Source organism: Aequorivita lipolytica, assembly GCF_007997135.1.
Lineage (GTDB): Bacteria > Bacteroidota > Bacteroidia > Flavobacteriales > Flavobacteriaceae > Aequorivita > Aequorivita lipolytica.
On the sequence record NZ_VORU01000014.1, the window covers coordinates 1 to 57,671 of the forward strand.

Sequence of the window (57,671 nt, forward strand, 5' to 3'; positions counted from 1 at the left end):
TGGCAACCATAAATGCGCAGACAAGATGGAATGGTAGTATGTTTGCATGGGCATCGGTGCGAAGAGACCTAGTAGATTATTTTGACAACAGATTTTTAACCGATGACACACTTAATTGAACACTCCCGCTGAAGCCGCAGTTAACTCTGCCTATAAAGAATAATTATGGAAAATATTATTAACATATTTCATTATTGTATCTATTTAATAGATTGTAAACTACACTTTCTTTCTAATAAAATAAACCCTTTTCTGCTTCTATATAAAATTCCATATTTTAAAAGAAAGGCTAAAGAAAATGGAGAAAGTTTTTTAGATGTTTATAACGATACATATATTAATAAAGAGTTTGGTTTAAGTCTATTCTTTTCAGCCGGAATAACAGGAGGAGTTATTTTTATTCTTATGATAGGACTTTTTAAACTCACAACATATATATTTAGATTTGAGATTCTTTTGAATTCTGTAATTTATATTTTATTTGGAGTGATTACTTATTTGCTATGTTATTTCCTTATCTTCATAAAAGATAAATATCTTGTGTATTTTAAAAAATATGAAAATTGGTCGCATTCAGAAAGAAGAAAATACATTGTTTATAGTATTCTATTCACTATAATATCTATTTGTTTTTTCTTTGTAAGTTTACTTTTTTTAAATCATTAATACCATTATTAAAAAATTTGGATATGAAAAACCCACTATTGTCTTTTTTTATTTTAGTAACATTTATGGCTTGTAGTCAAAATTCTTTAGAAAAATTTAGCTCCGCAAAAGGTTATTCGTTTAGATATTCTATGGAAGATTGGAAGGTAGAAGAGAATGAATCTCAGACTTTTGTTTTTAATAAACAGAAGAAAAGTTCTAATTTTAATCCAAACTTAAATGTTTTAATTCAAGATTTACCCAATCAATCTATGCCTATGTCATTAGAAGATTACCATCTTCTAACATTAAATCAAATAAAAAATGCCCTAGGAGAAAATTCCATACAAAGCAATAAAAATATTAAAATATCAGAAATTGCGGCAAAGGAGATTGTTTACACTATGCCACCAAATTTTAATAATAACAATCAACCTAAATTAAAGTTAAAACAAGTATATTTTATAAAAAATGATAAGGCATATTTAATTACCTATACAGCCGAAATGAATGAATTTTCCAATTTTATAACTTCAGCCAATGAAGTTTTTGAATCTTTTAAGGTAAAATGATATAGAAATATAATTAAAAAACACTCTACCTCAAAATGGTAGAGTGTTATCCGGCACAAGAATATCTCCATTATCAGCAAGTGAATAAAAACCTTCACTAGTGATTATTAGGTGATCCACTAAATCAATAGAGAACAATCTCCCTGCAATTTTAATTTTTTCGGTCAAGGTTCTATCTGGCTTTGAACTTGTAAGGTTTCCACTAGGATGGTTATGGCATAAAATTAGCCCACAAGCATTCGTTTTCAATGCAAGTTGGAATATTTCTTTCGTATGTACAATAACGCTAGAAGAATCACCCATACCAATTTGAGAAAAACCCAAAACTCGGTTACTTTTGGTAAGTAATAGAACCCAAAAATATTCTTTATAATCTACTAGGTCATAGTCAATGAGTTTGGATAAAACAGTATGGGCATCACAGGAATTTTTTATCACCGGCATCGTATCAAAGAGGGGACGTTTATACACAATCCCAATTTCATACATTTTTTTCGAATCTCTCTTTTTCGCTTCCATAACATTTCGCTTTTAATAGATTCCAAAAGATTCAGCGAGATTGCGAGCTACCGTTTCAAAAGCAAACCAACTATACCAGTTCATTAAATCTCCTTGGGGCTTTAGGATAACACCATACAATTCTTCATATTCATAACGAAGTGATTCAATCTCTTCATAGTGGTCCATAAAGAATTCGTGGGTATCACAGTAATAAATAAGAATGCTAATCATTCCACTGATGCATCCATACTGCATTAAATCATTAAAGAAATCAGATTGGACAGTAAATCAATAAAATATGAAAACCAATTCACCTGTCCCCTTCCAACTTCAAACTGAACTTCCCACTTTTAAACTTCCCACTTTCTATTTCGCATTTCCCATTTCATATTTCGCACTTCCATTTCCCAATTATCCTATCTTTGCCCCACTAAACAATAAGATGGCTTCCACCCTACTTTCATCCCCTTTACAGGGTTTTACAGATTTCAGGTTTCGAAATGCTTTTAATAAGTATTTTGGTGGGATTGATACGTTCTATTCGCCATACATTAGGCTCAACGGAAAACTTACAATTAAGCAATCCTATCAAAACGATATCTTACCCGAAAACAACACTACCTTAGAGGTGATTCCGCAAATAATCACCAACGATGCAGATGAATTTGTATTTGTTGCCAAATACGTGCAAAGTTTAGGGTATAAAGAATTGAATTGGAATTTAGGTTGCCCCTACCCTATGGTCGCTAAATCTGGAATGGGCTCCGGCCTAATCTGCAATCCGAATAGAATTAACGACGTTTTACACAAAGCACACAACGAAACAGATATTTTGGTTTCCATGAAAATGAGAATGGGCTATGAAAACCCTGAAGAAATCCTCGATGCTTTTCCTATTTTAGATAACTATCCGCTTAAAAACATTGCTATTCACGCCAGAATTGGAAAGCAACTCTACAAAGGCCCGGTAGATCTGGATGCTTTTGAAAAATGCATCGGCAGTACCAGACACAAGTTGTACTATAATGGAGATATTACCAGCGTTGCTGCTTTTAAGGCCATTGAAGAACGCTTCCCAAGTATTGATCATTTTATGATTGGCCGCGGCTTAATTGCCGATCCGTTTTTACCGAGCATGATCAAAAATAAAACTACGGAATATCCCGAAAACAGATGGGCTATTTTTTCAGAATTTCACGACACCATTTACCAGCAATACGACGAATACTTGTCAGGACCAACCCCTATAAAAATGAAAATGCTGGGTTTTTGGGAGTTCTTTTCGCAGGCAACATCAAATCCGCAAAAGGCATACAAAGCCATTAAGAAAGCTTCAAATCCTATAAAATACAAACAGGCGGTTGCTCAAATTTTAAATGCGGAAATGAGACATTCACAATAGCGTTCTAAAAAAATGTATCCTTTTCATCATTTGTAAGTCTACTCTATGAATTTTAAAAACTTAAAGTATGAATACGTGTAAATGTACCAATTGCGATTGCACCAGATGTAATTGCACAGACTGCTCAAAGAATAACTGTCCCTGCGGAAAATGTGAATGCAATAAATGCAGTTGCTGTTAAATTAAATAAAGGTTGGCACAAAAGCCAACCTTTGTTCTATTTTAATAAAGTTAAGCTCTAATTATGGAAACACAAAAAATATGGAAGCAGTTTAATGAAGAGCTCTATTTTTTCATCCTTAAAAAGGTAAAAAATGAAGCCGCTACTAACGATATTTTTCAGAATACGTTCCTGAAAATCCATAAAAACCTACATCAGCTTAAAGAAGAAGAGAAAATGAAAGCTTGGGTTTTTCAGATTGCGCGAAACGAGATTGCCAATTTCTTCAAACAGGAATCTCTTTATATAACTGAAGTAGGTAAACATACGGAAGCCCTTGAAGAAGAATATCAAAACATTTGTTGCTTTGATAGGTTTATAAACAATCTGCCCCCTATTTATAGAGAACCTATCGAATTGGTTTATCTAAAAGGAAAAAAACAACATGAAGTTGCGACAATACTGCATGTCAGTCACGCAAATGTGAAAGCAAGAATACGGCGGGCAAAGGCTATTCTAAAGAAAAACTTCAACGAATGCTGCAAATATGAATTTGACAAAAACGGCAGTTTGATTGGGGAGCCTAATTGCTCCCAATGCACTACTACTGCCTCAGAAATTTCAAACTAATTCACAAACTCACACATTCACAAATTCACATACTCACATACTCACATACTAACCACCTAACTCAAAGCCTAAAGCATACAGCTTAAAGCAATCCAATTAATAACTATCTTTATTAAGAAGGGTGCCACAGCTACTATCCCTTTCATCTATATACTCTAAATTTCAAAGCCAACAAAAGTAGATTGTGCTAAAGCTATTTTGTGATATTGTTGAAATTTTGTGTCATCAAAAACCACCATATACCAGCCTCCTATTTGGGCTTTCTGGAAAGAATAATTAACAGGAGGTTGTTAGCGTAAATTCTGTAACTTCACATAGCTTCTAAGCGTCCATTAGTAACGAGGGAAAGCATTATTAATATTCTTAAAAAAGCAAAAATGAGCGAGCTGCCGGATGATTATTTAGACAACCACTATATACACAGAAGTAATTGGTTAAGAGCGGCCGTACTTGGCGCCAATGACGGTATTCTTTCTACTGCAAGTCTTGCGATAGGAATTGCTGCTGCCAGCGATTTAAGAGAACCTATTATTCTGGCTACCCTTGCAGGTTTGGTTGCGGGAGCTTTATCAATGGCAGCTGGTGAATACGTTTCAGTCAGTTCTCAAACAGATGTGGAAAAGGCTGATATTGAAAGAGAAATTATAGAACTAAGAGAAATGCCCGAACTTGAATTACAACGTTTGGCAGAGATTTATGAAAAGAGAGGGCTTAAAAAAGAGACCGCTTTAACAGTTGCCAAAGAATTAACAGAGCACGATGTGCTAGCAGCTCATGTGAGAGATGAGTAGGGGATTAATGAAATAAGTCAAGCAAAACCGATTCAGGCCGCCTTTGCTTCGGGCTCAGCATTTACTTTTGGGGGAGTACTTCCATTGATTGTTGCGTTATTTCTACCTCTTCAGAATATGGAATATTATTTATATGGATTTGCCATTGCATTCCTAATTGTTCTAGGTGCAGTAGCTGCCAAAACAGGTGGTTCAAGTATTGGGAAAGCCATTATAAGAATTACATTTTGGGGAACGGTGGCTATGGGCTTAACAGCTTTGGTGGGTTATTTATTTGGAACAACCTTGTAAGTAAGCTCCTCACCGGCGCTGGCATCCCAACCGTATCCCCCCGGACTGCTAGTCTCCAAACTGTGACGGACGAGCGAGACCTCTCGCTAGCATAGCCTAATTCGACCGTAAGAACGATTGTTTCTAAAGGCCCAACAAGCATCCTTCCCCAACTGGACTTTTAATGTTTTTGTTGCTAGGATTGTGCTATTATCTTCATCTTATTCTGAGCCATTCCATTAAGAATGAACAAATTATATTGCTTCTATTTTTCCTCGTCCAATCATTTATTTGAAATAATTTCGTAAATTATTCCAATATTACTCTCCTCTCCTTAATTTTTCTTTAACCAACTAATGTTTAAAAGCCATGACAACCTTGATCCATGACCCACAGATCCAACAAATTATAAACCCACCAAACACTTCCCGCTTTTGGGAAAATGACCTTAAAAGATTTGAGAGCGGCGATGTTTCGCTCGATAGGCACACGGCTGGTGAAAACACCATTCGGGCGTTTCAGCGGTTGCTTATCTTTTTGGGCTATTCCACATCTTCTTCGGGTGCGTTTTCCATTGATGGAGATTTTGGCCGTGGCACCAACAGAGCTTTGGCACAGTTTGAATTTGAACACAGCCTTTCAAAACCAGGTTTTCCCACAAAAACATTGACCTATGAATGTAATTGGCGCAATGCGCGCACAGAAATAAATGTGATTCCCGATGTGCTTTTAACAATGCCAACGTTGGAAAAAATGCTGGAAGCTGCAAAAGAAGCCATCGCAAAAAATGAAATAAACTGCGGCGATTTTGATGAAGCTATATTTCAGCTTAACGCGCTTTATAATAATGATTTGCTGGATTGCCGAAAAATAAACGAGCGATACGGTACCGCTGCAGAAAAAGCTTCGCAAAATTTAAAGGATTCAAAAAACATCATCATACATCCTGAATGGATTTTATCAATCATCCGGCAGGAATCTGCAGGTGTGGTACGGCCAAGATTTGAGCAGCATTTTTTAACAAAATTTTCAAAACAAGAACCACAAACAGATCTCTCTGAGCTGCGCTTCCGCTCCATGAGTTTTGGGCTTGGGCAAATTATGGGCTTTAATTATAGTAGCATTGGAGCTAACTCCGCCAAGGAACTTTATACCGCCCCACTGGAAAAACAAATTACATCCATTGCTCGGTTTTTAACCCTGAGATCCAGCGTACGCAACGTGGTGAGCAAAACAAACCCAACTGCAGACGACTTTAAGGTTGTGGCGAAATACTACAATGGCTCCGGCTATGCAACCCACCATTACGATGAAAGTTTAGGACGATGGTTCCGGGAATTTAAGTTGTTGCGCGGTTGATTCAATTTAAAAGTTTACTGTTCATTGCCATCATCATTCGTATCTTTGAAAAAAAAATCAATCAGTTATGCGCATCCTTCCAATAATCGGTTTCCTGCTAATTTTAAGCTCCTGCAAGCAAGAAGAAAAACAATTGACCGCTCAACAGATTATTGATAAAACCATTGAAAATGCCGGTGGCGAAAAATATGATGCTGCAACAATAAAATTTACTTTCCGCGACACTAAATACGGCAGCTACAGAAAGAAAGGCAACTTCGAACTTACCCGAACTATTACGGATTCTTTGGGAGAAACGAATGATGTGCTAACCAATTTCGGCTTTGAGCGCTTTGCCAATGGCACCAAACTTATTCTACCCGATTCCACTGCAAGCAAATATGCCAATTCGCTTAACTCTGTGCATTACTTTGTGCACTTGCCATACGGTTTAAATGAGGCTGCGGTTAACAAGGAATTGTTGGGTGAAGCCGAGATTGACGGCAAGAAATACTATGAAATTGAAGTGACTTTTGCGCAGGATGGCGGCGGTACAGATCACGAAGATGTTTATATGTACTGGATAGCGCAAGAGGATTTTACTGTAGATTATTTCGCCTATAAATTTTATACAGGCAAAGGCGGCATCCGTTTTAGAAAGGCTTATAACCCAACGATGGTAAACGGACTGCGATTTGTGGATTACGAAAATTACAAAGTACAACCTTGGGAAACCGTAGATCTACAAACTGTAGACGAGCTATACACGGCCGGAAAACTCGAGTTGCTTTCTGATATTAAAACCGAAAATGTTTCAGTAGAAATTTCTGGGAATAAATAATTCCTAATTCACAAAAAACACAGCATTAGCCAAAAACAGTTTCCCATTCTGCCAAAACGAACGAAAGGAAACATCATCTACCATATAAATCACACTGCCACTCCCCTTTTTTGCTTGTGCAAAAACAATAGAGTTTTTTAGGGCCGCCTTAGCCGTTTCACCCGAAAAACCTGAAACGCTTTCTGCTTCTCCATTTATATAACCCACATTATACCCATCACTCAGAAATTTATAGGAATCGCTACCTAGTTTTAAACTGTAGTAAGTATCGCCATAACCAAACGCAAGCGGATGGGTATTGTCTAGCGAAATCTTATAAATACTTCCAGTTATGAAATCTTTGGTGCTTTCCAGTTCGCGTTGTGCATAAGGCACCATATTTCCTAATGTATCTTTCTCCTTTTCGGTTTTTTTATCAATATTGCTTAACAAATCAAAGCCTTCCTTTTCTTCAAAAATACCAACGGCATTGCCAATTGCAATCACATTTCCGCCTTTATTAATCCATTCTTCCAGAGTTTTAAAAGCAGCTTCGTCTAAAATAGATTTGTAATTTCCGTCGGGCAAAACAAGCACATCATAATCGCTCCACTCAATTTTGCCGATATCATCTGTATTAATAGAAGTAATGGGATACTTCAATTGTGTTTCAAAAAAGTGCCAAAGCGCACCATAACTTAAAGAAGAAGTTCCCTCACCCTGCAGCATTGCTACTTTTATGTTTTTAATTAAATGCACATATTGTGAACCGAAATCAGTCAATTTATCTGCAAAACTTGTAGGTGAAGCATACAACTGCCGTCCCAGTTGATTTGCTATTTCGATGACCTTTTTGTCAAAATCAGGTGTGGTTTTATTATCGCTGCGTGTAATAATCAAACTACCGCGACCAAAACTGTTGCCGCCAAAGCCCAGTTCGTTTTCAGAAAAACGAACTTTTATATCATTTTGCAATAATGCTGAAAGAAATTCAGCATCCTTCAAGCTGTTCCATTTGGCAATATAGCCCGCCGCTGCAGGAGAAGGAACATTGGAAACTGTATTGCTCGGTGCATTTCCGTTTGCAGGAACCAAAGTTACACTAGCCACAGCGTCCAGCCCAAATGCATAAGGCAAACTCCAAGCAGTAATATCATACGTTAGCGGCGTTGAGAGCGAGGCATTTGGTTCAAAAAGTACTTGTACCATCTTTCCTTTTGGCTGGTTGGTGCTCACCACCAAAGCGCCTTTGGTATCTATAGAACCTTTTTTGATATCGTTATAATTGAAGCCCTTTACCATTCCACCATTGGCATAACCATACTTTATATCGTGTTTGTCCAAAAGCTGGGTAAGCTCCTGTATCTTGTCGGGATTCCCGTTCAGGACAAAGCTTTTATATTTTAAATTATCATTGCTAAAGAATTTTTTGAATTCAGAATTCATAGAAGCTGCTTGTTGCGAAGCCACTTCAATAGTGGAAAGTCCTGAGGTAGTGTGGTGTGCCACTCTGTCCACTAGCGTTAATTCAATTTCTTCGTCATTAATTATTCCCAAGCCTGCCATTCCGTGGCCAGCTTGCTCATAGGTCATCCCGATGGCACCCATAAATAGCGGATAGGTATCGCCATAGCTTGGGTACAAAAGATCGAAACTTTCACGGGTAAAGAACAGCCACCCATTTTCGTCAAAATATTTAGCGTTATTTTTTCCTATTGTATTTTGAAATTCACGCTGAAAAGGAGTGATTATTTCGTGAAATGGTTCCGCCGCAGGTGCAAAATAGTATGGGTTGTTAATGTATTGCTCGTGAAAATCTACGTGTATCTGCGGCATCCACTGGTTGTATATTTTTAGGCGCTGTTGGGTTTCCACTTGACTCGCCCACATCCAGTCGCGATTCAAATCGAACAAATAATGGTTTGGGCGTCCGCCAGGCCAAGGCTCGTTGTGTTCTATGGCATCGCGCGAAGAATTATAAGGTGAAGCTTTCATTTGGTTATACCAGTTTACATAGCGATCGCGACCATCAGGATTAACATTGGGATCCATAATTATCACGGTGTTTTTCAACCAATCTGAATGTTCAGTAATAAGTTTATAAGCAGTATTCATAGCCGCCTCACTGCTGCTGGCCTCATTACCGTGGACGTTATAGCTGAGCCAAACGATTGCCTTTTCTGGAGAGGAAGCGCCTTCCAAAATGCCGATATTTTTTAAATTATCGGTGCGTATCTTTTCGAGATTACCAATATTTTCTTCGGAAGAAATAACTGCATACGTTAGCCTTCTTCTTTCGTTGGTTTTTCCATAATCGAAATATTTTACCTTTCCACTATTTTCAGCTATGTGTTCAAAATAGGCAACAACATCAGCATGGCGGGAGAATTCTGTGCCGATTTCATACCCCAAAAACTCTGATGGGGATTTCAGTTGGGCTAATATAAACAGAGGAAAAAACAGTGCTAAAAAAGTAAAATGGCGCTTCATTTGTAGAAATTTAAAATGTGCGATAAAACTAAGTAAAGATTTTGAAATATTGTTGGGGATTTTTAGCCACGAATGCACGAATAATTATTCTATTTGCCAGTTATGAATTTTTAATCACATAGTTAAGAATACTAAAATGTATCAAACAAAAAAATTCGTGAATTCGTGGTAAACCTTTCCCTCGAAAAATGTGATTACCCAATTCTCAAGTCCCAGAAAGGACTGAAATGTTTTTCTATCTTGATTTCTATAAATATTTTGAATCCACCGGATATCCAAAAAACATTCGTGAATTCGTGGCCAAGCCATACCGAGTTTCAAGATTAACGTATCTTTAAACCTACAGCCCATTTAAAACGGTTATTTTTGTTTGAATTTTTCCAAAGAATCTATGCCAGCCCATTACATTCCTTATAAAAACACAGGTTATTTTTCTAAATTAATATGCGATTATCTCACTGAAGATGAATCATTAAAAACCTTTTACAATCGCTTTCCAAACCTGGAAAATTTCAAACACCAATTAACGGAAAAGCAGAAGAACTTTACGGATGAAAAAAGGCATTTGCTTGCAAAACGGCTAATGCTTCAATATGGCGATAATTCGCTGTCGCAATCTACTTTGAGCAATATTGATTTGCTTCGCGAACACAATACCTTTACAATAACTACAGGGCATCAGCTCAATCTTTTTACAGGTCCTTTATATTTTTTATACAAAATATTTTCAGCAATCAACCTAGCTGAACAATTAAACCAAAAATATCCAACCAACCATTTTGTGCCAGTTTATTGGATGGCAACGGAAGATCACGATTTTGAGGAAATAAATTATTTCAACCTCTTCGGCAAAAAAGTGAAATGGAACAGGGAAGCCTCTGGCGCTGTTGGCGAACTTTCCACGAAAGGTTTAAAGGAGGTGAAAGAACTACTGAAAAAGGAATTTGGCGAAAGCGAAAACGCCAAAAAGCTGGTTTCTTATTTTAAAGATGCTTATACCAAACACGACAACCTCGCTGATGCTACACGGTTTTTAGCGAATTGTCTTTTCTACCATCACGGTTTGGTAATTATTGACGGAAATGATAAAGAATTAAAAAAATGTTTTATTCCTTTCGCAGAAAAGGAGCTGACCGAAAACCTCAGCTTTAAAAAAGTTTCGGAAACAACTGAGAAGCTAACACATTTGGGTTTTTCGGAACAAGTACATCCGCGGGAAATAAATCTTTTCTATTTAAAGGAAAATCTTAGGGAACGCATTATTGAAAAAGATGGGCGGTTTTATGTAAATGAAACTGACCTCTCTTTTTCGAAAGAAGAAATTTTAAATGAACTTCACGATAATCCAGAGCGCTTTTCACCCAATGCTTTGCTGCGGCCGCTTTACCAAGAAGTTATTTTGCCCAACCTCTGTTACATTGGCGGTGGCGGTGAGCTGGCTTATTGGTTTCAGTTGAAGGATTATTTCAATAAAGTGGAAGTCCCCTTCCCTATTTTGTTGCTTCGCAATTCGGTGCTTTTGGTTTCAAAAATGCTTTCGGAAAAACTACAAAAACTGAATATTGAAATTGATGATCTCTTCCTTCCGCAGCACGAATTGATAACAAAACACACACGGGAGATTTCAAAAATAGACATAGACTTTTCGCAGCAAAAAGAATTCCTGAAACAACAGTTCAAAGATTTATATGAATTGGCAAAACAAACCGACGCTTCGTTTTTGGGTGCCGTTGGCGCACAGGAAAAGAAACAATTGAACGGTTTGGACAATCTTGAAAAGCGACTGCTGAAAGCACAAAAAAGGAACCTTTCCGAAGAACTGGATCGCGTAAAAGATATTCAAAATCAATTGTTCCCAAACCAAAGTTTGCAGGAACGGCAGCTTAATTTTTCTGAGCTTTATTTGGAATATGGTGAAGGATTGCTGGATACACTTAAAGAGAATTTACAGCCGTTGAATGTTAATTTTACTATTATGGAGCTTGAATAAAACCTAACAGGTTTCAAAAACCTATTAGGTTTAAGAATAACAATAGAGTAAAAAAACAAAAACATTCGTGTATTCGTGGCAAAAAAAAGCCATCACATATAGTTCTAAAATAAAAAACAATAGACAAATATCATTAACTTTGAAAAAAGCACATAAAATGGACATCAAAACTTCAAAAATAGAATTGGTAAAAATGATACTTAATATTGAAAACGATACTTTTATAAATAAAGTAACTGAATTTATAAATAATGAGAAATCTGACTTTTGGAATGATTTAAGCTTAGAAGAACAAGCTGAAATAAAAAAAGGTATTGAGCAGCTGAACCGAGGCGATGGTAAATCATATAAAGAAGTTCTTAAAAGAATTTCATAATGGAAGTTATTCTATCGCCACAAGCGGAAAATAAACTTGAAAAAATTACTGAATATCTTTTATCTGAATGGGGAAATAAAGTAAAAAAAGATTTTTTATCCAAACTCACTTCTAAAATCGAGCAGATTTCATTACAACCAGAAAGTTGCCCAAAATCAAAAGAACTTGGTGGTATTTATAAATGCGTAGTTACCAAACAAAATACTTTTTATTATCGAATAAATTCTCAAAATAACGTACTTGAAGTTATCACATTTTTTGACACACGCCCAAATCCAAATAAACTTAAAAAACATTTGAGATAACAAAAATATTCGTGCATTCGTGTCAAAAATCCATTGTTGAAAACCCACAAAAAAATTCACCTGTAACCCATTTCGGAACTTAACTATTTAAAGTATTTTTGCCTATGCAAAACAACGTCCTCATTTTAGATTTTGGTTCGCAGTACACCCAATTGATCGCGAGACGCGTGCGGGAACTGAACATTTACTGCGAAATTCACCCTTACCATCACATTCCAGAAAACTTGGAGCCTTTTAAGGCCGTAATACTTTCGGGTAGTCCGTTTTCCGTTCGCGCGGAAGACGCGCCACATCCCGATCTTTCACAGATTCGTGGACACAAACCCCTTTTGGCGGTTTGTTACGGAGCTCAATATTTAGCACATTTTAGTGGTGGTAGCGTGGAGCCTTCAAACATCCGTGAGTACGGAAGGGCAAAACTTTCAATGATAAAATCTGGGGAAGATTTCTTTAAAGATATTCCCGAAAATACAAATGTGTGGATGAGCCATAGCGATACCATTGCGCAACTTCCCGAAAACGGAGTTCGTTTGGCAAGCACGGTTGATGTGGTAAATGCGGCTTACAGAATTGAAGGTGAAGAAACCTACGCAATCCAATTTCACCCAGAAGTATATCACACAACCCACGGGAAGCAGTTGCTTGAAAATTTCCTTGTTAATATTGCCGAAGTTCCACAAACTTGGACACCTGCTGCTTTTGTGGAAACTACGGTTGAAACTATGAAAGAGCAGATTGGCGATGGCAAAGTGGTACTTGGTTTAAGTGGTGGTGTTGATAGCACAGTTGCTGCAATTCTTCTGAATAAAGCCATCGGCAAAAACCTATACTGTATTTTCGTGAATAACGGTTTGCTTAGAAAAGATGAATTTGAAAGCGTGCTTCACCAATATAAAGATATGGGGCTGAATGTAAAAGGTGTTGATGCTTCCGAACGCTTTTTGGAAGCCTTAAAAAATGAAAGCGATCCTGAAAGGAAACGCAAAGCCATCGGCAACGCGTTTATAGAGGTTTTTGATGATGAAGCGCACCAATTAACTGGTGTGGATTGGTTGGCACAGGGAACGATTTATCCTGATGTAATAGAAAGTGTTTCGGTAAATGGACCTTCGGTAACTATAAAAAGTCATCACAATGTTGGCGGTTTACCAGATTTTATGAAGTTGAAAATTGTGGAACCATTGCGCATGCTATTTAAAGATGAAGTACGACGCGTAGGTAAAGAAATGGGCATAGATTCCGAGTTATTGGGCAGACACCCCTTCCCTGGCCCAGGTTTGGCTATTCGAATTTTGGGTGATATTACGGCTGAAAAAGTTCGTATATTACAAGAGGTTGACGCTATCTTTATCAACGGTTTGAAAAAGTGGGATCTTTACGATAAAGTGTGGCAGGCAGGAGCAATACTTTTGCCAGTAAATAGCGTGGGTGTAATGGGTGACGAAAGAACGTATGAAAAAGTAGTTGCTTTGCGCGCCGTGGAATCTACAGACGGAATGACCGCAGATTGGGTGAACCTTCCCTATGAATTTTTACAGGAAGTAAGCAACCATATAATAAACCGCGTTAAAGGCGTTAATAGAGTAGTCTATGACATCAGCTCAAAACCGCCAGCTACCATTGAGTGGGAATAAGGTTTCGATAGTAATTTCATCATTGCTACGCATGTTGAAATTCACTCAACCACCTTGGCCCAATGTTTTTTTAAATTGAAATCGAGACTATGTTTAGCAAATCTAAAAAATTGATTATCTCTATGTTGAAGTGTTTAATATACGTTTCGGTAACCTTTCTATTTATGGTTAGCTGTGGTTCTGCAGCGCAGCAACAGTACAAAAGTCATTCGGTTGAAAAAGGGGAAACGGTATATAGCATTGCAAAGCAATACAACATTTCCGAAGAAACTATTTACAACTTAAATCCCGATTCCAGAAATGAGCTGAAGGTGAACAGCGTTTTGATAATCCCTTCCAATAGCGCAATTAGCTCTGGAACCAACAAAAACGACTACCGCGATCACAGGGTAAAAAAGAAGGAAACCCTCTACGGAATTGCACAACTTTACAATGTAAGCGCAGACGATATTAAAAAACTGAATAAAGAGTTGTATTCCCGTGGCTTGAGAAAAGGAGAGCGATTACTGATCCCAGCCTCCATTGTCAATCAAAATAGTAGCTCCACTTCAGGAAGTACATTACCCGGAACGCAGCAGTATACTGTTAAGCCGAAAGAAACGAAGTTTGGAATTGCCAGAAAATTCGGTATTTCATTAACTGAATTAGAAGTTTTAAACCCAGATTTGGGAGAAGGGTTAAAAGTTGGCTCAACTATTATTGTTCCAGACCAATCAGTAATCGAAAGTGCTGAAATAGACGAGGAAAACTTTCAGTATTACGAAGTGAAGCCAAAAGAAGGTTTTTACAGATTAAAAATAAAATTCGGTCTTTCCGAAGAAGAAATAATTGCATTGAATCCGTATGCAAAAGATGGCTTGAAGGAAGGAATGATTCTGAAATTGCCCAAGGAAGAAGCAACAATTTCGCAAGATGATATTTCAGTAATAAATCTTGAAAACCGCATTGACAATAAGAAAATGAAAACGGTAGCGCTAATGCTTCCGTTCCGTTTGATGCGAACTGCCGACTCTACCCAAAACGATCAAGAGTCGCTTAAAAAAGACCCAACGCTTCGTGTTGCTTTAGATTTTTATAGTGGTGCATTGATGGCTGCAGAATTTGCAAAAGACAAAGGCATTTCGGTAACAATGAATGTTTACGACACCGAAAAGAGCGATAGTAAAGTAGCTTCCATCATTTCAAAAAGTGAATTCAAAAACGTGGATGCCGTAATTGGTCCGTTGCTTCAAAAAAATGTGGAAAAAGCTTCAGAAATGTTGAGGAGTGAAAAGATTCCTGTCTTTTCGCCATTAAGCAATAGAGATATGGCGATGAACGACAATCTTTTCCAAACCCTTCCTACTGATGCCGTGCTTCAAAAAACAATGATCCGTTATTTAAGACAGCACAGTTCTGGCAAAAACATCATTATAATTTCAGATACAAAAAGAGCTAAACAGCGGGAAATGATCCAGGCCGCTATTCCAACCGCTAAAACGGTTTCCCCTCGCGGAAGCGGTTATGTGAGTGCTAATGATATTTCAGCGGTAGCAGATGGAACATCAGAAAATTGGGTTATTCTTGAATCTGATAACCCTGTTTTGGTGAGCAGCGCCGTGAATGTACTTGCAGCAATGCCAAGCAATTATAAAATTCGGTTGTTCACTTTGAATAGAAATGAAGCCTATGAATGGCACGAAGTGTCGAGCACCCGTTTGGCAAAATTGAACTTTACCTTCCCTTCCGTAAATAAAAATATTGCTGAAGACGACCCCAACCCATTTTTAATAAGCTATAAAAATAAATACGGCGTGCTTCCAAACAGATACGCCATTCGCGGGTTTGATGTAACCTATGATGTTTTGTTGCGTTTGGCTTCCGAAAAAGATATTTATGACGCCATTTTGCCAGAAAGCGAAACGGTTTATATTGAAAATAAATTTCGATATGAAAAATCAAATACAGAAGGCTACTGTAATGAAGCTGCTTATATTTTGAAATATAACGACGACCTTAAATTTGAAATAGTAGAATGAGCACCGCCAAAGTAACTTACCTAGGAAAACTACGCAGCGAAAACGAGCATTTGAAATCTGGCAACAAATTTATAACCGATGCCCCAACCGACAATAATGGTAAAGGTGAAGCATTTTCGCCAACAGACACGGTAGCCACAGGACTTGCAAATTGTATGATTACCATGATGGGAATCAAGGCTCGCGATATGGACGTGAATATGGATGGCACTACAGCGATGGTTACTAAAATAATGGCTGCAGACCCGCGCCGGATTTCAAAGATTGAAATCGTTTTAAATTTTCCTGCAGGTATAGATGTTAAAGCGAGAAAAATATTGGAAAATACCGCGCGAACGTGTCCTGTTAACTATAGTCTCCATCCCGATATTGAAAAAGTGATTACGTTTAATTGGGGATAATACCTCCAAAAAAAGAGAGCAGTTTTCAGTTGCAGTTGGCATTAAAAGTGAATACACTCAAATAAAAGGTACTATTTTTGATTGCACGCCACTATGAAATTACTTTTCACTTTTATATTCTCCCTTTTACTTTTCCCGCAGCACAATGCTGAAAAAATTCTATGGAAGGAAAATCAAAAACTTTCGTGGGAGGATTTCCGCGGTAAACCTTTGCGAAGCGCAAGTTTTGTAGCAAGCACGAATACTGGCATCAGTTTTCAGTATTCCTACTCCATGAAAAACGGAGACATGAAAGTGGAATATTCCGTTGAAAGCTTTTTCAATCCTGAGGGTTCGTGGTATTTAAAGGAAAGAGTTACAAACTATATTTTAAAACACGAGCAAGCACATTTTGATATTTCGGAATTGCACGCAAGAATGCTTCAGAAAAACCTAGCGGGAAAGAAATTCTCAAAAAATATTAAATCTGAAATCGAGGGCATCTACAAGCAAGTGGAACAAAAAAGAAGGGCAATGCAGACTAAATTTGACTCAGAGAGCGATCATTCCAGAAACGAAGCGAAAGAAGCTTTTTGGCAGAAATATATAGCCCAACAACTCGCCGAATATGAATCTTGGAAGTAAACCAGACCCAAACCACTTAGTGGAACTCGCAAACTACAAAATGCCCTTCGGAAAATACGAAGGCTATTATTTGGCAAACATCCCTGAATATTACTTTGTGTGGTTCAAACAAAAAGGCTTCCCCGAAGGAAAACTGGGCAGGATGATGGCTGAAATGTTTGAGTTGAAACTTAATGGGCTTGAAGGTTTAGTTCAAAAGCTAATTAAGAAGTAGCTGAAAGCTGTAGGCTGTAGGCTTTAAGCTTTAGGCTGTAGGCTCTAAGCTTTAAACATTTAAACACATAAACTTATAAACATTTAAACACCTAAACTCATAAACCATAAATTTGAAAAAACTAATAAGCTACATCTGGCCAACCACCCGCCGTTTTTCTTCGGAAATAAATGGAACGCTTGAAGTAACCTATATTAATGGCAAAAAAGTTTTGGATACCGAAAATGCGAATTACTCCTACGGTTCGCTTCAAAAGATTTTGGAGATTGGCTTAACAAAAGTTGATTTAAAGTCGGTTGAAAACCTACTGCTTTTAGGAATGGGCGGCGGAAGTGTTATAAATTCCTTGAAAAAAATGGGTTTTTACGAAGTGATTTTTGCAGTTGAACTAGACCCAGAGATTATCAAAATCGCAAAGAATGAATTTAATATTAAAGAAGCTGGAAATTTAATAATCATTCAAGCAAACGCAGCAAAGTATGTTAAAAACTGTGCTGAAAAATTTCAACTTATAATTATTGATCTTTTCATCGACATCAAAGTACCTACTATTTTTTATGGAAAAGAATTCTGTGAAAATGTTTCAAACCTTTTGGATAGTGACGGTTCAATAATTTTTAACGTAGGTATAAACCTTGAAAAGAAACCTGATACAGTTCAAACAATAATATCACATTTCGGCAATGATTTTGAGTTTCAAGTTTTACCGAAAGTTAATAGGACGAATACTTTGCTTATTGGAAAGAAATTGAAGTAATGAACTAATTTTCCAAGCTTCAATTAACAGCTAACATTTAACCATTAACTTTTCCTCCTTTCCACAATAAAAATGTACTTTTGCATCCCGTATAGACATTTCAGTAAAGGCACTCATGAACACTACAAAATACATCTTCGTTACGGGCGGGGTTTCATCATCTTTAGGAAAAGGAATTATAGCGGCATCGCTGGCTAAGCTATTGCAAGCCAGAGGATATCGGGTTACAATCCAAAAATTGGATCCATATATAAATGTAGATCCGGGAACCTTAAATCCATACGAGCACGGCGAGTGCTACGTAACCAATGATGGCGCCGAAACCGATCTTGATTTGGGCCACTACGAGCGTTTTCTGAACGTAAATACTTCACAAGCAAATAACGTTACCACAGGTCGCATTTATCAAAGCGTGATTGAAAAAGAACGCCGTGGCGAGTTTTTAGGGAAAACCGTACAGGTTGTTCCTCACATTACAAACGAAATTAAAGAACGCGTACAATTGCTAGGAAACACGGGTGAGTACGATATAATAATCACTGAAATTGGCGGTACCGTGGGCGATATTGAATCGTTACCCTACATTGAAGCAGTCCGCCAAATGAAGTGGGAAATGGGCGATGACAATGCTTTAGTAATACACTTAACCCTCGTACCCTATCTTTCAGCTGCCGGCGAACTTAAAACAAAACCTACACAGCACTCCGTGAAAACTTTGATGGAAAGCGGAATACGCGCAGATATTTTGGTTTGTAGAACGGAACACGAACTTTCCAATGATTTACGAAAAAAACTTGCACTTTTCTGCAACGTGAAACAAGAGGCGGTTATTCAATCCATTGATGCATCCACAATTTACGATGTGCCAAATATGATGCTGGAAGAAGGTTTAGATACCGTTACACTTCAGAAATTAAACCTGAAGAATTCAAAAAAGCCAGATCTAAAACAGTGGAACAAATTTCTTCAAAGACATAAAAATCCGAAGGGAGAAGTTCATATTGGTTTGATTGGAAAATACGTGGAATTGCAGGACAGCTACAAATCCATACTTGAATCTTTCATACACGCAGGTGCTGAAAATGAAGTAAAGGTAAAAGTAGAATTCATTCATTCCGAACATATAAATGCTAAAACCATAGGCAAAAAGTTATCAAAACTCGATGGAATTTTAGTAGCTCCCGGTTTTGGTGAGCGTGGTATTGAAGGGAAGGTTGCTGCAGTAAAATACGCTCGTGAAAACAACTTACCGTTTTTAGGAATTTGCTTGGGAATGCAAATGGCCGTTATAGAATTTGCACGAAACGTACTGAAACTAAAAGATGCCAACAGCACCGAAATGGATTCGCAAACCAAAAACCCCGTAATAAGTATTATGGAGGATCAAAAAAACATAACCGATATGGGCGGTACCATGCGTTTAGGCTCTTGGAAGTGTGATTTGAAAAAAGGAAGCATCGCCAACAAAGTTTACAAAACTGAAAGTATTGAAGAACGTCATCGCCACAGATATGAGTTTAACAATGCTTACCGCGAACAATTTGAGGCTGCAGGTTTAATGGCAACGGGCATAAACCCAAATACGGGATTGGTTGAGATTATTGAAATACCAGAACATCCTTGGTTTGTTGGGGTTCAATATCACCCCGAGTATAAAAGTACTGTTGCCAATCCACATCCACTTTTTGTGGCTTTCGTAAAAGCCGTGCACGAACACGCTTCTAAAAAGAAATAGGACAATTTGACGCAATTCTGAAAGAGGCGGGATTATTGCCCTGCCACATAAAAATTAACGATAACATACTTTTGAAACAGTTCAAAAGAAGAAATAAAAGATGGAACAAAAGAAATTCGACTTAAACTCACTCGTAGGTTTTTTATTAATCGGTGGAATCCTAATATGGATGCTGTATCTCAACAAACCCTCCGAAGAAGAACTTCAAGCTGAAAAAGCAAAAACCGAAGCCGCCGCAAAACAAGAGGCAGAAGCTGAAAAAGGAAAGCAGGACATAACACTTGCACAAGCAACCGCTGATACAATGGATGCCGTAAAACCTGGTGATTCATTGGCTTTTGAACAATTGAAAAACAAACTTGGTTCTTTTGCATATTCGGGAACACTTCCTTCGGCAACAGAAGAAACAACGGTTTTTGAAAACGATGTGCTTTATTTGAAAGTAAGTAATAAAGGCGGTTACATAACCGAAGCGCTTCTTAAGAATTTCCACAAATATGATTCTGTTCCTATTTATTTAATAAAAGACGGTAACGCTTCATTAAATCTTCAGTTTTCAGCAGAAAACAGAACCTTAAATACACAAGATTTATATTTTGAACCTACGTTGAGCCAAAATGGTGATGACCAAGTGCTCTCCATGAAGCTGAAAACTTCAGAAAACGGGTTTATTGAATACCGCTATACACTCCATCCTGGCGAATATATGATGGATTTTAGCATCAATAGCCAAGGCTTGGACGGTGTTATCAATACTTCGCAGCCAATGTATCTTGATTGGCAATTGAAAGGATATCGCCACGCAAAAAGTATTTCATATGAAAATCGCTACTCGCGCTTGACGTATGAATACGATGATGAAAAACACTCAAAACTTTCTCCTTCGGGCGAAGATGAAGAACTGGAAAAAGACGTTACTTGGATGAACTTCCGCCAGCATTTCTTCAGCTCTATGTTGCTTACAGACACTCCATTTAAAGAAGTGAAACTTACTTCTGTAGATTTGGTGAAAGACGAAGAAATAGATACAACCTTTACCAAACAATACGGAGCAAAAATACTTTTGGAGCCAAAGAATGGTGCGTTGGCGTACGACATGAATATGTATTACGGGCCGTCTGACTATCAGATTTTCAAAAAATACGGTCGCAATCTTGATGAGGCAATGCCATTGGGATGGGGAATTTTTGGGGTGATAAATAAATACATCATCATTCCATTGTTTGCATTTTTAACTGACTTTTTACCTGCTGGAATTGCCATTATTGTTTTAACAATTCTTATAAAGCTAATGCTTTCGCCAGTTCAATACAAACAGTATTTGGCGCAAGCAAAAATGAAGGTCTTGAAACCAGAACTGGACGAAATTAAAGAAAAGCACAAAGGCAACAGCCTGAAAATACAACAAGAAACCATGAAAGTGCAAAACTCTGCCGGCGCCAGTCCGCTGAAGGGTTGTTTGCCAGCTTTACTGCAGATTCCGGTGTTTTATGCGCTCTTTACGTTTTTCCCTTCGGCGTTTGATTTAAGGCAGAAAAGTTTCCTATGGGCAGACGATCTTTCCAGTTATGATACGATTGCGGAATTACCTTTCCACATTCCGTTCTATGGAGACCACGTGAGCTTGTTCCCTATTTTGGCTTCCATCGCCATCTTTGTTTATATGATGATGACAATGGGCCAAAGCATGCAACAAACCCAACAACCGGGAATGCCAAACATGAAATTTCTTATGTATCTTTCTCCGCTGTTTATGTTGGTGTTCTTCAACAATTACGCGAGTGGACTTTCGCTTTATTATTTCATTTCAAACTTAATTACTATCGGAATTATGCTTGTGATAAAAAACTTCATTATTGATGAAGATAAGGTTCACGCTAAAATTCAGATAAAAAAAGCAAAGCCTAAAAAGCAAAACAAGTTTCAGCGCAAAATGGCTGAAATGATGGAACAGGCTGAACAGCAGAAAAAAGTGGGGAAAAAATAAAATTTTTATAAGCGCTGGAAGTTTCTTGAACTATTCCAGCGCTTAAAATAGAATGCGAATCCGAACGTTTACTTTTGAAGTAAGTTAATACTTCTGAAATGATAAAAATTGCTTTCATCTTCTTTTTAGTTACAAGCCTCTGCTCCGTTAGTGTTTTTTCACAAAGTGAAATAAACCAAACAGATGCGCAGGGAAAGCGACATGGCATTTGGAAAAAAACATTTGATGGAACCAATCAACTTCGGTACGAAGGTACTTTTGAGCACGGGAAGGAAGTGGGCGAGTTTAAATTTTATTGTGAAGATTGCAAGAGTCAGCCTATGGTTACTAAAATCTTCAACAGTAAAGACAATAGTGCAGAAGTAAAATATTTCACAGTAAAAGGGAAGTTGGTTAGCGAAGGAAAAATGCAGGACAAAGACCGCATTGGTGAATGGGTCTATTATCACGAAAAGTCTAAAAACGTAATGACACGCGAAAATTACGTAAATGGAAAGCTGGACGGAAAATTGATTACCTACTACCCCAACGGAAAAACCACTCAAGAAACCACCTATAAAAACGGTATAAAAGAAGGAGAAGATAATTACTACTCACCCGATGGCGTACTGCTTAAAAAATTACTTTACACCAATAATGAGCTTCAAGGTCCTGCAACATATTATGACGCTTATGGGAAGGTGGTGATTGAAGGGTTTTATAAAGAAGGTAAAAAACACGGACTTTGGAAATACTACAAAGACGAAAAAGTTATTTTAGAAGAAACCTACCCAAAAAAAGATAATTAATAAGTCTTTCGGGTAAGGTAGCAAACAATCTCCCGACAGTTATATTCAAAAAGTCTTTTACCTTTGCACACACTTAAATTTTTATGCAAAAACGAGTAGTTGTCGGCCTCAGTGGCGGCGTAGATTCCAGCGTTGCAGCCTATCTCTTGAAAGAGCAGGGCTATGACGTTATTGGTCTTTTTATGAAGAATTGGCACGATGATTCTGTAACAATTTCTGACGAATGCCCGTGGCTTGAAGACAGCAACGATGCTATGCTCGTAGCTGAAAAACTGGGCATTCCGTTTCAAACGGTAGATTTAAGCGAACAATATAAAGAGCGCATTGTTAACTATATGTTTCGCGAATACCAAATGGGCCGCACGCCAAACCCGGATGTGCTTTGCAACCGCGAAATAAAGTTTGATGTTTTTATGAAAATTGCCCTCAATTTGGGAGCAGATTTTGTGGCAACCGGGCATTATTGCAGAAAAGGCACTTCGACACTTCCACAAGCTCAGCACGACGCTTCGCTCAGTGGCCAAAATGGTGAAACAAAAGAAATATATCATTTGTTAGCCGGTAAAGATCCCAACAAAGACCAATCGTATTTTCTTTGTCAACTTTCGCAAGAACAGCTTTCAAAAACCCTTTTCCCCATTGGAGAATTGTTGAAACCAGAAGTTAGAAAAATTGCTTCGGAACAAGGCTTAATTACCGCTGAAAAGCGAGATTCGCAAGGTTTGTGTTTCATCGGAAAAGTAAGACTTCCAGAGTTTCTTCAGCAGCAACTTGCGCCGAAAGATGGTGCCATTGTGGAAGTTCCTTCAGATTTTAAAGAATATAAAATGGAAACTCCAGATTTTACTTCCGAAGAAGAAAAACTAGAATATCTTTCCGCAAAGCATTCTTATTCAATTTGCGATGGCAAGCAGGTAGGAATTCACCACGGAGCACATTATTTTACAAACGGTCAGCGTAAAGGCTTGGCCGTTGGCGGAACTAAAGAACCCTTGTTTGTTATTGCAACAGATGTAGATGAAAACGTAATATATACAGGACAAGGCAAAGATCATCCAGGTCTATATAGGCGCGGTCTTTTTGTTAAAAACGAAGAAATCCATTGGGTTCGCAAAGACTTAGAAATTGCCGAAGATGAGAAAATGGAAGTCATGGCGCGAATCCGTTACAGGCAAGCATTAGAAAAAGCAACATTACACCGCACATTTTCCGGACTTTATGTTATATTTGACAAACCACAATCTGCCATAACCGAAGGCCAGTTTGTTGCTTGGTACGACGGTTCTGAATTACTGGGAAGTGGTGTTATATCCTAAAAAAATTATATGATGAAAAAATTATCCCTATTATTTATTGTTTTTGTTTCTACCTTAAGTTTTGCCCAAACCGAAGATGCACTGGTGTTTCTTGAATCTAAAGATCCTGCCGTGGTTTCAGCAGCTCTGGCAGCTCCCATAACCATTTTGACCCAAGCGGCTATTAATAGAAAAAATGCCCAAAGCATCGCAATAGACGAGCGCGACGTGCCTTTGAACGAAATTCAAAAAGCTGCAATTGAGGCTTCCGCAGGTATTAATGTACTTGCAAAATCTAAATGGTTGAATGCCGTTTACGTTCGCGGAACGGAGAACAACATCAACAATCTATTAAACCTTTCTTTTGTTACAGATATTGAGTTTGCAGACAAGAGCTTGAACAGACCAACAGGAGGAAAACAGTTTACCAAAGATAAATTTGAAATTGAAAACCAAACGGAATCCAGACCTGTCTATAACTACGGAAGTGCGGCCAACCAAACAGAAATGCTGAATGTAGATTATCTACATGAGAACGATTACACTGGGGAAGATATTCTAGTAGCATTTATGGACAACGGATACCCGGGTGTTTTAAGTAATCCAGCTTATGCAACCCTTAGAAATGAAGGTAGATTATTGGGTTATTATGATTTTGTGGATCGTATTGAAAATCCAAATGGAACTGGAAGCCACGGTGCTGGAACCTTTAGTGATGCAGCAGGATTTTTGAACGGTCAGTTTGTTGGCACGGCTCCAGGTGCTTCTTACTACTTATACATTACGGAAGATGGAAATAGCGAATCTCCAGCAGAAGAAGCTTATTGGGTAGAAGCCTTGGAACGTTCAGACAGTTTGGGTGTTTATGTTACAAATACTTCCTTAGGCTATCAAGCTTTTGACAACCCTAGCTTTGACCACGATTATCCTGACTTAGACGGACTAACTACCATAGCAGCAAGAGGATCAAATATTGGTTTTGACAAAGGAATGATAAACGTTACTTCTGCTGGAAATGAAGGAAATGGTTTTGGAAAAGTAGGAACCCCCGCAGATGCAGCAGGTTCATTTACTATTGGTGCGGTTGATGAAGATGAAAATTATGTGAGTTTCAGTTCTCGCGGACCTAATGCCGCAGGTGTTATAAAGCCAGATGTGATGGCTAAAGGTCTTGATGCAGCAATAGTTAACCAAAACGGTAATGTAAGAACGGCAAGCGGAACTTCTTTTAGTTCGCCAATTACAGCTGGAGCAGTTGCTTCATTATGGAGCGCAGTTCCCAATTTGAAAAATGATGTAGTTATGCAAGCCATTCGCGAATCTGCTGATAGATTTAACAATCCTACGAACCAATATGGTTATGGCGTTCCGAATTTTGGTGATGCGTTAAACGCATTATTATTGCTAGGTACAGAGCAACAAATGCTAGACACCAATTTCGCTCTTTATCCAAACCCTGTAAGTACACAGATAAACATTTCTTTCCCGAAGTCTGCTGAAAACGCAGAATTTGCACTCTATAATGTTTTGGGCGAAAGAGTGCTGACAGCTAGAATAAGCTCACTGAAAAATAATGTTGATGTTTCTGCACTTTCCTCTGGAATGTACATTGCTTCCATTACATCAAACAACAAAACAACAAGCTATAAAATTATTAAAGAGTAGTGCAAAACCGGATTACCGAACTTTTTAATATTGAATATCCTATAATTCAAGCCGGAATGATTTGGAACAGCGGTTGGCGTCTAGCCTCCGCTGTTTCAAATTTTGGTGGCTTGGGTCTGCTGGGTGCGGGCTCTATGTATCCAGAAATTCTTCGGGAGCATATTTTGAAATGTAAAAAAGCTACTGATAAACCTTTCGGCGTAAATGTGCCGATGCTTTACCCAGATATTGATAAAATAATTGATATCATTATTGAAGAAGGCGTGAAAATAGTTTTCACCTCAGCCGGAAATCCAAAAACATATACTTCAAAACTGAAGGAACACGGAATTACTGTTGTCCACGTAGTTAGCAGTGTTAAATTTGCATTGAAAGCACAGGAAGCGGGAGTTGATGCGATAGTTGCTGAAGGTTTTGAAGCAGGCGGCCATAATGGGCGCGAAGAAACCACAACTTTCACATTAATTCCAATGGTAAAGGAACAATTGGAAATTCCTTTAATAGCTGCTGGTGGAATTGCCACGGGTCGTGGTATGTTGGCCGCAATGGTTTTGGGTGCCGATGGCGTGCAAGTGGGAAGCCGCTTTGTAGCTTCGGAAGAAGCTTCATCACATCACGCTTTCAAGCAAATGGTGGTTGATGCTAAAGAAGGCGACACTCAGCTTACTTTAAAAGAACTGGCTCCTGTACGCATGCTAAAAAATAAGTTTTTTGAAAGTGTAATACAGCTTTATACTACCAGCCCCACGAAGGAAGATCTTATAAAACATTTGGGGCGTGCCCGAGCCAAACGAGGCATGTTTGAAGGCGATTTGGAAGAAGGGGAATTGGAAATCGGGCAAATAGCTGGGCTTATTCACGATATAAAACCTGCAGCTCAAATTCTAAAAGTTATGATTGAAGAATTTGAAACGGCCAAAAGAGAGGTTTCTGATCTTTAATTTGTTTTTAAGCTTATTAAAAAACCTGAATTTAAAAAACCCTTCCGAACTTAATCGGAAGGGTTTTCTTTTAAAATAAAACCGAATGCTTATTCCTTAATAAGTCGTTTGGTTATCTGGCCGTTTTCACCTTGAATAATTACAAGATAAGTAGCGGCAGCCATTTCAGAAACATCAAATGTTTTTTGAGTTCCCATGCTTCTAAGATCGATTGATTTTACCATTCTTCCTCTTAAATCGAAAATACTTAGATTTTCAAGAGAAAGGCTTTGTGGGTTTCCAATCGTTACTGAATGCTTGGCTGGGTTTGGGTACATTTGTAAGCTTCCAATATTAGCATTGTTATTGCCAACACCCAATATACTTTCAATAGTAAGTTCGAAAGTACAAGTTGATATATTGCCATATTCATCTTCCGCAGTAAGCGTAATGGTATAAACACCATCAGATAATGGGGTTCCAGCAGCTGGATTTTGCGAAGTTATAATAACGGGATCGGTACAGTTATCAATTGCTGTTGCTTCACCAGTTGCAAAATAATCTGGAACTATGTAAAACAAATTACCAGCTCCTGGATCTACAGTTTGATCTGCAGGACAAGTGAGGACTGGAGCAAGAAGGTCAACAGCTGTTACTATTGCCGTACAGGTAGATAGATTGCCATTGTTATCTTGACTGAAAACTTGAACCGTTACTGGTGTTCCGATATCAGCACAGGTGAACTCCGTAATGTCCACAGCTACCGTAAGTATTCCACAGGCATCATCATTAGAAGCTATTACATCACTCGGATTAAGGGTGGCTGTTCCATCTGCTCCAATTTCAATTGTGAAATCTTGGCAAACAAGCACTGGAGAAGTATTATCCTCTACCGTTACTATTGCGGTACAAGTACTAACATTTCCGTTTACATCTGTTACGGTAAGCACTACGGTGTTGTCGCCTATGCTTGAACAATCAAAAGTATCAATATCCAAACTATAGGTGTCTATTCCACAGGCATCCGTGCTTCCGCCGTCAACGTCTGCTCCTGTAATAGTCACAGTACCGGTTACCGGATCCAATTCAACTGTAATGTTTTGGCAAACGGCAACGGGAGGTGTAATATCCTCTACGGTTACTATTGCTGTACAAGTGTTGGAATTCCCGTGAATATCGGTAACTGTTAACACAACAGGGTTGTCGCCTACATCACTACAGTCAAAAATACTCGGACTTACTGATACAGATGCAATTCCGCAGTTGTCGGTAGAACCTCCGTCCACATCTGCTGCGGTAATGGATGCGTTTCCAAACTCATCCAATTGAATGGTAATATTTTGACAAACCATTGTTGGCAATTCATTATCGGTAACAGTAATGGTGAAACTACATACAGTTGTATTTCCGCTTCCATCGGTTGCAGTAAATTCAATAGTACTTATCCCAACTGGGAAATCACCTCCACTTGAAAGACCACCTGTTTGGGCAACGGTTACGCTACAATTATCCAAGCCTATTGCCATTGGGAAACTTACAGCTGCGCTGCACATTCCTAAGTCTGTATTTGCAGTAATATTTGCAGGACAAACTATTGTTGGTGGAAGGTCATCTTCTACCGTAACTACGGCTACGCAAGTACTTGTATTTCCATTAACATCGGTTACTGTTAGGGTTACGTTGTTCGGACCAATATCAGCACAAGTGAAATCTGTAATGTCAATTGAAGTACTTGCAATTCCACAAGCATCGGTGCTGCCACCATCAACATCTCCAGCAGTAATGGAAACATTTCCAGAAGCATCTAACTGAACTGTTATGTTTTGGCAAACTGCTGTTGGTGCAACGTTGTCTTCCACGGTAACAACCGCGGTACAAGTGCTTGAGTTTCCATTAACATCGGTTACTGTTAGTATAACGTTATTTGGACCTACATTTGCACAAGTAAAGCTACTTGGAGAAACACTTAAAGATGCAATAGCGCAGTTGTCTGTACTTCCGTTATTGATATCTGCAGCAGCAATGCTTGCCATTCCATTGGAATCCAACTGAATCGTAAATGGAGCTGCGCAATTTGCAACTGGTACTTCGGTATCGTTTATGGTTACATCAAAAGAACAGGTTTGCACTGGGTTGATTCCATCGTCATACTCAAAGGTATTGGTGGTTGTTCCCACAGGGAAAGTATCTCCGCTTGGCAGACCTGCTGTTTGGGTAATGGTTCCACTGGCTGCGCCAAAAATGGTATAGCCGTTCCACCTGTTGTTTGAATAAATCCAAGCTTGTCCATTTTCATAAGTAAAACCAAAGTTTGTTGCTGGCAAACTTAAACCTATACTACTAGCAGCGGCATAAGCTCCAGAAGCTCGATCATACAAATGAACGGATTGGGTAGTATTATCATAGATTGCATATTCATACCCAGTTATTCCTGTATAGCCTACAGCGTAGGCTGCATAGGATGCTCCACCTGGTATTCCAGAAAGTACTAGTGTTGCATTTGTAGTACCTGTAGCTCTATCAACTTGTGTGATGGCTCCTGCATTATAGTAGATTATTTCATTGTTGTCATAATCAAAATCACCTATTGATTGCGAATTGGGTTGGTTGGCTGGAAGAATAGGAGTCACAGTTCCATCAGGGCAATCGCCTGCTAAATTAGTGAGTATAACCCCGAATGTATTATATCCATTCCCTTCAGATTGACTCAGGGATGGATTCCACCAGGCTCCTCTATAATCAAAACCTGCGGCTATTGTACTAATTAGAGTCGCAGTAGTACCGTCAAAGCAATCTATAGGAAAAGAAGAGCTTCCAGCATTCATACTATAATATCTATCCAAATTTGGATTATAACTAAGTCCAGATCTATATATATCTCCACTTACAGTAATCAATTCCAAAGAAGCAACACCAGTTGCCAAAGGACCAGAGCTACCACCGCAACCAGAAGGTGATGCTACAGAATATGTTACAACTGCGCCGCAAATACCTGGATCGTTGTCTTGAGTAATATCACCCGGACAAACAAAGGGGCCGCCGCCGCCTCCGCCGCCAATCACATTAACAATGGCCGAGCAGGTTGAAGTTGCTCCGCTGTCATTGGTAACTTCAACTAAAACCGTATTCAATCCTGTATCTGAACAGCTAAAACTTACGGTTGAAGCCAATGGGCTTCCTGCAAGTACGGTATAGCTTCCACAGTCAACAGTAACACTATACAGCAGATCTTCGGCATTTACAGTGGCATTTCCACTTCCGTCTAAGGTAACATCCAATACTGGTACAGTTACTTCATAATCATAATCTATTCCCCAACTGTTTATTATACCTGTATCTGAACCAACAACATCGGAAACTGTAAGTTCCCATACTCCCATTGTGCTCTCACCGTCAAATATGGACAGTGGATTGTTTGGTATGAAAGACCCATTGATTGTCGGCACAGAACCTGCACATTCACTTTCAACAGGAGTGGCAGCTTCATCATCTAAAGCAGCAACAATATTATCGCCTGAACACCCAAATCCAGTTGTTGTTCTTCCAGGCCTGTCTACAATTGTAGCCATTGTTCCTAATGGAGATTTTATTGTAACAATAATATCACCTACATAAGTGTGTGATATGTTTAAGTTTACATCCAAATCTGTGATGGAAACATCTTCAGTAACATTCATAGTTACCGTAACACCTGTAGGATTATTATCTGGTATCGGTGTTCCGGGACTGCTGGATTGTGAGCCAGTCATTGGAATTAAACCAGAGCCCATACATATAATTTCTGGGGGATCGTTGGTTACATTAATATCATCTGTTAAAGTAGTTGGTGCTCCCGTACAGAAATCGTTCACTAGATAAGTTACTGTCACCAAGCCTGGGCCTCCAACACTCGGATTGAAGGTAAATGTGGTACCATTGCCGTCATCGGTTACACCAGGACCACCGTACACGCCCCCCGGCGGGTTTCCGCCAGAAAGACCAGTTTGTATTCCGTCTGAAAGACATACCTCATCAATAACATCTAAACTTGAAAAAGTTGGGGGCAAATCAAAAGCTTCCGTTCCGTCAGTCTTACTTCCGGATGAGCCCTGAATTGCACTAAAACCCAAGCCTCTTCTAGCAAAAGCATCCCAAATAGCACATTGATTGGCTCCTCCATACATAGCCATATCTGCTGCCAAGATTGCGTCTCTTCCATCTACAAAACCAGGTTGGCTTACCTGCAATTTCATCCCTTCGGTTACCAATGCCAATGATATATTATTTCCTCCGGTTCCATTATAAAAATCTGAGTCAAAACCATGGATAGCTATAAGTTCCCAAGTCATTTCCCATAACATTTCTGCCCATACAGAACCCACTCCATGAGGTGCTACTGCTGTTTTAATATCGTCATAAGTATGTGGGTTGATACCAAAATTGGTACTGTATGGATAAACACGGATTCCCGGACCGCCTGGGCCTTCACCTATTAACCAAGTTCCAACACCTCTTGAATCTGGTCCAGCATCTCCACTTTCCATTGTAAGCAATAAGCCATAATAATCACTCCAGCCCTCACCCATTTGTTCTTGACCTCCTAATATGCTTAACCTATTGGAAATTCCATGACCGTATTCGTGAATTATTACAAAATTATCTAAATCGCCATCCCGTGTATTACAAACATACATTTGCATGCGCGGTCTGTTCCCATCTGGTGGAGTTCCAAAGTTTGCATTACAAGTTCCCGACCCATCTTGGGCCTCAGCGTTTACAGGGTCATTACCAAGTCCGCCGTTACCGTAATTATTCTGTTGAAAGTTTCCACTGGCTTCATCAAAACCATATAGATAGGTTACATCGTGAACGATATTTGTCCAATAGAATAGATTAGTGATAGCAGCATTTTCTGATTGATCTCCAGCGCTATATGTAGTATTCAGCGGAAAATCAAATATTAAGTTTCCACCAGGACTAAAAGCATATTTTCCGTCAGGACTGTTGTTTGCGTTGTCATCATCATAAGCGTCGGTGTTGTTTCCTCGGGTGTTAGTAAATTCAGGTGTGTCATCTCCATTTGTATCATGCCATCCAAATGGTGAGGCAGTCAAATTCTCTGGGTTTGTAACCAAAGTACGTGTTCCGTAATTTGGGTTTTCATTTGGCATCGCATATACCCTGTAGCTTGCTGCTGGAGGTGCGGCCATATTTGATGTAATACTTGTATTGCTTATCACCGGCTTTTCCATTGGTCCAATGAAGGCTGCAGATTTTGAAGCAACAGCATGCACATGATCATTGTGATCGCCCAAAATATTACAGGAAACAGTCCAATTGTCTTTGTCAATTATTTTTCCGGTTGAAGCATCCACCCGGAAATTCCACCAGTCTGAAGTTGTTTTTTCAGCTATGGAAAGTTCCCAAACCAATTGGGTTCCAACACCTTCTTTATAATAGTACATTAACTTGACGGGGATTTCTTCTGAAGAAATTCCCGCCTTATTGAAAACGGCAGCTTTATTCTTGCCTCCAATACTTTTTACCTCTTGAAGATTCGATACTCTGTAACCCATTTGATTGGCAACAGAAGTAATTGCTTGTCTTGCTGAAATTCCTAGGGAACTGCTCTTAACGGTAGCTTGCACATCAGCCAAGAACTTATTGTGCTCCATCAAAACTTTTCCAGTTTTGTCAAAATGCACACTGGATTCGGTTCCGTAAACTTCCAAACCGTTAATGGCCTGTCGTAAATATACATGGCGAATACCGCTGATGCGGCTAACGTGTTCTTTAGTAATTACATAAGAGTCACTTTTCTGTACAATGAGTTTTTCTAGCGAAATAGTTGAAGGTTTCGTGGCCAATTGTGCAGATTCCTTCTCTTTTTCTGGGTTTTTGTGTTGCGCTGAAAGCTGAATGGTCAGCATGCATAACACCATCAAGAGTAGTGTTGATTTTTTCATATTGAAATTTGATTTTAGTTAGTTTTATAAAACTATGATAAAATCGTAAGAATCAACTATTTGTCATCAAAATATTTTCAATTATTTTTCCCCAAGAACAACAACCATAAAAAAAGCCCCCCAAATTGGGAGGCTTTGTCTTAAAAAAATTGTGTGTATTAAAGTACTTTTACGTTAACCGCGTTCAATCCTTTTTTTCCTTCTTGAAGATCAAATTCTACTTCGTCACCTTCACGAACTTCGTCGATTAGGCCTGAGATGTGTACAAAATGTTCTTTGTTGGTTCCTTCTTCAGTGATAAAACCAAAACCTTTGGTATCGTTGAAGAATTTTACTGTTCCTTTGTTCATTGTATTTAATTAAAAAATTTATAATAAGTGGCAAAGATAGAATTATAATTGACAAATCAGCCCTTTAAGATTGTTTATTTTAAAAAGTAAAAAATATGAAGCAATTTTTACTTTTTAACAATACAACTGTTAATTATATAATTTTCAATTAAATTCTTCATTTAACTACTTAGAATTTTCCTTTTTTTGCTTTCTATTTTATCATTCAGCCATTTTGGATAATTACCACTTTCTTCGGCTTCAAGGATAGTTAAAGATTGTTTGTTGTCTGTTTTTAAAATTTCCTTCTGCTTTTTATTTAAAATTTCCCCTGCGGTCTGTAGTCCCGAATAACCTGCACCGGCAACACCGTGGCTCACAATACTGGCGCCACATAAATAGAGGTTTTTTATTTCGCTTTTCGACTTATAGGCAAATGGTCCTATTTGGGTAAGTTTTTTTTCTGTTCCGTAAACACTTCCTCTTGTTGTATTTATATAGTACTCATTGGTTATTGGTGTTCCCAATTCTTTATGAACAATATGTTTTCTGATATTGGGCAATACTTTTTCCAATATTTTTATCATTTTCTCCGTAAGCAACTCTTTAAATTGAAGATATTCTTTGGAGCGCGGTTCCTTCTCGTCTTTAAATTTTTCAAAAATATTATAATCCAAATAAGTTATGGCTTCTATGCTGTGGTGCTTCCCATCAAAGCTGGAAGGATCTTTTAAGGTTGTGCAGCTGATGAACATCCCTTCAAGTGCCTCATTATTGGTTATGTCTGGCATCATCATTCGTTCATACACTGTGTCCATATCTTCATTTGGCATCAACCAAATATTTCCCGAATCCATTCCCGCAGCTCTCAGGTCCATATCCACCGTTAGAAAAAGCATTAGAGACGTGCATGAATACTTGGTTTTATTTAGTTTTTTCAGTAGCGTATTGCTCAAATTTTCTTCCCCAATAAGGTTTTTATACGTAATATTTGGATCTGCATTTGAAATTATCCGTTTAGCAAATAACTTCTCCCCGCTTTCAAGTTCAACGCCAATAGCGGTTTTTTTCTTTATTCCTTCCAAAAGAATTCTTTTAACTGTCTGCTGTGTTTTTACCAAACCGTTATTCTTTTTGATGACAGTTGTCATCGCCTTCACAATGGCCGCACCGCCTCCACACGGATAAAATCCGCCGTTGAAATAATGGTCCATAACCGCACAATGTAGCGGAAAACTGGCTCTAGCTGGTGCAAGTCCGTGATCGCCAAACTGAATGTTGAGAATTTTCTTAAGTAACGGATCTTTAATGTGCCAATCAATAACCCTTTTCAGGCTGAAAAGTGCATATTTACCCATATTCTTGGTTCGGAAAGGAATAGTTAAATGTTGCCAAAACCCTTCAACATCTGGAAGCAATTGTAATTCTGAACTCACATTTTTCACTAGATTCAGATACTTTATAATATTTTTTTCTTCCTTCGGGAATTTCTTTACAAGCTCCGTAACCAAATCATCAAAATTTCCTGGGAAATCGAAACGTTCATCGCCAATATATGCGTGCTCATAAGCAGAAGGATTCATTCTGAAAAAAGTAAGATTGTTGGCAATGCCTAATCCTTCGTAAAGCTGGGCAGTGGACTGACCTTTTTCCATTAGCCCGACGTAATGAACCCCCGGCGTGAATCGATGGCCATTTAAATAAAAACTGTGGCACCAACCGCCGGGAACGTCATGCTGCTCCAAAACCAAAACCTTTTGGCCAGCACGCGATAAACAAATAGCTGCCGAAAGTCCGCCAACACCACTTCCAATAATGATTGTGTCAAAATGTTGTTCTGTGAAACTGGGAAAAGTATTTTTCAAAGGAAGGTTGTATGTTTAAATTTTTTCTTTTGAATAACAATGGAAAGAAAGAAATCTTCATTTTTTTAACTCGTTTCGCCGCGGCGAATGAAATGAAGATTTCTTTGATTTCCCTTTAGGGTTAGGGTAAAAAATCAAAGAAATCTCAATCCTACATTATTTAATAATAGCACGTTTTGAATTTAAACAAATCTATGGCTTTTCTTCTGAATGAAATATGGGAATCTAAAAATTTCGAGAAATTACAATTCAACTGCGATTTGATTTTTCAGAATATCCTCAAAAGTTTCCCTTTTACGAATCAAATGCGCTTTTCCTTTATACCAAAGCACTTCAGCAGGGCGATAGCGCGAATTATAATTGCTCGCCATGGTAAAGCAGTACGCACCAGCATTATGGAAGGAAAGTATATCACCTTCGTGAACTTCAGGAATGCGACGGTTGTTTGCGAACGTATCGGTTTCACAAATGTAGCCAGTTACAGTGTAAAAACGGTCTCTTCCGTGTGGGCGCGAAATGTTTGAAATTTCGTGTTGTGATCCGTAAAGCATTGGGCGGATCAAATGGTTAAAACCGCTGTCAACCTGAGCAAATACAGTAGAAGTGGTTTGCTTTATCACATTTACCTTCACTAAAAACTGCCCAGCTTCACTTACCAAAAACTTGCCTGGCTCAAAAGCAAGCGTTAATTTTTTACCGTATTTTTTACTGAATTCATTGAAACGTTTGCTCAATTTTTTACCGAGTTCTTCAACATTTGTTTCAATGTCACCTTCTTTATAAGGTACTTTGAAACCGCTTCCGAAGTCAATAAACTCAAGATTATCGAAATTTTCCGCAGCGTTAAAAAGTATTTCCGAAGCATAAAGGAAAACGTCAATATCCAGAATATCACTACCGGTGTGCATGTGGATTCCGTTGATATTCATTCCGGTATTTTCAACAATCCTTTTCAGCAAAGGCATTTGGTGGATTGAGATTCCAAACTTACTATCAATATGACCCACGGAAATATTTGAATTTCCACCCGCCATAACGTGCGGATTTATACGGATACATACGGGAGTTTTGGGATGCTTGGTTCCAAATTGTTCCAAAATTGAAAGGTTGTCAATATTAATCTGTACGCCAAGTTTTGCGGCTTTTTCTATCTCTTCCAAAGAAATCCCGTTTGGTGTGTAGATAATGTCTTCAGGTTTTGCCCCAGCTTCCAGGCCTAACATTACTTCTTGGATAGAAACGGTATCGAGACCGCCACCCATATTTATGATCAGTTTTAATACTGATATGTTTGAAAGCGCTTTTACGGCATAATTTATTTTCAAACTCTCCACCTTTTCAAAAGCGCTGGTTAGACGTTTATACTGCTTTTCAATTTTAGCGGCATCATAAACATAAACTGGGCTTCCAAATTCTTGGGAAATTGCCAAAAGGTCTTGATTTTTCATGAGTTTTAAGAATAAATTTTTAAAAATTAAGGCGCAAAAATAGGGATGTAAGCCGAAATACTTCATTAATAAATACTTAAATTTTCATTTTTGTTAAATCCATAAAATTTCAGAAGTACAATGCCTTAAAAAACATTAGTGCATTCCTGTTACATTTGTTATTTTTGCATTCCATAAACAAGTACAAAACCGCTACTATGAATTTACACGAATATCAGGGAAAAGAAATTTTAAACAGTTTTGGCGTTGAGATACAGCGCGGTATCGTTGCCACCACTCCAAAAGAAGCTGTGGAAGCCGCAAAAAAACTTACCGAGACAACAGGAACGGGCTGGCACATAATTAAAGCCCAAGTTCATGCCGGTGGACGTGGAAAAGGCGGTGGTGTAAAACTTGCAAAGAATTTAAAGGAAGTTGAAGATATAGCTGGAAATATAATTGGGATGAACCTTGTTACTCCACAAACTTCTGCGGAAGGGAAAAAGGTACATCAAGTTTTGGTTGCTGAAGACGTTTACTATCCTGGAGATAATGAGCCAGAGGAATATTATATGAGCGTTCTTTTAAACCGCTCCACAGGAAGAAATATGATTATGTATTCTACTGAAGGTGGAATGGATATTGAAACCGTCGCCGAGGAAACTCCACATTTAATTTTCACTGAAGAAGTTGATCCAGCCGTTGGCCTTTTGGGTTTTCAAGCTAGAAGAATAGCTTTCAATCTTGGATTGAGTGGAAAAGCTTTTAAGGAAATGACAAAATTCGTCACAGCACTTTACAAAGCTTACAACGAATCTGATTCTTCACTATTCGAAATAAACCCGGTGCTAAAAACAAGCGACGATAAAATCATCGCAGTTGATGCTAAAGTGAGCATTGATGACAATGCGCTTTTTCGCCATAAGGATTATTTGGAAATGCGCGACAAACGTGAGGAAAATCCTGTGGAAGTTGAAGCGCAAGAAAAAGGACTTAACTATGTAGATCTAGACGGAAACGTGGGCTGTATGGTGAACGGTGCCGGACTTGCAATGGCAACGATGGATCTTATTAAACAATCTGGTGGTGAGCCTGCAAACTTTCTTGATGTTGGAGGAACTGCTAATGCCGAGCGTGTTGAAGCTGCCTTCAAATTAATCTTGAAAGACCCAAATGTAAAAGCAATCTTGGTAAACATTTTTGGAGGAATTGTTCGTTGTGACCGTGTGGCGCAAGGAATTATTGATGCCTATAAAAATATGGGAACTATTCACGTTCCAATTATTGTACGCTTACAGGGAACCAATGCTGATATTGCAAAAAAACTGATTGATGACAGCGGCTTGGACGTTCAAAGCGCTATTGAATTTCAAGAGGCCGCAGATAAAGTTAAAGCAGTCCTTTCTTAATTATATAGATTAAAAATTATTGAAAAAGCCTTCCAAACAAATATTGGAAGGCTTTTTTTATAAATCCTTCTTCGTCTCGGCCAATTTTCTCAAAATACGTTCGTCTTTTTTAGAATCAAAATCCATATCATGGATTAATACTTTTAATTCTTCCTTGATAGAGGTTGTATATGTTTCATCTGCAGCGGGTTGATCCTGTAAGTACTTAAGCATCCAAATAAGTTTTTGCACAACTATTGGGTCGTGTTTGCAATAGGTTCGCAGGGAGGCCATAACATTATAGAGCAGTTCCTCAAAATGGATAATAGCTATTTTTATATATGTTTTCCCATCTGCAGTGAGAACCCCTGTGTTGTTCTTTTTCATCCGTAGCGCAAAAAGTTCCGTTAAGTAATCAATAGCATTGACGGCGGTTCCCGGATCGTTTATTCCAGGGGACATAGCTTTTACAGCAATTTCGGTAATCTGTTTAAACGCTAGGATATAATTGTCGCGAATATACTCACCACGCGCAAAATTTATGTTGGAAAATATCCCACCTATTACTTTATCATCCAACACTTTACTTGCTTTTAAAATAGAATTATTTTTCAGAACAAATAATCCCTTTGGGGAAGTTATATAGACGCGCACATCGTTTTTCTTACATATATCTGTGATGTTTTTAATAGAAATATTTTGAAAATAGCCACTTTGAGGAGATGTGTAGCTATGCCATTCTGAAGTATCTGGAAAATGGGAGACGAGCATTTCAGAATCCTTTTCTTCCGCATCAATAATTTCATTGAGGCGGTGTATGGCTTGATCATAAATTCCATCCATTATATTATTAATCTGAATACTTTGGGAAATATTATGTATAAAAAATATAAAAGCGGAAAGAGCAAGAATCGTGAAAAAAACTCCGAGAAGTATTGAAAAACCAGGAAGCATGTATTTCTCTTCACCACTATCCACAGAGAAAAGTGTGAAAATATTATAAATGATGGTAGCCAGAAAAAATCCTAAAATAATTTGATGCCTTTTATTTGAAATTAACCCTGGAAGCAATCGCGGCGAAAAGTTACTAGAAGCTTGGCTCAACAACAGCATCACCATTGAAAAACTAAAAACCATCATAGAAATGAGGCCACCTATACAAGTGCTTAGCACATTGAGCGCAGTATCACCATCTTCCACCATCAATAACGGGAAAATTTCTATTATTTTTCTGGAAACCCCATATTGCTCAAGAATTATCATTCCCAGCGCGAGGCAGAAACCAGCAATTGCAATAAGGGTAGGATAAAAGGCAATTTTACTTTGTACAGTTCTAAAAAAAGTAGCAATACGTATAAGGAAATGTTTCATTGAAAATTTTTAATACGACAAAACGACTTTTGATTTGGGTTTGAAAGCATCAAAATGTCTCGTTTGTAGCAGTGGAATTATGATTAATTATTGGTGAATGAAATTAGTAAAAAAATAAACAATATATACCCATGGAAACAGTTAATAAAAATAGCCTTTGTTTGCCTGGACCGTTGGATATTTTTCTTAAACAATAGGCTAAATACCTTGAATAACAATTGTGAAACATTTAGCATTCCTACAGTAAATCTTATTGAAATTTTCCCGAATTTTGTAGTCGAATTTGCTGCGCCAAGATTACCAAATAAATATTGCACCATTGAGGTTGAGTAAGATACACTGAAAGTTGCCTCAAAAAAAATGGAAGATTAAAAAATGGAAAGCGGCGTTTCCCAGTACAGAGATAGAGAGTTTAGCTACAAGAATTTTAAACTTCCGAAGAATATAAAAATTGAAGATATTAACGCAAATTACACTTCCCAAGTTGGAAGAAAAGAAAGCTTTAAAGAGAATGGTTGAGATTTCATAATTGAAATTTAATTTGGTTAGTTAGTTGAAATGACCGCGTGCTACTCAATCGGTGCGCGGTTTTTTCATGGTGTTAATTTGGACCTCTTCTCCTTCTTCCTCCAGTACTTTTTTGCTCCCTTTTTAAATTTCGCTCCTCTCTTCTTTTTACTTCGGGTTTTTTAGCATCTTCTTGTTTTTGTCGACGCTCTTTTCCATAATCTTTTGGAAGTCCATCACTATCCTTAACAGAATCTCTTAGCGTTTTCAATTCTTCTGAAGTAAGGTCCCGCCACTCTCCTACTGGCAAATTTCCCAATTCTAAATTCATTATCCGGATTCGCTGCAAAGCCACTACTTCATAGCCTAAATATTCACACATTCTGCGAATCTGTCTGTTTAAGCCTTGAACCAATATTATCCGAAACTCAAATCTGCTGATTCGTTCTACTGTGCAGCGTTTGGTTACCGTATCCAATATTGGGATTCCGGAACCCATTCGTTTTACAAATTCATCTGTTACATGTCTATCAACTTTCACTATATATTCCTTTTCGTGCTTGTTGCCTGCGCGAAGAATTTTGTTTACAATATCACCATCATTCGTCAATAAAAGTAAACCTTCACTTGGTTTGTCCAATCTTCCCACGGGGAAAATTCGCTCGGGATGGTTTACAAAATCAACCACATTGTCATCAAAACGGGTATCGGTTGTGCAGGTAATTCCAACAGGTTTGTTTAGCATTATGAAAACTTCGGTATCGTTTTCAGAAATCAGTTTTCCGTCCACACGCACCTCATCGTTGGGCATTACCCTGTCCCCAAGCCCACTTTTTTCACCGTTTACGGTAACTCGGCCTTTTTCAATTAAAGTATCGGCCTCGCGGCGGGAACAATATCCGCTATCGCTGATTGCCTTGTTCAATCTTACGGAATCTGGGTGGTGCATTTCTTTTTTTTGCAAAGATACCATTATTGAAGCGCAAACGGAAAAGGTTAAAATTGATTTAATTGCTCCATCAAATTTTTTGAAAAATTGTAGCTTCCACAAAAAATTAAAATGGCAATACTCGGTTCTATAATTAAAACGGCAATAGACCTTCGCGGAGCAATTATTTCGAAAAAATCTCCTGTGGAATCACAAAGAGAAGTTCTGAAAAACCTGCTTGAAAATGCGAAGAATACAGCTTTCGGAAAATACTACGGTTTCACCAAAATTTTGGAAGCTCAAGATATTCAGAAATCGTTTACTGAAAAAATTCCATACTTCGATTACCACCAAATGGAAAAGGAATGGTGGTGCAAAACCCAAGAAGGTTTACAAGACATCACTTGGCCGGGATGCCCTAAATATTTTGCGCTTAGCAGCGGAACAACTGGAAAAACTTCGAAAAAAATTCCTGTGACCAATGAAATGATAGAAGCCATTCGTACTACGGGAATAAAACAAGTTGGCGCATTGACCAATTTCAACATTCCTTCAGATTTTTATGAAAAGGAAATCATGATGCTCGGCAGCAGTACAGATTTAGAGGAACAGAATCAATTTCTGGAAGGCGAAATAAGCGGAATAAGTGCCAGTAATATTCCATTTTGGTTTCGGGGTTACTACAAACCTGGTGAAGAAATAGCGCAGATGGAAGACTGGGACCGAAAAGTGGAAACTATTGCAAAAAACGCTCGCAATTGGGATATTGGCGCCCTAAGCGGTATTCCGTCGTGGATGGAATTGATGATAAAGAAAGTGATGGAATATCACGATGCAAAAAATATTCACGAAATTTGGCCTAATCTACAAGTTTACACCACCGGCGGCGTGGCATTTCAACCCTACGAGAAAAGTTTCAACCAATTGTTGGCGCATCCTATAATTGTAATTGATACGTATTTGGCATCAGAAGGCTTTTTGGCTTTTCAAAATAGACCGGATACTACTTCAATGAAACTGGTAACGGACAACGGAATTTATTTTGAATTTGTTCCTTTCAAACCGGAGTATATCAATGAAGACGGTTCACTTTCAAAAGATGCCCCTGCCCTAACCCTCGCCGAAGTTGAACCGGACGTAGATTATGTTTTAATTATAAGTACGGTTTCCGGTACTTGGCGTTATTTGATTGGTGATACTATTGCGTTTACAGACGTTGAAAAAGCCGAAATAAAAATTACGGGTCGCACCAAATTCTTTTTGAACGTAGTAGGGTCGCAGCTTTCGGTGAACAAAATGGAAGTTGCTTTACGCCAAATGGAAGAGAAATTCGATATTAAAATTCCAGAATTTACACTGGCTGCGGTAAAGATTGATGATGAATTTTACCATCATTGGTATTTGGGGACGGAAACTAAAATAAATTCAGAAGAAATAGCAAATGCTCTGGATAATTCATTAAAAGAAGCGAATAAAAACTACGAAGTTGCCCGTTCAAAAGCCTTGAAAGGAGTGAAAGTAACTACCATTAATCCTGATATTTTCCATGAATGGAGCGCCAAAAACAAAAAAAAGGGTGGACAGGTTAAGATGGAAAAAGTGATGGATGAAGAAAAATTTGAAGTGTGGGAAACCTTTGTGAAATCACAAAAATCTTTGGGATAATTAATCATTCATTTCTAGAATTTCGGGCTCTTCCTCTACTTTATTCTTATTGATTAGTTCCATAACCTCTTCGGGGGAAATGTATAATCTACGGATTCGGTTTTTATACTTTTCTGAAAGATGGGCATTTTCAAGAATGAAGTTTTTTGTTTTCAAAATATAATCTCCCATTCCATGGGCAACGGCATACGTATCTGCAGCTCGTTCCACCTCTTTAAAGTGCACTGGGGAAAACAAATATTTCAATCCAAAAATAAGCATACCCATGTTGGTCCGTTCTCGGTAATCCATTACATGCCCAAGTTCGTGGCCAATCCAACCAATTTTTACATCGGAAGGAATATCGCTCATAGTGAATTCCTCTCCCTCTATCTGGATTTTTCGGCTTATCAAAATTACATATTCACGGTTCTCCTTCGCCTTAAAAAAACTCGCAAATCTAGGTTGGGCCTGCATTGTGGATTTCTTAATATTATCCTTGAATTTGAATTCAATCGCAGTATCGTATAATTCTGGATAAAAGGAAAGAGCTTCAATTACCTCTTTTTTTATGCTTTCGGGAATTATTTTATTGTCGAGATTAATGCTTTGAGTCGGAGTCATAGAAAGGGTAAAATACAAAATAGGTTTTATGAGGGACGTTAAAAGCATTGTAAAGTTTATTAGTTGTAGGTTATCGGCTGTCAGTTGTTTCTTGGCTCTTGGCTCTTGGCTCTTGGCTCTTGGCTCTTGGCTCTTGGCTCTTGGCTCTTGGCTCTTGGCTCTTGGCTCTTAGCTCTTGGCTCTTGGCTCTTGGCTCTAAAATTAAACTTCTTCCAATTGTTTTTGAAATGTCTTTATTTTATCGCGAAGCCTGGCAGCCATCATAAAATCTAAATCCTTTGCGGCTTTTTCCATCGCTTTGCGGGTGTCGCGTATTTTCTTTTCTATTTGTGCCTTGGTCAAGTATTCCACTTCTGATTCTGCAGCGAGGGTTTCAGCGGTTTCGAAACTATATGCAGCTTGCTTTGATTTTGTCAGCGCGTTTTCAAAAGATTTCTTAATCGCGGTTGGCGTAATTCCGTGCTCCTCATTATAGGCAATCTGCTTTTGTCGTCTGTATTCGGTCCCGTCTATCGTTGCTTGCATACTGTTGGTTATTTTATCGGCATACATAATAGCCTTTCCGTTTAAGTTTCTGGCGGCGCGGCCCACGGTTTGGGTGAGCGAACGGTTGCTTCTTAAAAAACCTTCTTTGTCGGCATCTAGAATTGCTACCAAGGAAACTTCAGGTAAATCGAGACCTTCCCGCAAAAGATTCACTCCCACTAATACATCAAACAGGCCGAGACGTAAATCTTGCATAATCTCTACTCTTTCAAGCGTATCCACATCACTGTGAATGTAGCGAGTACGGATTTGTACGCGGATTAAATATTTGGTGAGCTCCTCAGCCATTCTTTTGGTTAAGGTTGTTACCAGAATGCGTTCGTCTTTTTCTATGCGAAGATGGATTTCTTCCAATAAATCATCAATCTGGTTTAGGCTTGGGCGCACTTCAATGGGCGGGTCAAGCAAACCTGTGGGACGAATAATTTGCTCCACATACACACCACCACTTTTTTCAAGCTCGTAATCTGCGGGGGTTGCGCTTACGTAGATTACTTGATTTTGTAGCGCTTCAAATTCTTCAAACTTCAATGGTCGGTTGTCCATTGCGGCTGGAAGACGGAAACCGTATTCTACTAAATTTTCTTTTCGGGAGCGGTCGCCGCCATACATTGCTCCTACTTGTGGAATTGAAACGTGGCTTTCATCTACAATCATTAAGTAATCCTTCGGGAAAAAATCCAACAAGCAGAAGGGGCGCGTCCCTGGCAAACGACGGTCCAAGTAACGAGAATAGTTTTCAATACCGCTACAATAGCCCAGTTCGCGTATCATTTCGAGGTCAAAATTGGTGCGTTCGTCAAGACGTTTTGCTTCCAAATGCTTTCCTATTTCGCCAAAATATTCTACCTGTTTTACCAAATCGTCCTGAATCTCATGGATTGCTCCCTGAAGAACATCGGGCGAGGTTACAAACATATTTGCTGGGTAAATATTCAGTCTGTCGTATTTCGCTTTTATATTGTTGTTTAAAGGATCGAATACTTCTATTTCTTCAATTTCATCGCCGAAGAAGTGAATTCGAAAAGCGTCATCGGCATACCCGGGAAAAACATCAACCGTATCTCCTTTTATGCGGAAACGTCCGTGGTTGAATTCCGCTTCGGTACGGGAATAGAGGCTTTGCACTAATCTGTGCAACAATTTGGTGCGGGAAATGGTTTGCCCTTTTTCTAAACTGATTACATTTTTCTGAAATTCCGCAGGGTTTCCGATACCGTACAAACAGGAAACAGAAGAAACCACAAGCACATCCCTCCTGCCCGAAAGCAAAGATGAAGTTGTGCTGAGGCGCATTTTTTCAATCTCTTCGTTTATGGAAAGATCTTTTTCAATATAAGTTCCGCTGCTGGGAATGAATGCTTCGGGCTGGTAATAATCGTAATACGAAACAAAATACTCCACAGCGTTTTCGGGGAAGAGGTTTTTGAACTCCGTATAAAGCTGGGCGGCGAGTGTTTTGTTGTGCGCCAAAACAAGGGTTGGCTTTTGAACCTGCTGTATCACGTTGGCAACAGTAAAGGTTTTTCCGGAGCCTGTTACGCCCAAGAGAGTTTGGTATTTTTCTTCAGAATTTATACCGTTTACCAACGCTTTAATGGCTTGGGGTTGGTCTCCCGAAGGATCAAATTCTGTGGCTATTTTGAAGTTCATGTTTTCTTTTTCAATGCTCCACAAAAGTACTAAAATAGTAGTGAGTAGTGGGATGTGAGTAGTGGGAAGTTTTTGGGTATTGCAATTTGGTTAGAGCTTCGGAGGAATATTAAATAGGCCACGAATGCACGAATTATTTTTGTAAATGCTTTGGGGTTGATACTGCTTTTACCTGCTTGCCAGATATTTCTTATGTATTCGGATCTCTTCTAAAAACCTCGACCAAATTGAATATCAAGATGCAGAAAAAAACCCAGATTGCCCCAGCAATATATCCGCCAGCAATGTCTGAAGGATAATGTACGCCTAAGTAAATGCGGCTAATGCCTATGCTCAAGATAACAAAAAGTAAAAGAATAATAGTAATATACTTGAGCCAACTGTTCATTTTAAAGGTGTAAAAAAGATAGATCAAAAATCCATAAAAGGCCATGGCGCTCATTGCGTGGCCGCTGGGGTAACTTAGTGTTTCTACGGAAACTAGATGTTCTACTCCCGGTCTTGCGCGATCTATAAAACGTTTCAACATAGTGTTTGATATGGATGCCAACAGCAAGACCAACAAGGTTTGGGCTATGTAACGCCAATTTTTAAAAAACACCAAAGAAATTATTAGGGCGAGGATGAGCACTACTAAGTAGCCATAGATATCGCCCACATTGGTCATGAAAATAAAATATTCGGTGAGCGATGGAGTGCGGAAGGAAGTGATGAAGTGCGATATTTGCTGATCATACTGGGCAAGCATTTCTTCCTTTAATGTTTCGGTAAGTTCTATGAAAAGATTGAGCCCCCCAACTACTATAATAAATGCCACTATAATGATAATAATGTAGGGCAGTTTTGGATTGTCCTTATGAAAGATGCGCCACAGAAAATTCCTGAAATTCTTTATAAACGCGAATAGGGTTTGTCTCATTTTAAAAGGCAAAGTTTAAAGATAACAACATTTTAAGGATTTGGCACTTCCACAGACTCAGTGTGACAGATTAGGGATTTAAGTTTCAGATTTTATAATTGTCTAAACTGGGTTGACCATTTTTGAAAAAAGACCCCAAATTGGAGTCTTTTTGAATTAATATATTTTAAAATTAAAGCGCTTTTGCTCCTGCGGTAGCTACAGCGTGATCGTTTTCAACAACGCTGCCACTCACACCCACTGCGCCAATAATATCGCCATTTTTGTTTTTAAGCGGTACACCTCCCGGAAAGGAAATGAGTCCACCGTTGGAATGTTCAATATTGAATAAAGGTTCGCCGGGTTGTGAAAGTTTGCCTATTTCGCCTGTGGGCATATCAAAAAACCGTGCTGTTTTGGCTTTTTTCAATGCGATATCTGCAGAACCCAACCACGCACCGTCCATACGGACAAAAGCTACTTGGTTTGCTCCGCCATCTACTACGCAGATGTTCATTTTGGCATCAATTTCTGCTGCTTTTTTCTTTGCTGCGGCTATTATTTTTTCCGCTTGTTCCAATGTTACATTCATATTGTTTATTGTTTATTGCTATTTATTATTGCTCAAAGCATACAGTCTATTTAGCTGAAAGTATTTCAATCTTTTGGATTTGTGGGGCTTCGGAAAGGAGTCTATCAGCATTTTCCATCAATGCTTTTGCTATATCACCATTAAGGTGTGCCTCGCGACCTTCTTCGTTTTCAAAGGTGTCAAAAATTCCAAAGGTGCTGCTGTCTATTTTAAAACTGTACCATGTAATGGTTTTGTTTTCTTCAAGGGCCAGTTCTATAGCTCCTTTTATAAATGATTCCACTTCAGATTCCTTTCCAGATTTGGCTTTAAGGGAGACCAATAATCCTAACTTTTTCATCGCTTAATTTTTTTAGGGTTCATAATTCCTAAAGATAAATAGCACGAATTTAAAAGTCGTGAAGATTGTGTTAAGCTTGTTTGTAGGAATCAGGGATTAGGAATTAGGGATTAGTGGGCTGTCAAAATTTTAGCTAATCGCTAATTCCTATTCGCTATTCGCTATTTTATCATTTTTTGCCTCAATCCACTTGCTTAAATATTTGGTGCTCTGCAAAGTATGGTGCTGAAGAATTTGCCCCATAAAATTTTCTTGTCGGTGTTTTACAAGGTTTTCAAAAAGAGTGTGGACGTGTTTTTTGAAATCTTCGGAAAAAAGATCTTTTTGAAAACGATTTTTAGTAATGTTGAAACCGTTATGCTGTGCTTCCTTCCAAAGTTTTTCATCGGAAAATAAGTTTACTGAAGCGTTTATAAAATCTTCTTTTGAAGTGGTGATATTCCCGCAAAATGGAAGTTTTCCGAGCATTCCTTCCGCTCCCACTTCTGTAGTTACCGATGGCAAACCGAAACGCATTGCGTCAAAAAGCTTGCCTTTCAAACCTGCGCCAAAACGAAGTGGAGCAAGTTGAACTCGATATGTTTTCATCACGGTTTCAACATTTTCTACCCAACCTTTTATGATAAAACCTTCCTTTTTATTATTTAGCTGAAGAATTTGCTGGGGAGCATATGCCCCATAAATGTGAAGTTCCGCGTCGGGAAGTTGCTTTTTAATTTCAGGCCAGATTTTCTTTAACTGCAGAACCGAATCAACATTGGGTGCATGGAGCAAATTGCCAATGGCGAGGAAATTTTGACGTTCTTGAAACGCAGAAATCTTTGTATCATCCGAAACAGTCTCAACCAAAAAAGGTAGGTAATAAAGTATTTCAGAAGAAATATTAAAGGTGTTTTGAAGCAGTTCCATTTCATATTCTGAAATTATAAGCGATACATCACATCGCAGTATACTTGCCAATTCGCGCTTCGCCGTTTCTGAAAACAGATTCGCTTCAGAAAAGTTTTTATTGTTTTTTACCGCTTCTTCCCTTGCCTTTCGCAAAAAATGTAAATCTTCAGTGTCAAGAATTTTTAAGGAATTCGGACAATTTTCAGAAACGCGCCAGCCGAACTGTTCTTCGGTTATATAACGGTCGAAGATTACTATTTCAGGGTTTAGCTGTTTTATGAATTCATCAAAAGAAGCGTCATTCAGCAGGATATTCTTAACTGAAATATGATGGACTTCAAGATTGGCTGTCCTTTCAGAAATGGCTGCGGTACTGGCAAAAGTTATTTGGAAATTTTCTTCGCGGAATAGGTCAATTAACTGCATCATCCTACTTCCCGCAGCTGTTGTTTTGGGTTCTGGGAATGTATGCCCGATAATTAGTAGTTGATTTGTCCCCAAATTAATATCCGTAAAGTTCACACATAAGTCCAAGATTGAAAAAAGCTGAAAGCGCTCCCAATGCCAGCATAGTACTTATGAACAACGAGGCGAGAATTACAATTTTATTTTTTGAATGATAATTAATGTAATTTAAGATTATTTGAAAGACCAAGGCTACAGATTGAGCTAGTAACATTCGCTGAGCGCAAACTATTACGGGTTCTTTATAATACAGGAAATATGTTGCAAGCATTAGCACTATATAAAGTGCGGTTATGCCAAACAACACTGTTTTTGGGAATTTGAATCTTCGGGAGTTTGTCATGGCGCAGAAGTTTCTTTCAAAGATATAGATTCATTAACAAAGTTTGTGGTTGTAATATATTTCACTAAAAAAACCTTCCCGCAAAATAATTTTGCGGGAAGGTTGATACAAAGTTTGGCTAATTACTTTCGGGAAATAGTTTCTATTTTTTTGATCTCCAAAGACCTCGAATTAAATAAATTGCTAAATTAATTACAGACTATAGTCTACTCTTAAGGAATACAAATTTCATCACCAACATTTTCAAAACTTAGATTGCTATATGTCAATAAGATACCATTTGTGCCTAGTAGTATTGCACAATGTATAATATCCTTAAAATGAACATCATGAACATTTAAAACTGTGTCATCCCATAAATAAATGGCTCCATCTTGAGCATTGTTACTTGCGTATTCTATGGTGGCAAATCCTATTTCGTTTAAAGCAGATGGTGTGTCAAAATAAATGCCTTGCCAGGCACCTAGAACTGGGTCTATACTTGTAAACAAAATTGGGTTTTGCGCGGTGCCAACGGCAATTAAACTAGGTTTTGATCCTGATGCGCCTTCATCAATAACCATCCTTCCGTTTAATCCAAATTTCATTACAACCCCAGGGTTAATTGTTAATTTACCTCCACCTGAAGCGACTACTAGACGTGATAGAATATGATATGGCACACCAAAATCTTTAAAGGTTGCATCTATATTAAGAAACGCATCAGTTAAATAAATTGCATTAGTTACATTACCTGTATAATTTCCTCCAACCATACCGTTCACATAATTAGGTCTTATAAGCATAGGTACATTGCAATTGGTAATTGTATTGTTTTCTAGCACTAGTTCATCTCCACCATATATCGCATTAAAACCATACGTTTCAGAATTTGAAATGATGCTATTACGCATCGTAAGATGTGTATTTGACCAAACAATTACAGCTCCTTTGTCGCCGTTACTATTAAATGCTTCTCCTCCAGCATACTCTATATTTGTAAATTCCATCTTGTTTTTGATGTCGTTACTCTCAATATAAACTCCGCGCCATGAGCCTGGATTTTTATCTTCTCCCGTAAATAAAACCGGTTCACCTACGACCCCTAAAACCTGTATTGATCCAGAAGTTCGGACTGCTAATCCCGCATCTGTACCAAACTGAATAGTAACTCCTGGTTTAATAATGATATCTCCATTTACGGCATAAACACAATTAATTATGTAATCTATACCATTATTTCTATTTTCTAATGTCAGTGTTTCTCCTGCCGCAACACTTGTTGAGCAATCTATCGTTTCAGCAAGCAGTTCTGCCGCTTCTTCTATATCATCATCTTTACTACAAGATGTAACAAACATAAGTGAGCTTAGAGCTCCTATTAATAAAAATTTATTTTTCATAATTCAATCGTTTTATTGCACCTACTCCGGTTTTAAGTCTTTTTTCAGTTTGTTCAGACTTTATATTTAATACAACAAACCTAACTATTGATTATCTTGAACCCAACAACCAATTAGAATTTGGAAGACGTTAATTAGAATTCGGTAAAAGCGAAAAAAATACCGAATACTCACTTAAAGCCACTGAATTCTAAATAGTTGGAAACCATGCCAAATAGAATAGTATTTTAGCTAATTGATGAAAAACCCTCTATTAATAATAGTCTTTTTTTTAGCTGGTCTATGGCAAGGCTCGGCACAAATAGTTGGTGATTCCATTACTGGGAAACTGGAACTATTCAATAATCCTGAAGTACTGGCAATACGCACAAATCTTGAAACAACTTTTGAAGAAGCACAAAAAGAAAGTACTTGGAAAAAATATGACTCCATTTTTCAAAACGAACCGGATTCAGCCATCTGGTTAAAATTTGAGGTTGAAAATAATGCAAAGGATTTATTACCCATTTACTACTTTAGCGTGCATGATTTTAACGCTATTTATCAACAAACAGGTGCCAGATTCAAAACCTACAAAAATGGAAACCTCGTTCCTTTATACGAACGAAGCAACAAAAATGAATTTTATGTTACCGAACTTAAACTGCCACCTTTTCAAAAATCCCTTATATATACAAGGCTGAATAGCAAAAAAAAAATCGATGCATACCAAGCTACTGCAATATTTTCTAAAGGGAATTATTATGAGTATGCATATAAATATTTAGATTCGGAACGAAAATCCATTGCCTTTTTCTTTTTTTACATAATATCCCTGCTTACTATTTTTATATTCGGATTGGTAATATGGATGCGGATCTCAAAAATATTGTATGCTTATTATTTAGGCTATTTATTTTTTCAATTAATCTATGCTTTTACGGCATTAAGGTCTACGGCTGCTACTGTGGGAAATATTTTTCTCAACTTTTCAAAAACTGCTTATGCTATTTCTGAGGCTTCACAATTTGCTTTTATTGGATTTTATGTGTTTTTTATATTGCATCTTTTAGAGGTCAAAAAGTATAGTGCTACCATTTCCAAACTTCTAGTTTATTTAGGAAGATTTTGTTTTATATATGCCATAACCATCTTTATTTACAATTCGTTTTGGGGAAATATTCATATAGGGAACCTTATTTTTTCTATAGTCCGGTTTACCATTTTACCTCTAAATTTTGTTTTGATTTTCTGGATAATCTATAAAGTAAAACATCCTCTTCTAAATTATTTTGTTGTGGGCCAGACCTTCTTTTTTATAGGTGCCGTACTAGCCTTTTATGCATCCTACACTAATCTTTACAAAGACCCTGAAAGTATTTTTTATTTTCCGTATTCCCCAAATATTATATTTCAGGCCGGTTTACTTGCAGAAGTTTTCTGTTTTTCTCTCGCAATTGGTGAAAATATTTTTCTTCTTCAAAAGGAAAAAGAAACAACAAGTGAAAATCTTATTGAGCAATTGAAAAAAAACCAGCTTTTACAACAGAACATGCGTGTTGAACTAGATAAAAAAATAAATGAAAAAACCGATGAGCTTATTCAACTTTATTCCAAAATGGAAAAACAAAAGGAGGAGCAGATAAAAAATTCATTCACCCAAAAACTACAGGAAATGGAAATGCTTGCCTTGCGATCACAGATGAATCCGCATTTTCTTTTTAATAGCCTAAATGCTATAAAGGACTTAATAATGACTTCGCGCAACGAAGATGCCGTGAAATATCTTGACGATTTTTCTGGCCTGCTTCGGGGCATATTACAAAATAGTAATCAGGAAATAATTACCGTGGAAGAAGAATTGGAAATTTTGGAGCTTTATCTTTCTTTGGAAAAAAACAGGATGGGTAACAACTTTAATTTCAGCATCCAAGTTTCTGCGCGAGAAGAGCTATCACAGTTTCACATTCCGCCGCTTTTGTTGCAGCCCTTCGTTGAAAATGCTATATGGCACGGCCTAACCACAAGCGAGAATCCTGAAAAAGAACTGACCATTATTTTTGATACGAGTGAATGTTTAACAATAATAATCGAAGACAACGGCATTGGCAGAAAAGCAAGCAGCGAGAAGAAAAAGCTCCACAAATCAATGGGAGTGAGCATTACTCATGAACGCTTAGCTTTATACAATCATTTACATGATGTTTCTATAAGCCTTGAGATTATAGATCTTGAAGCTAATAATTTACCCATTGGAACCAAAATAACACTAACCTATTCTTATTGAATTATGACGAAGATAATAATCATTGACGATGAAGCACATTGCACCAATGTTCTCGCGAATCTTATTGAAAAAGTTCATTCGGACTACACCATTACTGGAATCTTTACAAATCCTATAGAAGGTTTACGATTCATCCAAAACAATCCTCCCGATTTACTTTTTCTAGATATTGAAATGCCTAATTTGAACGGTTTCGCCTTGCTTGACAAACTCTTGCCAATAGATTTCGACATAATATTCACAACAGCCTATGATCGTTACGCCATTCGCGCCTTTAATTATTGTGCCATCAATTATCTTTTGAAGCCCATTACAGAGAGAAACATTGTAACAGCACTAGCAAACTGGGAAAAAAGAAGAAAAAAAACAAGCCCAGAACAGTGGAAGTTATTCCAGGACAATCTTCAAGATTCAATTAAAGAACGCACAAAAATCGCACTGCCAACGGGGGTTGGCTATAATATTGTTGAAATTAAAAATATTGTTCGGTGCCAGTCTGATAGCAATTATACCAACTTCTTTTTAAAAGATGAAAGAAAGATTCTGATCAGTCGTACTTTAAAGGAGATAGAAGATATGCTAACAGATCATAATTTCATAAGGGTTCATCAATCGCATCTCATAAATCCCCTATTTGTAAAAGGAATTTTAAAACAGGACGGCGGTAGTTTAATTATGAGTGACAATACTGAAATTCCCGTTTCACGACAAAAGCGGAAACAGATAAATGAAATTTTGGAAACTATGCTTCGGTTTAAATAATCACCAATTTTCGCAAAGTTTACTTCCTAATTCTAAATCATAACTGCCAAATTCTAAATGGGGGTTGCGTTCGTTTCTTTTACCGATTAATTTTATCATATTAAGAATCAAATTTTTAAAATTCAATTATTATGAAAAAGTCATACATCGTTTCGATGATATCATTGCTGTTATTCCTTTTTATTGCTCCCGCACAAGCGCAGCGTGGATATATTAAAAGTAAAATTAAAAAGAATGTGCGGCAAGATATGGAAGAGAAATATGCCGAGCCGGAAAAAGAGAAGGGAAAGAAAGCCCTTGAGGATATTACTTATGAAAACGATACACGTTATCCAACTCCAGAAAACGCTGTACAGGCAACCCTAGTTGTGGAAATACAAAGTTTTAAAAAGAATGGGAAGTTGGATGAAACAACGACCTCAAAAATAGTTTTCGGCAAAACTGGAGAATGCATGGTTATGAACGAGGGCGAGAAAAACGAAACCCGCATGCTTTTTGACTACAAAGGTGCTGCCACTTATATGATTAACGAAAAAGAAAAGACAGCCATGAAAATGCCAATAATCAATTTCCAAAAAATGGCTGAGAAAATGGCGAGCCAAGGAGGTGCTTTGGAAGACAAGAACGGCCAGTGGAAACGCACTGACGAACAAAAAGAAATCAACGGCTATAGCTGTCGCAAGCATATATATACCAACGAAAGCGAAAAAACCAAAGTAGATGCGTGGGTTACCCAGGACATCAGCATCGATTTAAGCGGTAATCATCTTTTTGGAGGACAGATCAAGGATTTTTCCAAGAATGCTTCTACGGCAACCACTTCAAAACTAGATGAAAACTACCCTAGAGGATTGATGGTGCGAAGTATTTACTATCAAAAAAATAGCGGAACACCTTCTTCGGAAATGAATATCGCCACTTTTAAAAAATCTGCCGATCCCGCCTATTTTGATCTCAGCGGTTATAAGGTAACAGATCTTTTGGGAAAACTATAAAAACTTAAAGTAGAAAACGAATCAATGTAAAATTTGGAAACGATACTTCGCTTTAAATAATTAAGAAGCAACTAACTCTGCAAACAAATCAACCCTTCTACTGTGCTCAGGGTGAAAATTAAACGACTTCAGCATAAAGATCAAAATCTTCAGCAGCGGTTATTTTTACGTTGAAAAATTCGCCCGTGCGCAGATAGTCATCTTCAGCATTTATCAATACTTCATTATCAACATCTGGGCTGTCAAATTCAGTTCGGCCCACAAAATAGCTACCTTCCTTTCTGTCAATCACTACTCGGAATTCCTTTCCTATTTTTAGCTGGTTCAATTCCCAAGAAATCTGGGATTGTATTTCCATAATTTCGTTTGCACGATCCATTTTTACATCTTCCGGCACATCGTCTTCCAAATTATAAGCGTGTGTGTTTTCTTCGTGACTGTATGTGAAACAACCCAAACGTTCAAAACGCATATCTTTTACCCATTGTTTCAAGGTTTGGAAATCTTCTTCGGTTTCGCCTGGATAGCCCACAATAAGTGTTGTTCTAATTGTCATTTCAGGAACAGCTGCCCTAAAATCTTCCAATAACTTAGTAGTCTTCGCTTTTGTAGTCCCACGGCGCATCGACTTTAATATTGGGTCAGAAATATGTTGTAACGGAATATCTATATAGTTACAGATTTTCGGTTCGTTGCGCATCACTTCCAAAACGTCCATCGGGAAACCCGTTGGGAAAGCATAATGTAAACGGATCCACTCGATGCCTTCAACTTTTACCAACTTTTGAAGCAGTTCTGCAAGGTTCCGCTTTTTGTATAAATCTAACCCGTAATAGGTCAAATCCTGTGCAATTAAGATTAATTCTTTTACTCCTTTTGCAGCAAGTTTTTCGGCTTCAATAACCAAATCTTCCATTGGTGTGCTTCGGTGTTTGCCGCGCATAATTGGGATCGCGCAAAACGAGCATGGACGATCGCAGCCTTCTGCAATTTTAAAATAGGCGTAGTTTTTTGGAGTTGTGGTAATACGTTCACCAATCAATTCGTGTTTGTAATCGGCTCCCAAAGCTTTTAACAATGCGGGAAGTTCCGTGGTTCCGAAATATTCATCCACATTCGGGATTTCCTTTTGAAGATCTGGCTTGTACCTTTCAGAAAGGCAGCCCGTAACAAAAACTTTATCTACCGTGCCTTCTTCCTTTTTTTGAACGTATTCCAAAATTGTGTTAATGCTTTCTTCCTTCGCATTGGCAATAAAACCGCAAGTATTTATAACCACAATATTCCCCTCCTCCTCGTGCACTACTTCTTTATTGTTGGCGCGCAATTGGCCCATCAGCACTTCGCTGTCATAGACGTTTTTGGAGCAGCCCAGGGTTACTACGTTTATTTTGTTCTTCTTTAAGGTTTTGGTACGCATTTTTGATTTTAGATTTACGATTGTCAATTTACGAAATCAGAACTTTTTATTTTGAATTTGTAAAAGGTTGCAAAGATACCACGAAAAAAACGATTCTACCTTACTGAAAACTGCCACTGAAAACTGCCACTTTTTTTAAGTAACTTTACATTTCAAAAATTTTCTAAAAAATATTTCAGATGAAAAAAATAACGTTCCTGCTGGCATTTCTCTGTGCTGGCTTTTTGTTCGCGCAAAACACAATGACACCTGAGCTTTTATGGCAGGTTAAAAAAGTAAGCCCTATTGGAATTTCTGATAATGGTGAAGTACTATTTTACAAGGTAACTACTCCAAACATGGAAGAAAATAGCTTTGACTCAAAATATTATGCAATGCCTGTTGCTGGCGGTAATTTCTCCGAAATTACTAAAGATGAAGCAAAGGTTGCAGATAAAAACATCTCTCCAAATGGACAATATTTGTTAATGGACAAATCCGTTCAAATAAATGATATTACAGGGAAAGATATTTACAGTGATCTACCAAAAAGTGATGCTTATGTTTATACTTCATTAGACTATAGACATTGGGATACCTGGAATGACGGCAGCTACAACCACGTTTTTTATAAAGATGTAAAAACTGGCGCTGAAACAGATATTACTCCGCAACAACCCTACTATACACCACAAAAACCATTTGGTGGCGATGAAGATTACATATGGGGACCAAAGGGTGAAAACATTTATTATGTAAGTAAAAAATTAGCGGGAACCGAATATGCCACAAGCACAAATACAGATATTTATAAATACAATCTAACCAGCAAACAAACCGAAAACATTACCGAGGAAAACAAAGGTTATGACACCCAGCCAGCATTTTCAAAAGGAGGAGCTTTGGCATATTTACAAATGAAAACTCCAGGCTATGAAGCAGACAAAAATGATATTATTGTACTTCAAGATGTCGTTAAACAAAACCTAACCTCACAATGGGATGGAACGGTAAATGGTTTTATGTGGGCGAGCAACAACAAGGATATTTACTTTACAGCTCCTGTTGATGGAACGATTCAGCTTTTTAAAGTAGATCATCCCGGAAAAACTAGAAAGATACCGGTTGTGGAACAACTTTCAAAAGGACAATTTGACGTTACAGGCATAGTTTCAGAAAAAAACGGTCAGTTGATTGTTACGCGAACAGACATGAACCACGCTGCTGAAATTTTTTCTTTTGATTTGAAAAGCAAAACTTTCAAGCAACTTACCCAAGTAAATAACGAATTCTATGGAAAACTAAATTTACCAACAGTTGAAAAAAGAATGGTAACCACCAAAGATGGCAAGCAAATGCTAGTTTGGGTAATTCTTCCGCCAAACTTCGATAAAAATAAAAAATACCCAACACTTCTTTATGCTCAGGGCGGACCGCAATCTGCTTTGTCGCAATTTTATTCCACTCGTTGGAATTTCCAGTTGATGGCTTCGCAAGGTTACATTATAGTAGCACCAAACCGTCGCGGAATGCCGGGTCATGGTGTTGAATGGAACGAGGCTATTAGCGGCGATTGGGGCGGTGGCGCAATGCAAGATTATCTTGATGCCATTGATGAGATTTCAAAAGAAGCGTATGTAGATAAAAATCGTTTGGGGGCTATTGGAGCAAGTTTTGGTGGCTATTCCGTGTTTTGGTTAGCAGGAAATCACGACGGACGCTTCAAAACATTTATTGCCCACGATGGGGTTTTTGATACCCGTGCTATGTACGGAACTACGGAAGAGTTATTCTTCGTAAATTATGATATGGGAGGTGCTTATTGGGAAAAAGACAATGCAATTGCACAGAAATCTTTTAACGAATTTAACCCAGTTACTTACGTTGATAAATGGGATACTCCAATTATGATTATTCAAGGTGGAAAAGATTACCGTGTGCCAATTGAACAAGGTTTGGGAGCTTTTCAAGCAGCACAGCTAAAAGGGATAAAAAGCAAACTTCTTTATTTCCCAGAAGAAAACCATTGGGTATTACAGCCTCAAAACGCATTGGTTTGGCAACGTGAGTTTTTCAGTTGGTTGAAGGAAACTCTTTGAAAAGACATTAGACGATAGACAAAATTGCCACGAATTCACGAAATATATATTTAAAAATATTCGTGAATTCGTGGCTTTATTTTTTCAGCAGGACTTATTTAAAAAAGGAATCGACAAATTCAAATTTGTTGAAAACCTGAAGATCTTCCACACCCTCGCCAACGCCAATATATTTTACAGGAATCTGGAACTGATCGCTAATGCCAATTACCACTCCTCCTTTTGCAGTTCCATCCAGTTTTGTAACAGCTAAGGAAGTAACTTCGGTCGCGGCGGTAAATTGTTTTGCCTGTTCAAAAGCATTTTGTCCCGTAGAACCATCCAAAACCAAAAGAACATCGTGCGGCGCATCTGGAATTACTTTTTGCATAACGCGTTTCACCTTTGTAAGTTCGTTCATCAAGTTCACTTTATTGTGAAGCCGGCCAGCGGTGTCAATGATAACTACGTCAGCATTTTGGTTCACCGCGCTCTGCAACGTATCAAAAGCGACGCTGGCAGGATCACTGCCCATACTTTGCTTTACAATTTCAACATTTGTTCTATCTGCCCAAATCTGCAATTGGTCTATTGCTGCAGCACGGAAGGTATCAGCAGCCCCTAAAACCACTTTTTTACCAGCTTTTTTGAATTGATAGGCCATCTTTCCAATGGTTGTAGTTTTTCCAACTCCGTTTACACCGA

At 38.1% G+C, this 57,671-nt stretch carries 44 protein-coding genes and 2 pseudogenes (1 of these 46 running past the window's edge); 28 read left to right on the top strand and 18 right to left on the bottom strand.

Annotation, left to right across the window (positions count from 1 at the left end; all coding sequences use genetic code 11):
• Positions 1–689: 689 nt before the first annotated feature.
• Positions 690–1,217, top strand: coding sequence for a hypothetical protein (locus ESV24_RS13375; protein ID WP_146743183.1), 528 nt, complete (start codon positions 690–692; stop codon positions 1,215–1,217).
• A gap of 30 nt (positions 1,218–1,247) precedes the next feature.
• Here ESV24_RS13375 and ESV24_RS13380 read toward each other — a convergent pair whose 3' ends face one another.
• Positions 1,248–1,736 carry a JAB domain-containing protein gene (locus ESV24_RS13380; RefSeq protein ID WP_111816884.1) on the bottom strand — a complete coding sequence of 163 codons (489 nt, stop codon included), beginning with the start codon at positions 1,734–1,736 and terminating at the stop codon, positions 1,248–1,250.
• 12 nt (positions 1,737–1,748) lie between these two features.
• Positions 1,749–1,985 (bottom strand): annotated as a pseudogene (locus tag ESV24_RS13385) (DUF7222 domain-containing protein); the annotation flags it as partial.
• A 175-nt stretch (positions 1,986–2,160) separates the two neighbouring features.
• Here ESV24_RS13385 and ESV24_RS13390 point away from each other — a divergent pair.
• The 5 genes and pseudogenes from ESV24_RS13390 to ESV24_RS13410 all read left to right on the top strand — a co-directional run bounded on the left by ESV24_RS13390 (position 2,161) and on the right by ESV24_RS13410 (position 7,150).
• Positions 2,161–3,120 carry a tRNA dihydrouridine synthase gene (locus ESV24_RS13390; RefSeq protein WP_111816941.1) on the top strand — a complete coding sequence of 320 codons (960 nt, stop codon included), beginning with the start codon at positions 2,161–2,163 and terminating at the stop codon, positions 3,118–3,120.
• A gap of 244 nt (positions 3,121–3,364) precedes the next feature.
• Positions 3,365–3,910 (top strand): sigma-70 family RNA polymerase sigma factor, encoded by a 546-nt coding sequence (locus tag ESV24_RS13395; protein ID WP_111816886.1) that lies wholly within the window; start codon positions 3,365–3,367, stop codon positions 3,908–3,910.
• A gap of 377 nt (positions 3,911–4,287) precedes the next feature.
• A pseudogene (locus tag ESV24_RS13400) lies at positions 4,288–4,992 on the top strand (VIT1/CCC1 transporter family protein).
• 348 nt (positions 4,993–5,340) lie between these two features.
• Positions 5,341–6,330: an N-acetylmuramidase domain-containing protein gene (locus ESV24_RS13405; protein ID WP_111816887.1), complete on the top strand. Its 990-nt coding sequence runs from the start codon at positions 5,341–5,343 to the stop codon at positions 6,328–6,330.
• 67 nt (positions 6,331–6,397) lie between these two features.
• On the top strand, positions 6,398–7,150 hold the full coding sequence (locus ESV24_RS13410) for a DUF6503 family protein (protein WP_111816888.1): 753 nt from the start codon (positions 6,398–6,400) through the stop codon (positions 7,148–7,150).
• A gap of 3 nt (positions 7,151–7,153) precedes the next feature.
• Here ESV24_RS13410 and ESV24_RS13415 read toward each other — a convergent pair whose 3' ends face one another.
• Positions 7,154–9,619: a M14 family metallopeptidase gene (locus ESV24_RS13415; protein ID WP_111816889.1), complete on the bottom strand. Its 2,466-nt coding sequence runs from the start codon at positions 9,617–9,619 to the stop codon at positions 7,154–7,156.
• A 391-nt stretch (positions 9,620–10,010) separates the two neighbouring features.
• Between ESV24_RS13415 and bshC the strand changes: the two genes are divergently transcribed.
• The 15 genes from bshC to ESV24_RS13490 all read left to right on the top strand — a co-directional run bounded on the left by bshC (position 10,011) and on the right by ESV24_RS13490 (position 26,349).
• On the top strand, positions 10,011–11,609 hold the full coding sequence (bshC, locus tag ESV24_RS13420) for a bacillithiol biosynthesis cysteine-adding enzyme BshC (protein WP_111816891.1): 1,599 nt from the start codon (positions 10,011–10,013) through the stop codon (positions 11,607–11,609).
• A 139-nt stretch (positions 11,610–11,748) separates the two neighbouring features.
• On the top strand, positions 11,749–11,985 hold the full coding sequence (locus ESV24_RS13425; RefSeq protein ID WP_249041585.1) for a hypothetical protein: 237 nt from the start codon (positions 11,749–11,751) through the stop codon (positions 11,983–11,985).
• Positions 11,985–12,290 carry a type II toxin-antitoxin system RelE/ParE family toxin gene (locus ESV24_RS13430; RefSeq protein ID WP_111816893.1) on the top strand — a complete coding sequence of 102 codons (306 nt, stop codon included), beginning with the start codon at positions 11,985–11,987 and terminating at the stop codon, positions 12,288–12,290. Before ESV24_RS13425 ends, ESV24_RS13430 begins: the two co-directional genes overlap by 1 nt.
• 104 nt (positions 12,291–12,394) lie before the next feature.
• Complete coding sequence (guaA, locus tag ESV24_RS13435) at positions 12,395–13,924, top strand: glutamine-hydrolyzing GMP synthase (RefSeq protein ID WP_111816894.1); 1,530 nt, start codon at positions 12,395–12,397, stop codon at positions 13,922–13,924.
• Between the two features lie 122 nt (positions 13,925–14,046).
• The gene (locus ESV24_RS13440) at positions 14,047–15,942 is read left to right on the top strand and encodes a LysM peptidoglycan-binding domain-containing protein (RefSeq protein WP_160110631.1); all 1,896 of its coding nucleotides are present in this window, start codon (positions 14,047–14,049) and stop codon (positions 15,940–15,942) included.
• Positions 15,939–16,343 carry an OsmC family protein gene (locus ESV24_RS13445; RefSeq protein ID WP_111816896.1) on the top strand — a complete coding sequence of 135 codons (405 nt, stop codon included), beginning with the start codon at positions 15,939–15,941 and terminating at the stop codon, positions 16,341–16,343. Before ESV24_RS13440 ends, ESV24_RS13445 begins: the two co-directional genes overlap by 4 nt.
• Before the next feature lie 93 nt (positions 16,344–16,436).
• Positions 16,437–16,967 carry a DUF922 domain-containing protein gene (locus tag ESV24_RS13450; protein ID WP_111816897.1) on the top strand — a complete coding sequence of 177 codons (531 nt, stop codon included), beginning with the start codon at positions 16,437–16,439 and terminating at the stop codon, positions 16,965–16,967.
• The gene (locus ESV24_RS13455; protein ID WP_111816898.1) at positions 16,951–17,181 is read left to right on the top strand and encodes a DUF3820 family protein; all 231 of its coding nucleotides are present in this window, start codon (positions 16,951–16,953) and stop codon (positions 17,179–17,181) included. The genes ESV24_RS13450 and ESV24_RS13455 overlap by 17 nt, the downstream gene beginning before the upstream one ends.
• Before the next feature lie 112 nt (positions 17,182–17,293).
• Positions 17,294–17,938, top strand: a complete 645-nt coding sequence (locus ESV24_RS13460) for a fused MFS/spermidine synthase (RefSeq protein WP_111816899.1) — start codon at positions 17,294–17,296, stop codon at positions 17,936–17,938.
• A 115-nt stretch (positions 17,939–18,053) separates the two neighbouring features.
• Entirely contained in the window at positions 18,054–19,673 is a 1,620-nt protein-coding gene (gene pyrG, locus ESV24_RS13465) for a CTP synthase (protein WP_111816900.1), read from the top strand.
• Between the two features lie 100 nt (positions 19,674–19,773).
• Positions 19,774–21,660, top strand: coding sequence for a membrane protein insertase YidC (yidC, locus tag ESV24_RS13470; protein ID WP_111816901.1), 1,887 nt, complete (start codon positions 19,774–19,776; stop codon positions 21,658–21,660).
• Positions 21,661–21,758: 98 nt separating this feature from the next.
• Positions 21,759–22,448, top strand: a complete 690-nt coding sequence (locus ESV24_RS13475; protein WP_111816902.1) for a toxin-antitoxin system YwqK family antitoxin — start codon at positions 21,759–21,761, stop codon at positions 22,446–22,448.
• 83 nt (positions 22,449–22,531) lie between these two features.
• Complete coding sequence (mnmA, locus tag ESV24_RS13480; protein WP_111816903.1) at positions 22,532–23,764, top strand: tRNA 2-thiouridine(34) synthase MnmA; 1,233 nt, start codon at positions 22,532–22,534, stop codon at positions 23,762–23,764.
• Between the two features lie 9 nt (positions 23,765–23,773).
• Complete coding sequence (locus ESV24_RS13485) at positions 23,774–25,408, top strand: S8 family peptidase (protein WP_111816904.1); 1,635 nt, start codon at positions 23,774–23,776, stop codon at positions 25,406–25,408.
• A complete protein-coding gene (locus ESV24_RS13490; protein WP_111816905.1) occupies positions 25,408–26,349 on the top strand; it encodes an NAD(P)H-dependent flavin oxidoreductase in 942 nt (313 codons plus the stop codon). The genes ESV24_RS13485 and ESV24_RS13490 overlap by 1 nt, the downstream gene beginning before the upstream one ends.
• Positions 26,350–26,438: 89 nt before the next feature.
• Here the strand turns inward: ESV24_RS13490 and ESV24_RS13495 are convergent, their stop codons facing one another.
• From ESV24_RS13495 to lysA, 4 genes are all read right to left on the bottom strand, one after another.
• Positions 26,439–32,273, bottom strand: a complete 5,835-nt coding sequence (locus ESV24_RS13495) for a M36 family metallopeptidase (RefSeq protein ID WP_111816906.1) — start codon at positions 32,271–32,273, stop codon at positions 26,439–26,441.
• Positions 32,274–32,431: 158 nt separating this feature from the next.
• On the bottom strand, positions 32,432–32,623 hold the full coding sequence (locus ESV24_RS13500; RefSeq protein WP_026451656.1) for a cold-shock protein: 192 nt from the start codon (positions 32,621–32,623) through the stop codon (positions 32,432–32,434).
• Positions 32,624–32,784: 161 nt separating this feature from the next.
• Positions 32,785–34,467, bottom strand: a complete 1,683-nt coding sequence (locus ESV24_RS13505) for a phytoene desaturase family protein (RefSeq protein WP_111816907.1) — start codon at positions 34,465–34,467, stop codon at positions 32,785–32,787.
• A gap of 242 nt (positions 34,468–34,709) precedes the next feature.
• The gene (gene lysA, locus ESV24_RS13510) at positions 34,710–35,915 is read right to left on the bottom strand and encodes a diaminopimelate decarboxylase (protein WP_111816908.1); all 1,206 of its coding nucleotides are present in this window, start codon (positions 35,913–35,915) and stop codon (positions 34,710–34,712) included.
• A gap of 197 nt (positions 35,916–36,112) precedes the next feature.
• Here lysA and sucC point away from each other — a divergent pair, with 197 nt between their 5' ends.
• Complete coding sequence (sucC, locus tag ESV24_RS13515; RefSeq protein ID WP_111816909.1) at positions 36,113–37,303, top strand: ADP-forming succinate--CoA ligase subunit beta; 1,191 nt, start codon at positions 36,113–36,115, stop codon at positions 37,301–37,303.
• Positions 37,304–37,360: 57 nt separating this feature from the next.
• Here sucC and ESV24_RS13520 read toward each other — a convergent pair whose 3' ends face one another.
• Positions 37,361–38,653, bottom strand: coding sequence for a DUF2254 domain-containing protein (locus ESV24_RS13520; RefSeq protein WP_111816910.1), 1,293 nt, complete (start codon positions 38,651–38,653; stop codon positions 37,361–37,363).
• Positions 38,654–39,028: 375 nt separating this feature from the next.
• Here ESV24_RS13520 and ESV24_RS15390 point away from each other — a divergent pair, with 375 nt between their 5' ends.
• Positions 39,029–39,172 carry a hypothetical protein gene (locus ESV24_RS15390; RefSeq protein ID WP_160110632.1) on the top strand — a complete coding sequence of 48 codons (144 nt, stop codon included), beginning with the start codon at positions 39,029–39,031 and terminating at the stop codon, positions 39,170–39,172.
• Between the two features lie 82 nt (positions 39,173–39,254).
• Here ESV24_RS15390 and rluF read toward each other — a convergent pair whose 3' ends face one another.
• Positions 39,255–40,109 (bottom strand): 23S rRNA pseudouridine(2604) synthase RluF, encoded by an 855-nt coding sequence (rluF, locus tag ESV24_RS13525; RefSeq protein ID WP_111816942.1) that lies wholly within the window; start codon positions 40,107–40,109, stop codon positions 39,255–39,257.
• Between the two features lie 111 nt (positions 40,110–40,220).
• On the opposite strand from rluF, the gene ESV24_RS13530 reads away from it, so the two are divergent.
• Positions 40,221–41,753, top strand: a complete 1,533-nt coding sequence (locus ESV24_RS13530; protein ID WP_111816912.1) for a GH3 family acyl-acid amido synthetase — start codon at positions 40,221–40,223, stop codon at positions 41,751–41,753.
• Here the strand turns inward: ESV24_RS13530 and ESV24_RS13535 are convergent, their stop codons facing one another.
• From ESV24_RS13535 to ESV24_RS13570, 7 genes are all read right to left on the bottom strand, one after another.
• On the bottom strand, positions 41,754–42,404 hold the full coding sequence (locus ESV24_RS13535) for a hypothetical protein (protein WP_111816913.1): 651 nt from the start codon (positions 42,402–42,404) through the stop codon (positions 41,754–41,756).
• Positions 42,405–42,557: 153 nt separating this feature from the next.
• Positions 42,558–44,555 carry an excinuclease ABC subunit UvrB gene (uvrB, locus tag ESV24_RS13545; RefSeq protein WP_111816943.1) on the bottom strand — a complete coding sequence of 666 codons (1,998 nt, stop codon included), beginning with the start codon at positions 44,553–44,555 and terminating at the stop codon, positions 42,558–42,560.
• A gap of 190 nt (positions 44,556–44,745) precedes the next feature.
• Complete coding sequence (locus tag ESV24_RS13550) at positions 44,746–45,474, bottom strand: phosphatase PAP2 family protein (RefSeq protein ID WP_111816914.1); 729 nt, start codon at positions 45,472–45,474, stop codon at positions 44,746–44,748.
• A 172-nt stretch (positions 45,475–45,646) separates the two neighbouring features.
• Positions 45,647–46,045, bottom strand: a complete 399-nt coding sequence (locus ESV24_RS13555; RefSeq protein WP_111816915.1) for a GlcG/HbpS family heme-binding protein — start codon at positions 46,043–46,045, stop codon at positions 45,647–45,649.
• Between the two features lie 46 nt (positions 46,046–46,091).
• The gene (locus ESV24_RS13560) at positions 46,092–46,385 is read right to left on the bottom strand and encodes a putative quinol monooxygenase (protein WP_111816916.1); all 294 of its coding nucleotides are present in this window, start codon (positions 46,383–46,385) and stop codon (positions 46,092–46,094) included.
• 147 nt (positions 46,386–46,532) lie between these two features.
• Positions 46,533–47,777, bottom strand: a complete 1,245-nt coding sequence (locus ESV24_RS13565; RefSeq protein WP_249041586.1) for a glycosyltransferase — start codon at positions 47,775–47,777, stop codon at positions 46,533–46,535.
• A gap of 519 nt (positions 47,778–48,296) precedes the next feature.
• Entirely contained in the window at positions 48,297–49,466 is a 1,170-nt protein-coding gene (locus ESV24_RS13570; protein WP_111816918.1) for a hypothetical protein, read from the bottom strand.
• A 238-nt stretch (positions 49,467–49,704) separates the two neighbouring features.
• On the opposite strand from ESV24_RS13570, the gene ESV24_RS13575 reads away from it, so the two are divergent.
• The 3 genes from ESV24_RS13575 (at position 49,705) to ESV24_RS13585 (ending at position 53,489) form a co-directional block, all read left to right on the top strand.
• The gene (locus ESV24_RS13575) at positions 49,705–51,732 is read left to right on the top strand and encodes a histidine kinase (RefSeq protein ID WP_111816919.1); all 2,028 of its coding nucleotides are present in this window, start codon (positions 49,705–49,707) and stop codon (positions 51,730–51,732) included.
• Positions 51,733–51,735: 3 nt separating this feature from the next.
• On the top strand, positions 51,736–52,494 hold the full coding sequence (locus ESV24_RS13580; protein ID WP_111816920.1) for a LytR/AlgR family response regulator transcription factor: 759 nt from the start codon (positions 51,736–51,738) through the stop codon (positions 52,492–52,494).
• A gap of 131 nt (positions 52,495–52,625) precedes the next feature.
• Entirely contained in the window at positions 52,626–53,489 is an 864-nt protein-coding gene (locus ESV24_RS13585; protein WP_111816921.1) for a DUF4412 domain-containing protein, read from the top strand.
• A gap of 118 nt (positions 53,490–53,607) precedes the next feature.
• On the opposite strand, the gene rimO is transcribed toward ESV24_RS13585, so the two are convergent.
• Positions 53,608–54,909, bottom strand: coding sequence for a 30S ribosomal protein S12 methylthiotransferase RimO (rimO, locus tag ESV24_RS13590; RefSeq protein ID WP_111816922.1), 1,302 nt, complete (start codon positions 54,907–54,909; stop codon positions 53,608–53,610).
• 179 nt (positions 54,910–55,088) lie between these two features.
• Between rimO and ESV24_RS13595 the strand changes: the two genes are divergently transcribed.
• Positions 55,089–56,987, top strand: coding sequence for a S9 family peptidase (locus tag ESV24_RS13595; RefSeq protein WP_111816923.1), 1,899 nt, complete (start codon positions 55,089–55,091; stop codon positions 56,985–56,987).
• A gap of 94 nt (positions 56,988–57,081) precedes the next feature.
• Here ESV24_RS13595 and ftsY read toward each other — a convergent pair whose 3' ends face one another.
• Positions 57,082–57,671: the 3' portion of a signal recognition particle-docking protein FtsY gene (gene ftsY / locus ESV24_RS13600; RefSeq protein ID WP_111816924.1), read on the bottom strand. It continues 364 nt past the right edge of the window; the window shows 590 of its 954 coding nt (coding positions 365–954); its start codon lies off the right edge, out of view — the gene reads right to left on this strand; its stop codon occupies positions 57,082–57,084.

Excerpts from the sequence above, each read along its gene's own strand:
- ESV24_RS13375 (WP_146743183.1), top strand. The coding sequence starts at position 690 with ATGAAAAACCCACTATTGTCTTTTTTTATTTTAGTAACATTTATGGCT.
- ESV24_RS13380 (WP_111816884.1), bottom strand. The coding sequence starts at position 1,736 with ATGGAAGCGAAAAAGAGAGATTCGAAAAAAATGTATGAAATTGGGATT.
- ESV24_RS13390 (WP_111816941.1), top strand. The coding sequence starts at position 2,161 with ATGGCTTCCACCCTACTTTCATCCCCTTTACAGGGTTTTACAGATTTC.
- ESV24_RS13395 (WP_111816886.1), top strand. The coding sequence starts at position 3,365 with ATGGAAACACAAAAAATATGGAAGCAGTTTAATGAAGAGCTCTATTTT.
- ESV24_RS13405 (WP_111816887.1), top strand. The coding sequence starts at position 5,341 with ATGACAACCTTGATCCATGACCCACAGATCCAACAAATTATAAACCCA.
- ESV24_RS13410 (WP_111816888.1), top strand. The coding sequence starts at position 6,398 with ATGCGCATCCTTCCAATAATCGGTTTCCTGCTAATTTTAAGCTCCTGC.
- ESV24_RS13415 (WP_111816889.1), bottom strand. The coding sequence starts at position 9,619 with ATGAAGCGCCATTTTACTTTTTTAGCACTGTTTTTTCCTCTGTTTATA.
- bshC (WP_111816891.1), top strand. The coding sequence starts at position 10,011 with ATGCCAGCCCATTACATTCCTTATAAAAACACAGGTTATTTTTCTAAA.
- ESV24_RS13430 (WP_111816893.1), top strand. The coding sequence starts at position 11,985 with ATGGAAGTTATTCTATCGCCACAAGCGGAAAATAAACTTGAAAAAATT.
- guaA (WP_111816894.1), top strand. The coding sequence starts at position 12,395 with ATGCAAAACAACGTCCTCATTTTAGATTTTGGTTCGCAGTACACCCAA.
- ESV24_RS13440 (WP_160110631.1), top strand. The coding sequence starts at position 14,047 with ATGTTGAAGTGTTTAATATACGTTTCGGTAACCTTTCTATTTATGGTT.
- ESV24_RS13445 (WP_111816896.1), top strand. The coding sequence starts at position 15,939 with ATGAGCACCGCCAAAGTAACTTACCTAGGAAAACTACGCAGCGAAAAC.
- ESV24_RS13450 (WP_111816897.1), top strand. The coding sequence starts at position 16,437 with ATGAAATTACTTTTCACTTTTATATTCTCCCTTTTACTTTTCCCGCAG.
- ESV24_RS13455 (WP_111816898.1), top strand. The coding sequence starts at position 16,951 with ATGAATCTTGGAAGTAAACCAGACCCAAACCACTTAGTGGAACTCGCA.
- pyrG (WP_111816900.1), top strand. The coding sequence starts at position 18,054 with ATGAACACTACAAAATACATCTTCGTTACGGGCGGGGTTTCATCATCT.
- yidC (WP_111816901.1), top strand. The coding sequence starts at position 19,774 with ATGGAACAAAAGAAATTCGACTTAAACTCACTCGTAGGTTTTTTATTA.
- ESV24_RS13475 (WP_111816902.1), top strand. The coding sequence starts at position 21,759 with ATGATAAAAATTGCTTTCATCTTCTTTTTAGTTACAAGCCTCTGCTCC.
- mnmA (WP_111816903.1), top strand. The coding sequence starts at position 22,532 with ATGCAAAAACGAGTAGTTGTCGGCCTCAGTGGCGGCGTAGATTCCAGC.
- ESV24_RS13485 (WP_111816904.1), top strand. The coding sequence starts at position 23,774 with ATGATGAAAAAATTATCCCTATTATTTATTGTTTTTGTTTCTACCTTA.
- ESV24_RS13495 (WP_111816906.1), bottom strand. The coding sequence starts at position 32,273 with ATGAAAAAATCAACACTACTCTTGATGGTGTTATGCATGCTGACCATT.
- ESV24_RS13500 (WP_026451656.1), bottom strand. The coding sequence starts at position 32,623 with ATGAACAAAGGAACAGTAAAATTCTTCAACGATACCAAAGGTTTTGGT.
- lysA (WP_111816908.1), bottom strand. The coding sequence starts at position 35,915 with ATGAAAAATCAAGACCTTTTGGCAATTTCCCAAGAATTTGGAAGCCCA.
- sucC (WP_111816909.1), top strand. The coding sequence starts at position 36,113 with ATGAATTTACACGAATATCAGGGAAAAGAAATTTTAAACAGTTTTGGC.
- ESV24_RS13520 (WP_111816910.1), bottom strand. The coding sequence starts at position 38,653 with ATGAAACATTTCCTTATACGTATTGCTACTTTTTTTAGAACTGTACAA.
- ESV24_RS15390 (WP_160110632.1), top strand. The coding sequence starts at position 39,029 with ATGGAAAGCGGCGTTTCCCAGTACAGAGATAGAGAGTTTAGCTACAAG.
- rluF (WP_111816942.1), bottom strand. The coding sequence starts at position 40,109 with ATGCACCACCCAGATTCCGTAAGATTGAACAAGGCAATCAGCGATAGC.
- ESV24_RS13530 (WP_111816912.1), top strand. The coding sequence starts at position 40,221 with ATGGCAATACTCGGTTCTATAATTAAAACGGCAATAGACCTTCGCGGA.
- ESV24_RS13535 (WP_111816913.1), bottom strand. The coding sequence starts at position 42,404 with ATGCTTTTAACGTCCCTCATAAAACCTATTTTGTATTTTACCCTTTCT.
- uvrB (WP_111816943.1), bottom strand. The coding sequence starts at position 44,555 with ATGAACTTCAAAATAGCCACAGAATTTGATCCTTCGGGAGACCAACCC.
- ESV24_RS13550 (WP_111816914.1), bottom strand. The coding sequence starts at position 45,474 with ATGAGACAAACCCTATTCGCGTTTATAAAGAATTTCAGGAATTTTCTG.
- ESV24_RS13555 (WP_111816915.1), bottom strand. The coding sequence starts at position 46,045 with ATGAATGTAACATTGGAACAAGCGGAAAAAATAATAGCCGCAGCAAAG.
- ESV24_RS13560 (WP_111816916.1), bottom strand. The coding sequence starts at position 46,385 with ATGAAAAAGTTAGGATTATTGGTCTCCCTTAAAGCCAAATCTGGAAAG.
- ESV24_RS13570 (WP_111816918.1), bottom strand. The coding sequence starts at position 49,466 with ATGAAAAATAAATTTTTATTAATAGGAGCTCTAAGCTCACTTATGTTT.
- ESV24_RS13575 (WP_111816919.1), top strand. The coding sequence starts at position 49,705 with ATGAAAAACCCTCTATTAATAATAGTCTTTTTTTTAGCTGGTCTATGG.
- ESV24_RS13580 (WP_111816920.1), top strand. The coding sequence starts at position 51,736 with ATGACGAAGATAATAATCATTGACGATGAAGCACATTGCACCAATGTT.
- ESV24_RS13585 (WP_111816921.1), top strand. The coding sequence starts at position 52,626 with ATGAAAAAGTCATACATCGTTTCGATGATATCATTGCTGTTATTCCTT.
- rimO (WP_111816922.1), bottom strand. The coding sequence starts at position 54,909 with ATGCGTACCAAAACCTTAAAGAAGAACAAAATAAACGTAGTAACCCTG.
- ESV24_RS13595 (WP_111816923.1), top strand. The coding sequence starts at position 55,089 with ATGAAAAAAATAACGTTCCTGCTGGCATTTCTCTGTGCTGGCTTTTTG.